The 57,671-nt window shown below is 43.1% G+C and carries 64 protein-coding genes, 1 tRNA gene and 1 other annotated feature (2 of these 66 only partly in view); of the genes, 9 read left to right on the forward strand and 56 right to left on the reverse strand.

The genetic code is table 11. The annotated features are described in order from the left end of the window. Window positions 1-473, reverse strand: partial view of an endolytic transglycosylase MltG gene (mltG, locus tag VMX18_00850; GenBank protein ID HUT21937.1) — the 5' end (the start) only. The gene continues 532 nt to the left of window position 1, outside the view; only the first 473 of its 1,005 coding nucleotides appear in the window; the start codon lies at window positions 471-473; its stop codon lies off the left edge, out of view. Beyond that, complete coding sequence (locus tag VMX18_00855; protein ID HUT21938.1) at window positions 470-1,552, reverse strand: sugar phosphate nucleotidyltransferase; 1,083 nt, start codon at window positions 1,550-1,552, stop codon at window positions 470-472. Before VMX18_00855 ends, mltG begins: the two co-directional genes overlap by 4 nt. 68 nt (window positions 1,553-1,620) lie before the next feature. Here VMX18_00855 and VMX18_00860 point away from each other — a divergent pair, with 68 nt between their 5' ends. Continuing rightward, window positions 1,621-1,992: a hypothetical protein gene (locus VMX18_00860; GenBank protein HUT21939.1), complete on the forward strand. Its 372-nt coding sequence runs from the start codon at window positions 1,621-1,623 to the stop codon at window positions 1,990-1,992. A gap of 28 nt (window positions 1,993-2,020) precedes the next feature. Here VMX18_00860 and uppP read toward each other — a convergent pair whose 3' ends face one another. Next, complete coding sequence (gene uppP / locus VMX18_00865; GenBank protein HUT21940.1) at window positions 2,021-2,830, reverse strand: undecaprenyl-diphosphatase UppP; 810 nt, start codon at window positions 2,828-2,830, stop codon at window positions 2,021-2,023. 9 nt (window positions 2,831-2,839) lie between these two features. Between uppP and VMX18_00870 the strand changes: the two genes are divergently transcribed. Next, the gene (locus tag VMX18_00870; GenBank protein ID HUT21941.1) at window positions 2,840-3,268 is read left to right on the forward strand and encodes a divergent PAP2 family protein; all 429 of its coding nucleotides are present in this window, start codon (window positions 2,840-2,842) and stop codon (window positions 3,266-3,268) included. 1 nt (window position 3,269) lies between these two features. Here VMX18_00870 and mutM read toward each other — a convergent pair whose 3' ends face one another. The 24 genes from mutM to VMX18_00990 all read right to left on the reverse strand — a co-directional run bounded on the left by mutM (window position 3,270) and on the right by VMX18_00990 (window position 28,655). After that, window positions 3,270-4,124, reverse strand: a complete 855-nt coding sequence (gene mutM / locus VMX18_00875; GenBank protein HUT21942.1) for a DNA-formamidopyrimidine glycosylase — start codon at window positions 4,122-4,124, stop codon at window positions 3,270-3,272. Between the two features lie 7 nt (window positions 4,125-4,131). Continuing rightward, entirely contained in the window at window positions 4,132-5,721 is a 1,590-nt protein-coding gene (gene gpmI / locus VMX18_00880; GenBank protein HUT21943.1) for a 2,3-bisphosphoglycerate-independent phosphoglycerate mutase, read from the reverse strand. A 24-nt stretch (window positions 5,722-5,745) separates the two neighbouring features. Further along, complete coding sequence (gpmI, locus tag VMX18_00885) at window positions 5,746-7,290, reverse strand: 2,3-bisphosphoglycerate-independent phosphoglycerate mutase (protein ID HUT21944.1); 1,545 nt, start codon at window positions 7,288-7,290, stop codon at window positions 5,746-5,748. Window positions 7,291-7,301: 11 nt separating this feature from the next. Beyond that, entirely contained in the window at window positions 7,302-8,540 is a 1,239-nt protein-coding gene (gene eno, locus VMX18_00890; protein ID HUT21945.1) for a phosphopyruvate hydratase, read from the reverse strand. Window positions 8,541-8,623: 83 nt separating this feature from the next. Beyond that, window positions 8,624-9,400 carry an SIMPL domain-containing protein gene (locus VMX18_00895; GenBank protein HUT21946.1) on the reverse strand — a complete coding sequence of 259 codons (777 nt, stop codon included), beginning with the start codon at window positions 9,398-9,400 and terminating at the stop codon, window positions 8,624-8,626. Between the two features lie 128 nt (window positions 9,401-9,528). Then, entirely contained in the window at window positions 9,529-10,752 is a 1,224-nt protein-coding gene (locus tag VMX18_00900) for a phosphoglycerate kinase (protein ID HUT21947.1), read from the reverse strand. Between the two features lie 38 nt (window positions 10,753-10,790). Beyond that, a complete protein-coding gene (locus tag VMX18_00905) occupies window positions 10,791-11,051 on the reverse strand; it encodes a hydrogenase/urease maturation nickel metallochaperone HypA (GenBank protein HUT21948.1) in 261 nt (86 codons plus the stop codon). Window position 11,052: 1 nt separating this feature from the next. After that, entirely contained in the window at window positions 11,053-12,315 is a 1,263-nt protein-coding gene (locus tag VMX18_00910) for a Ni/Fe hydrogenase subunit alpha (protein HUT21949.1), read from the reverse strand. 192 nt (window positions 12,316-12,507) lie between these two features. Continuing rightward, the gene (locus VMX18_00915; GenBank protein HUT21950.1) at window positions 12,508-13,254 is read right to left on the reverse strand and encodes a hypothetical protein; all 747 of its coding nucleotides are present in this window, start codon (window positions 13,252-13,254) and stop codon (window positions 12,508-12,510) included. Then, window positions 13,251-13,742 carry a PH domain-containing protein gene (locus VMX18_00920; protein ID HUT21951.1) on the reverse strand — a complete coding sequence of 164 codons (492 nt, stop codon included), beginning with the start codon at window positions 13,740-13,742 and terminating at the stop codon, window positions 13,251-13,253. The genes VMX18_00915 and VMX18_00920 overlap by 4 nt, the downstream gene beginning before the upstream one ends. A 6-nt stretch (window positions 13,743-13,748) precedes the next feature. Beyond that, window positions 13,749-14,564, reverse strand: coding sequence for an FAD/NAD(P)-binding protein (locus VMX18_00925; protein HUT21952.1), 816 nt, complete (start codon window positions 14,562-14,564; stop codon window positions 13,749-13,751). Between the two features lies 1 nt (window position 14,565). Continuing rightward, window positions 14,566-15,540: a 4Fe-4S dicluster domain-containing protein gene (locus VMX18_00930; GenBank protein HUT21953.1), complete on the reverse strand. Its 975-nt coding sequence runs from the start codon at window positions 15,538-15,540 to the stop codon at window positions 14,566-14,568. An 86-nt stretch (window positions 15,541-15,626) separates the two neighbouring features. Next, a complete protein-coding gene (locus tag VMX18_00935) occupies window positions 15,627-16,202 on the reverse strand; it encodes a hypothetical protein (GenBank protein ID HUT21954.1) in 576 nt (191 codons plus the stop codon). Window positions 16,203-16,329: 127 nt separating this feature from the next. After that, window positions 16,330-16,812: a hypothetical protein gene (locus tag VMX18_00940; GenBank protein ID HUT21955.1), complete on the reverse strand. Its 483-nt coding sequence runs from the start codon at window positions 16,810-16,812 to the stop codon at window positions 16,330-16,332. Between the two features lie 72 nt (window positions 16,813-16,884). Next, the gene (locus VMX18_00945; protein ID HUT21956.1) at window positions 16,885-18,096 is read right to left on the reverse strand and encodes a DNA polymerase IV; all 1,212 of its coding nucleotides are present in this window, start codon (window positions 18,094-18,096) and stop codon (window positions 16,885-16,887) included. 101 nt (window positions 18,097-18,197) lie between these two features. After that, entirely contained in the window at window positions 18,198-18,446 is a 249-nt protein-coding gene (locus tag VMX18_00950; protein ID HUT21957.1) for a hypothetical protein, read from the reverse strand. Between the two features lie 190 nt (window positions 18,447-18,636). Next, window positions 18,637-19,242, reverse strand: coding sequence for a transcriptional repressor LexA (gene lexA / locus VMX18_00955; GenBank protein HUT21958.1), 606 nt, complete (start codon window positions 19,240-19,242; stop codon window positions 18,637-18,639). 300 nt (window positions 19,243-19,542) lie between these two features. Further along, on the reverse strand, window positions 19,543-20,400 hold the full coding sequence (locus tag VMX18_00960) for a hypothetical protein (GenBank protein ID HUT21959.1): 858 nt from the start codon (window positions 20,398-20,400) through the stop codon (window positions 19,543-19,545). A gap of 128 nt (window positions 20,401-20,528) precedes the next feature. Next, complete coding sequence (locus VMX18_00965; protein HUT21960.1) at window positions 20,529-21,035, reverse strand: hypothetical protein; 507 nt, start codon at window positions 21,033-21,035, stop codon at window positions 20,529-20,531. Window positions 21,036-21,069: 34 nt separating this feature from the next. Next, the gene (locus tag VMX18_00970; protein HUT21961.1) at window positions 21,070-22,626 is read right to left on the reverse strand and encodes a DUF5684 domain-containing protein; all 1,557 of its coding nucleotides are present in this window, start codon (window positions 22,624-22,626) and stop codon (window positions 21,070-21,072) included. Window positions 22,627-22,725: 99 nt separating this feature from the next. Continuing rightward, window positions 22,726-24,969, reverse strand: a complete 2,244-nt coding sequence (locus tag VMX18_00975) for a hypothetical protein (protein HUT21962.1) — start codon at window positions 24,967-24,969, stop codon at window positions 22,726-22,728. A gap of 208 nt (window positions 24,970-25,177) precedes the next feature. After that, window positions 25,178-25,252 (reverse strand) — tRNA-Glu (locus VMX18_00980). A 219-nt stretch (window positions 25,253-25,471) separates the two neighbouring features. Beyond that, a complete protein-coding gene (locus VMX18_00985; protein ID HUT21963.1) occupies window positions 25,472-26,752 on the reverse strand; it encodes a Mur ligase family protein in 1,281 nt (426 codons plus the stop codon). 130 nt (window positions 26,753-26,882) lie between these two features. Continuing rightward, a complete protein-coding gene (locus tag VMX18_00990; protein ID HUT21964.1) occupies window positions 26,883-28,655 on the reverse strand; it encodes a penicillin-binding protein 2 in 1,773 nt (590 codons plus the stop codon). A gap of 104 nt (window positions 28,656-28,759) precedes the next feature. Between VMX18_00990 and VMX18_00995 the strand changes: the two genes are divergently transcribed. After that, window positions 28,760-28,924 (forward strand): hypothetical protein, encoded by a 165-nt coding sequence (locus tag VMX18_00995; GenBank protein HUT21965.1) that lies wholly within the window; start codon window positions 28,760-28,762, stop codon window positions 28,922-28,924. Between the two features lies 1 nt (window position 28,925). After that, window positions 28,926-30,575, forward strand: a complete 1,650-nt coding sequence (locus VMX18_01000) for a hypothetical protein (protein HUT21966.1) — start codon at window positions 28,926-28,928, stop codon at window positions 30,573-30,575. A 119-nt stretch (window positions 30,576-30,694) separates the two neighbouring features. On the opposite strand, the gene VMX18_01005 is transcribed toward VMX18_01000, so the two are convergent. The 4 genes from VMX18_01005 to tgt form a co-directional block, all read right to left on the reverse strand. Next, window positions 30,695-31,456 (reverse strand): slipin family protein, encoded by a 762-nt coding sequence (locus VMX18_01005; GenBank protein ID HUT21967.1) that lies wholly within the window; start codon window positions 31,454-31,456, stop codon window positions 30,695-30,697. Window positions 31,457-31,471: 15 nt separating this feature from the next. Continuing rightward, complete coding sequence (locus tag VMX18_01010) at window positions 31,472-32,368, reverse strand: hypothetical protein (protein ID HUT21968.1); 897 nt, start codon at window positions 32,366-32,368, stop codon at window positions 31,472-31,474. A 147-nt stretch (window positions 32,369-32,515) separates the two neighbouring features. Beyond that, window positions 32,516-32,836, reverse strand: a complete 321-nt coding sequence (locus VMX18_01015; GenBank protein ID HUT21969.1) for a hypothetical protein — start codon at window positions 32,834-32,836, stop codon at window positions 32,516-32,518. A gap of 250 nt (window positions 32,837-33,086) precedes the next feature. Further along, window positions 33,087-34,214 carry a tRNA guanosine(34) transglycosylase Tgt gene (gene tgt / locus VMX18_01020; protein ID HUT21970.1) on the reverse strand — a complete coding sequence of 376 codons (1,128 nt, stop codon included), beginning with the start codon at window positions 34,212-34,214 and terminating at the stop codon, window positions 33,087-33,089. Between the two features lie 91 nt (window positions 34,215-34,305). Between tgt and VMX18_01025 the strand changes: the two genes are divergently transcribed. The 4 genes from VMX18_01025 (at window position 34,306) to VMX18_01040 (ending at window position 36,566) form a co-directional block, all read left to right on the forward strand. Beyond that, window positions 34,306-34,707 carry a hypothetical protein gene (locus VMX18_01025; protein ID HUT21971.1) on the forward strand — a complete coding sequence of 134 codons (402 nt, stop codon included), beginning with the start codon at window positions 34,306-34,308 and terminating at the stop codon, window positions 34,705-34,707. Further along, window positions 34,704-35,003, forward strand: coding sequence for a hypothetical protein (locus tag VMX18_01030; GenBank protein ID HUT21972.1), 300 nt, complete (start codon window positions 34,704-34,706; stop codon window positions 35,001-35,003). The genes VMX18_01025 and VMX18_01030 overlap by 4 nt, the downstream gene beginning before the upstream one ends. A gap of 28 nt (window positions 35,004-35,031) precedes the next feature. Next, a complete protein-coding gene (locus VMX18_01035) occupies window positions 35,032-35,436 on the forward strand; it encodes a hypothetical protein (GenBank protein ID HUT21973.1) in 405 nt (134 codons plus the stop codon). Window positions 35,437-35,801: 365 nt separating this feature from the next. Then, a complete protein-coding gene (locus tag VMX18_01040) occupies window positions 35,802-36,566 on the forward strand; it encodes a hypothetical protein (GenBank protein HUT21974.1) in 765 nt (254 codons plus the stop codon). A gap of 120 nt (window positions 36,567-36,686) precedes the next feature. Here VMX18_01040 and VMX18_01045 read toward each other — a convergent pair whose 3' ends face one another. The 16 genes from VMX18_01045 to VMX18_01120 all read right to left on the reverse strand — a co-directional run bounded on the left by VMX18_01045 (window position 36,687) and on the right by VMX18_01120 (window position 49,345). Next, window positions 36,687-37,310, reverse strand: a complete 624-nt coding sequence (locus VMX18_01045; GenBank protein ID HUT21975.1) for an N-glycosylase/DNA lyase — start codon at window positions 37,308-37,310, stop codon at window positions 36,687-36,689. After that, window positions 37,307-37,894 (reverse strand): M48 family metallopeptidase, encoded by a 588-nt coding sequence (locus tag VMX18_01050; protein HUT21976.1) that lies wholly within the window; start codon window positions 37,892-37,894, stop codon window positions 37,307-37,309. Before VMX18_01050 ends, VMX18_01045 begins: the two co-directional genes overlap by 4 nt. 81 nt (window positions 37,895-37,975) lie before the next feature. Then, complete coding sequence (locus VMX18_01055; GenBank protein ID HUT21977.1) at window positions 37,976-38,284, reverse strand: hypothetical protein; 309 nt, start codon at window positions 38,282-38,284, stop codon at window positions 37,976-37,978. Between the two features lie 76 nt (window positions 38,285-38,360). Continuing rightward, window positions 38,361-38,813: a hemerythrin domain-containing protein gene (locus tag VMX18_01060; protein HUT21978.1), complete on the reverse strand. Its 453-nt coding sequence runs from the start codon at window positions 38,811-38,813 to the stop codon at window positions 38,361-38,363. Window positions 38,814-38,893: 80 nt separating this feature from the next. Further along, complete coding sequence (locus VMX18_01065) at window positions 38,894-40,366, reverse strand: radical SAM protein (protein HUT21979.1); 1,473 nt, start codon at window positions 40,364-40,366, stop codon at window positions 38,894-38,896. A gap of 121 nt (window positions 40,367-40,487) precedes the next feature. Continuing rightward, complete coding sequence (locus VMX18_01070; GenBank protein HUT21980.1) at window positions 40,488-41,030, reverse strand: DUF333 domain-containing protein; 543 nt, start codon at window positions 41,028-41,030, stop codon at window positions 40,488-40,490. Window position 41,031: 1 nt separating this feature from the next. Continuing rightward, window positions 41,032-41,748, reverse strand: coding sequence for a hypothetical protein (locus VMX18_01075; GenBank protein ID HUT21981.1), 717 nt, complete (start codon window positions 41,746-41,748; stop codon window positions 41,032-41,034). 14 nt (window positions 41,749-41,762) lie between these two features. After that, entirely contained in the window at window positions 41,763-42,452 is a 690-nt protein-coding gene (locus tag VMX18_01080; GenBank protein ID HUT21982.1) for a hypothetical protein, read from the reverse strand. 132 nt (window positions 42,453-42,584) lie between these two features. Beyond that, on the reverse strand, window positions 42,585-43,262 hold the full coding sequence (locus VMX18_01085) for a PsbP-related protein (protein HUT21983.1): 678 nt from the start codon (window positions 43,260-43,262) through the stop codon (window positions 42,585-42,587). Window positions 43,263-43,509: 247 nt separating this feature from the next. Then, window positions 43,510-43,875, reverse strand: coding sequence for a hypothetical protein (locus VMX18_01090; GenBank protein HUT21984.1), 366 nt, complete (start codon window positions 43,873-43,875; stop codon window positions 43,510-43,512). 99 nt (window positions 43,876-43,974) lie between these two features. Next, window positions 43,975-44,901: a 16S rRNA (cytosine(1402)-N(4))-methyltransferase RsmH gene (gene rsmH / locus VMX18_01095; GenBank protein ID HUT21985.1), complete on the reverse strand. Its 927-nt coding sequence runs from the start codon at window positions 44,899-44,901 to the stop codon at window positions 43,975-43,977. 96 nt (window positions 44,902-44,997) lie between these two features. Next, a complete protein-coding gene (mraZ, locus tag VMX18_01100) occupies window positions 44,998-45,429 on the reverse strand; it encodes a division/cell wall cluster transcriptional repressor MraZ (GenBank protein HUT21986.1) in 432 nt (143 codons plus the stop codon). Between the two features lie 407 nt (window positions 45,430-45,836). Further along, complete coding sequence (locus tag VMX18_01105; GenBank protein ID HUT21987.1) at window positions 45,837-46,685, reverse strand: Bro-N domain-containing protein; 849 nt, start codon at window positions 46,683-46,685, stop codon at window positions 45,837-45,839. Between the two features lie 9 nt (window positions 46,686-46,694). Beyond that, on the reverse strand, window positions 46,695-47,108 hold the full coding sequence (locus VMX18_01110; protein HUT21988.1) for a hypothetical protein: 414 nt from the start codon (window positions 47,106-47,108) through the stop codon (window positions 46,695-46,697). A 180-nt stretch (window positions 47,109-47,288) separates the two neighbouring features. Further along, a complete protein-coding gene (locus VMX18_01115) occupies window positions 47,289-48,719 on the reverse strand; it encodes a L,D-transpeptidase (GenBank protein HUT21989.1) in 1,431 nt (476 codons plus the stop codon). A gap of 11 nt (window positions 48,720-48,730) precedes the next feature. Then, on the reverse strand, window positions 48,731-49,345 hold the full coding sequence (locus tag VMX18_01120) for a hypothetical protein (protein ID HUT21990.1): 615 nt from the start codon (window positions 49,343-49,345) through the stop codon (window positions 48,731-48,733). A gap of 80 nt (window positions 49,346-49,425) precedes the next feature. Here VMX18_01120 and VMX18_01125 point away from each other — a divergent pair, with 80 nt between their 5' ends. Next, a complete protein-coding gene (locus VMX18_01125) occupies window positions 49,426-51,570 on the forward strand; it encodes a hypothetical protein (protein ID HUT21991.1) in 2,145 nt (714 codons plus the stop codon). Between the two features lie 137 nt (window positions 51,571-51,707). On the opposite strand, the gene rplL is transcribed toward VMX18_01125, so the two are convergent. The 9 genes from rplL to rpoA all read right to left on the reverse strand — a co-directional run. After that, window positions 51,708-52,109 carry a 50S ribosomal protein L7/L12 gene (gene rplL, locus VMX18_01130; protein ID HUT21992.1) on the reverse strand — a complete coding sequence of 134 codons (402 nt, stop codon included), beginning with the start codon at window positions 52,107-52,109 and terminating at the stop codon, window positions 51,708-51,710. A 22-nt stretch (window positions 52,110-52,131) separates the two neighbouring features. Further along, window positions 52,132-52,653 carry a 50S ribosomal protein L10 gene (gene rplJ, locus VMX18_01135; protein HUT21993.1) on the reverse strand — a complete coding sequence of 174 codons (522 nt, stop codon included), beginning with the start codon at window positions 52,651-52,653 and terminating at the stop codon, window positions 52,132-52,134. A 20-nt stretch (window positions 52,654-52,673) separates the two neighbouring features. Continuing rightward, window positions 52,674-52,802, reverse strand: a sequence feature (ribosomal protein L10 leader region). A 29-nt stretch (window positions 52,803-52,831) separates the two neighbouring features. Beyond that, on the reverse strand, window positions 52,832-53,968 hold the full coding sequence (locus VMX18_01140; GenBank protein ID HUT21994.1) for a glycosyltransferase family 4 protein: 1,137 nt from the start codon (window positions 53,966-53,968) through the stop codon (window positions 52,832-52,834). 2 nt (window positions 53,969-53,970) lie between these two features. After that, complete coding sequence (gene pgeF, locus VMX18_01145; GenBank protein ID HUT21995.1) at window positions 53,971-54,666, reverse strand: peptidoglycan editing factor PgeF; 696 nt, start codon at window positions 54,664-54,666, stop codon at window positions 53,971-53,973. A gap of 2 nt (window positions 54,667-54,668) precedes the next feature. Further along, window positions 54,669-56,129, reverse strand: coding sequence for a flippase (locus VMX18_01150; GenBank protein ID HUT21996.1), 1,461 nt, complete (start codon window positions 56,127-56,129; stop codon window positions 54,669-54,671). Window positions 56,130-56,229: 100 nt separating this feature from the next. Then, window positions 56,230-56,733 (reverse strand): 30S ribosomal protein S9, encoded by a 504-nt coding sequence (rpsI, locus tag VMX18_01155; protein ID HUT21997.1) that lies wholly within the window; start codon window positions 56,731-56,733, stop codon window positions 56,230-56,232. A gap of 16 nt (window positions 56,734-56,749) precedes the next feature. Beyond that, window positions 56,750-57,112 (reverse strand): 50S ribosomal protein L13, encoded by a 363-nt coding sequence (gene rplM / locus VMX18_01160; protein HUT21998.1) that lies wholly within the window; start codon window positions 57,110-57,112, stop codon window positions 56,750-56,752. A gap of 3 nt (window positions 57,113-57,115) precedes the next feature. Beyond that, window positions 57,116-57,541, reverse strand: coding sequence for a 50S ribosomal protein L17 (gene rplQ / locus VMX18_01165; protein HUT21999.1), 426 nt, complete (start codon window positions 57,539-57,541; stop codon window positions 57,116-57,118). A gap of 2 nt (window positions 57,542-57,543) precedes the next feature. Beyond that, window positions 57,544-57,671, reverse strand: the end of a protein-coding gene (rpoA, locus tag VMX18_01170; protein ID HUT22000.1) for a DNA-directed RNA polymerase subunit alpha. The gene runs 673 nt beyond the window's last position; 128 of the gene's 801 nt are visible here — the last part of the coding sequence; the start codon falls outside the window, past its right edge; its stop codon occupies window positions 57,544-57,546.

Raw genomic sequence — 57,671 nt, forward strand, 5'->3', positions numbered from 1 at the left:
TCCATCGGCTTACCATCCCAAAAAGTCCATCTGCTTTCCGCTCTCCAAAAACCGTTTTGAACTTCATCCAGAAATTCCAACCCCGAAACAATATCTTGCTCGGTTAATTCAGCGGCGATTTGCATTTGATCCCAACCTTCGATTATGGTCACGCGACCGAACTTGTCTCCTTGACCGCTTAAAGCGTCAATCAAATCAAATGAATTATATTCCGGTTTCAACCAATAGGTGCCGGCCACAAAGTTACTTGAAAGCCCCTTGAATTTTATGTACCACAGCAAGGCCGATTCATCTTTAACAATGTCATTGACCCGCAATTTTTCAACAATGTCTTTAGCGCTCATGCCGCTTTCGACTTTGAACGGAATATTTTCGGAAATATTCAAATTTTCTTTCAAGTTTTCAAATTTCAAAAAACCGAACGCGGCCAATCCCAACAAAAGAATCAAAATAAGAAAAAAAAGTTTTTTCATAAGACTTTTTTATAATCATCATTATTTTTTAGCTTTTCAATAATGTCTTTCAACCCTTGCGCATAACCTTTTTTGCACACCAGCAGAGCGTCCTTGGTGTCCACGATTACCAAATCATCAAGGCCGATGGTGGCGATAACTTTGCCTTTTTCGCCCGCGATCAGACAGCCGGAAGTGTCATCGCCCACCCAGTCCGCTTTGACCAAATTGCCGTTTTCATCGACTTGACTTTTTTGAGCGTCGTACAAAACGTCAAACGCGCCAATATCGGACCAAGGAAAATTCGCCTTAACTATCAAAACGTCAGCCGTCTCTATTTTTTCCGTAATGGCGTAATCGATGGACACGCTCTTCATCAATGAACAAACTTCTTCAATTTTATTTTCATCGCTTGCTTTCACCGCTCGATGAATTTCTTCAACGTTTTTCAAAATATCCGGCGCGTATTTTTTGAAAGCCTCGATGAATTTTCTCGGCGTCCACATGTAATAGCTGGCGTGCCACAAATAACTCCCTTCAGCCAAATACTTTTTGGCCGTGTCAAAATCAGGTTTTTCCGTGTGGTCCGCAAATTCAAAAATTTCGACATTGTCTTTTTCTTGATAAAGACGTCCGATCTTCGTGTATCCCAAAACAGTACTGGGAAAATTAGGACTGACCGCAATGTCCAGCAGTTTGCCGGTTGATTGAACCAAGTCATCCGATATTTTCAAAATTTTTAAAAATTTTTCAGTGTCGCCGATAAAATGATCCGAGGGAATGAACGCCACCGTTTCATCCGGATATTTTTCCATCAAATTCAAGCATACATAAGCCATGGCCGGAGCCGTGTCTTTTTTGCAAGGCTCAACCAAAAAATTCTCATCTGCGATTTGTCCGGCCAATGACTTGGCCGAAACCAAATGCTGTTTGCCCAGCGCAACATAAATATTCTTTTTATCAAAATCAGCGAAGCGATCCAACGTTTGCTCCAGCAATGTTTTGTCGCCGATTATTTTGCAAAATTGTTTAGGTTTTTCCCGCCGACTCAGCGGCCAAAGCCGCGTCCCTCCCCCGCCGGCCATGATGACTATTTTCATATATTTGACAATTGACCTTTTTTGAATTAATCTGTTATATTCTTCTACAAGGGAACAGGAGGATTGTCATGACAACACAAACCATGGGCATTCTTTGGGCAATGGCGATCATCAGCTACCTTGCCACGGGCCTGGTTATCGCAATGATTTCCTTCAACCTGTGGAATTATGCTATGTTCAAACAAGACGTTCTGCACGTCAAGCCCTGGCATTACATTTTTTTTCCTGGCATGCTGATCAAAAAAAGAATAATCAGCATCAGCAGATACATCCCGGACCCACGCCCGGCCAATAATATGGGGATCGCGCCGTACATCATAGCGACTACGCCGTTTTGGCCGCTACGGGTGATCTGGCTATTCATCTGCCTGATCATCTGGCCGCTGGCGCGAATCTTCCGGAAACCTCGGCCTAGAGTATCCACCTCCTACGCTCCCTGACAAACCTGGCCGCACGCGTCGGGTTTTTTCAATTGAGCAATAAATACACGATCAATGCCGCGGCCAATAAAAACCGGTAATACGCGAACGGCCTCATGCCGCGCTTATTCAGTATAGCCAATAAAAATTTAATTGCAACAAACCCTATTACCGCCGAAGAAATTATGCCGATGATAAATAAAGGAGCTTCGGACGTTAACGTTTCAAAATTCAATTTCAGCGCGCCCAAAACGGCAGCTCCGAGCATCACCGGAATTCCCAAAACAAAACTGAACCGAGCGGCCTCGCCTCTCTGTAATTTAAAACCCATTCCTGTTATAATGGTAATGCCTGAGCGCGAAACTCCCGGAATCAAGGCAATCGCTTGAGCAAAACCGATGGCCAACGCGCTCTTCCAATTCAAACTGATGATTTGTTTATTTCCTTTATAAAATTTTTCAACCAGCAAAAACAAAACTCCTCCCAAAATCAACGCGACGATGACCACAACGGAATTTCTGACAACCTTTTCGAAAAAGTCTCCGAAAGCGGCGCCCAAGAGCGCGGCGGGGATCGAGCCTAGAACAAGCAACCAAGCCAATCTCTGATCATCATTTAAATGATTTAATTTCTTAAAACTTGAAAACCACGCAACGCATAAAACTCCAATGGGTTTGGCAAAGTAAACGATTATGGCCAGCAAAGTACCCAAATGAAGAGCGACATCAAAGCTCAAGCTGTCATTGATTTGAAAATTTAAAATATCCCTAAAAATAATCAAGTGCCCCGAACTGGAAACGGGCAAAAACTCGGTAATGCCTTGAACGATTCCCAAAAAAAGAGAAGATAAATAAATCATATTAAATTTATGCTGCAAATAGTATTATTGCCGATCGTCTGCGGTCTTATCTGCCAGCTGTTAAAACTCATCTTCAGCGCGTTCACCGGAAAATTTTCATGGGGAGAATTGAACAGCTACGGCGGCATGCCGTCATCCCATTCGGCTTTCGTCTCATCGCTGGCCGTGGTGGCCGGCTATTATGAAGGCTGGACATCGGTCGCCTTTTCCATCGCCCTGGTTTTTGCCATTTTGACGATCAGAGACGCCATCGGATTTCGAAGAATTTTGGGCAAGCACGCGCAAATCATCAATCAGATGGTGCATCAAATGCCGGATTCGAACAAGTCAGACTATCAACAATTATCAACAAGACTCGGACACAAGCCCGGCGAGGCTCTGGCCGGCGCTTTGATCGGTGTAGCTGTTACTTTAATTTATGTTTTATTGACGCGATAAGTCATTTTTGACAAACCGGACAAAAAACGGAAGTTCTGCCGGCAATTTTCATTTTTATCAAAACAGCGCCTTCGCGCCGGCACTTTTGCCCGACTCGACCGTAAACCTTCAATTTTTTTTCATACTCCCCGGTTTTGTTTGATCTGGAATAATTATTCTGAGACGTGCCTTTATCTTCGATGGCTTCGCTCAGAATTTTTTTTATATTTTCGAATAGTTTCTTGGCTTCTTTGGACGTTAATTTTCCTACCGCTCTATCCGGTCTGACTTTGGCCGCGAAACAAATCTCGTCGGAATATATGTTGCCGATGCCAGCCACTGCATTTTGATCCAGCAACAACGCTTTGATTTTTTTTCGCGGAAATTCTTTTAACACCTTCGAAAAATATTCAAAGGTAAATTCTTTGGACAACGGCTCCGCGCCGACTTCATTTAAAATATTTTTTAACGCTTTTTCATCCACCAAATTCAACCAGCCGAATTTTCGCACGTCATTGTAAAAAAGTTCTTCGCCGTTTCCAAAATTAAAAATCACTCTGGTGAATTTATTGGGAACTTTTTCAACACCAGGAATGCCGTGTCCGCCGAAAATCAATTTGCCGTTTTTCGAGACAAAAACATACTGGCCGGTCATTTTCAAATGGCTGATCAAAGAAAGTCCTCCGGCCAAATCGAATATCAATTTTTTTTGACGGCGCCAAACCTTGGAAATTTTTTTATTTTTCAGTTTGGCCGCCAGATCCTTGGGAGATATTTTTTTCTTAAAATCCAAAACCTCCACCCGTCGGATTATTTTTCCGAGTAAAACCTTCGACAGCTCCGATTTTAAAACTTCAACTTCAGGCAATTCGGGCATATTGGCATCAAATTAAAGACTTGCCTTCCATGTCTTCGGTCGCTGACAAATCCAACAGCTTTAAAATCGTCGGCGCCACGTCGGCCAAGATACCGGCCGGCTTAATCAGACTCAAATCATTGCCGAGGCTTTCCGCGCCGGATAAATTTTTGCCTTCCCATTCTTTGCCGACAATGATGAAAGGCACCGGATTTCGAGTATGTTCTTTCGTGACCTCACCGGTATTAACGTCTTTCATTTGCTCGGCGTTCCCATGATCCGCGGTGATGATCACCACGCCGCCTTTCGATAAAACCAAATCGACTATCGTGCCCAAATGCTTATCCACTATTTCCGCGGCTCGTTTGGCCGCCTCGATATCTCCTGTATGCCCGAGCATATCCATATTTGAAAAATTGCACACGATAAAATCATAAACCTCTCTTAATATTTCCTTTTCAAGGCGTTTTGATATTTCCGGCGTCGCCATTTGAGGCGTCCGAGCGTAGGAATCCGCCATGGGCGAAGGCATCACCACTCTATCTTCATTAATGAAAGGCTCCTCCGCTCCCCCGTCGAAAAAGAACGTGACATGCGCGAATTTTTCCGTTTCCGCCACATGCAGTTGCTTGAAACCGTTTTCGGAAATGATTTTCGCCAAGGAATTTTTTATCACCTGCTTCGGATAAGCCACTCCGATCGTTGCCAAATCTTCCGAATATCTGACCAATGAAATAACGGCAATATTGTCCATTTTAGGTCCACGCTCGAATTTATCGAAATTATCCGAAACAAAAGCTCCTGCCAATTGCCCTGCGCGATCGCCTTTCAAATTGAAAAAAATGACAGCGTCATTTTGTTGTATCGTTGTTTTTGGCCGACCACCGCTGGTCAAAACCACCGGCACAAAGCCATCATCGAATATTCCTCTATTATAAGACGCCGCGATGGCTTCCGCCGCGTTATCGTAAAATTCATCGGCTTGTCCGTTGGCCATGGCCACGAAAGCTCTTTGAGTGCGCTCCCAATGTCCGTCCCGATCCATGGCGAAAAATCTGCCAGAGATCGAAGCGATTTCCCCCACACCAAGTTCCGCGCATTTTTTTTCAACTTCGGCGATCAAACCGGCGCCGCTGTCTTTAATGGAATCAACTCCGTCGAGAATGGCATGAATAAAAACTCGATTGACTTTTTGCCGACGAGCCAATTCAAGCAAAGCGAACAGATGCCTCAATGAACCGTGAACATCGCCATCGCTGACAATGCCGATCAAGTGCAACCCGGATTTATTGGCCTTGACATGGTTAATCGCTTTAAGCAATTCCTGATTATTGAAAAAATCGCCGTTCTTGATGGATCTGTCTATTCTGGGCAAATTTTGATAAAACACTTTGCCGATGCCCATGGTCATGTGTCCGACTTCAGAATTGCCGGGTTCATTTTCCGCCAACCCAACCGCTTCTCCCGAAGCGAGCAACGTTAATGAAGGATAATTGGACACCAAACGATTAAAATTCGGCGTTTTAGCCAAAGTAATCGCGTTGACGTCCGAAGGCTGCGCAACTCCCCAGCCGTCAAGAATCATCAACAATACGGGTTTGGGAATATTTTTATACATAATTTATAATTATTTTTAATAATTTCAAGTCAATGATTTGGTTCTGATTTTATGATCGCCTTGATCCAAAAGTCGCAAAATCGTGGGTAATACGTTAGCCAAGCGGCCTCCGGATTTGAGTTTAAACTGTTTTCCGGAAGAGACGACGATAAAAGGGACTTTGTTGGTGGTGTGTTCGGTGTATTTTTCTCCGGTTTTCAAATCAATCATTTTCTCGGCATTGCCATGATCGGCGCTGATAACGCAACTGCCGCCCATGGCTTTTATTCTTTTATAAATCGCGCCCACGCATTTGTCCACTGCACAAATGGCTTTTACCGCGGCGTCGAGATTGCCCGTGTGACCGACCATATCCGGATTGGCGAAATTCACCGCAAAATAATCGTATTGCCTTTTGGACAATAAATCAAGAATCTTGTCCGTGATTTTATAAGCGCTCATTTCCGGTTTCAAATCATAACTCCTGACATTGGGCGACGGAATTTTGATTCTGTCTTCGCCGTTGACGGGCACGTCCGAACCGCCGTTCAAAAAGTAAGTGATGTGAGCGTATTTTTCCGTTTCCGCGACATAGACCTGTCTTAAATTTTCCAATACTTTCGGCATGGTATTTTTTAAAGTAATACTGGGGAAGGCGGTCAAAATATGATCCAGATCAGGACCGAAATCGGTCAGCGCCACAAATGACAAATTCTTCAACGCTTTTTTTCTGCGAAAAGACTTAGGGTTGCGTTGATTAAAATCTTTTTGCACAAAAGCTTTAGCCAATTGCCGCGCGCGGTCAGATCGCAAATTGAAAAATATCACGCCGTCATTGTCTTTTATCAAAACGGTCTTTTTTCGTCCGTTCAATATCAAAGACGGTTCCAAAAATTCATCGGTCAAGCCTCTGTTATAAGAATGCAAAATGGCTTTGTCAAAATTGCCAAAATATTCTCCTTGACCCGAAGTCAGCATCTCATACGCCTTTTGAGTGCGCTCCCATTTTTTATTTCTGTCCATGGCAAAATATCTGCCGATAAGCGAAGCGATAAAAGCATTTTCAGGCAACTTTTTTTGCACTTGGCGCAAAATATCGGCCGCGGCGAATTGCGGCGAATCGCGGCCGTCCGTAAATAAATGCAAATATATTCTTTTGCATTGTTTGCAAACCAATTTGGTCAGAGCCAAAAGATGCTCCAAACTCATGTGCGGACTGCTATGCAAAGAAATCAAACCCATCAAATGCAGATCGGATTCATTGGAATTTACGTGCTTTATTAATTGAATAAAAGCCGGATTTTTATAAAACGTGCCGTTCTTTATGGCTTTGGAAATAATCACTGAGTCTTGCACGACAACTTTGCCCGCGCCGATATTCATGTGACCTGACTCGGAATTACCCACTTGCAAATCCGGCAAGCCGACATGATGGCCGTGAGCGAACAAAGACGTGCTCGGATATTTCTTGATTAAAAAATCGTAATTCGGTTTTTTCGCCAATTCAATCGCATTGCCTCTGTTTTTCTGAGCCAATCCCCAACCGTCCAAAATCATGAAAATGAGCGGCAAATTTGATTTTGAAGACATAATGATTTTTTTTAGAATTTCAATTCGGTTTCTATTTCCATCAATCTATTGTATTTACACACTCTCTCGCCGCGGGACAACGATCCGGTTTTAATGTAATCGGAACCCACGGCCACGGACAAGTCAGCGATAAAATCATCCGTAGTTTCGCCCGAGCGATGAGAAACGATAACTTTATAATCGCTTTTTTGAGCCAACTTAATTGTTTCCATTGTTTCACTCAAACTGCCGATTTGATTCAACTTAATCAAAATCGCGTTGGCCGCCGAATTCTCCATTCCCTTTTTCAATCTTTTAATATTCGTAACGAAAAAATCATCTCCGACCAGACTTGCTTTTTTACCGAGCCTGCGGGTAATTTCAGTCCAGTTTTCCCAATCGTCTTCGGCCAGCGGATCTTCGATCAATTCGAACGGATATTTTGCGAGCCATCTTTCCAAAACATTCATCATCGCCTCGGCCGAGATAGGCTTGCCTTCGAGCAGGTATTTTTTGTTGGCGTAAAATTCGGAAGCGGCCAAGTCCATGCCCAATTTCACGTTGCCGCCGAGTTTGTAGCCGGCTTTTTTCACGGCCGCCACGATCAATTTAATCGCCTCTTCATTATTTTTCACTCTCGGAGCGAAACCGCCCTCATCACCGACAAGAGAAATCAGATCGCGATCTTTCAAAATCGATTTTAAAGCGTGAAATATTTCAACGCCGCAACGCACCCGCTCCGAAAACTTTTTCATCTTGGGAATAATCATGAATTCCTGAATGGCTAAACCATTATCCGCATGCTTGCCTCCGTTCAAAATATTCATGGTCGGATAAGGCATCTTCGTTATCTTGCCGAATTTGAACGTTTGATTCAAGTATTTATAGAGCGGTTTTTTCTGAGCTTTGGCCGCCGCTCTGGCGCAGGCCAATGACACTCCCAAAATAGCGTTGGCGCCCAATCTTTTTTTGTTCTGCGTTCCGTCCAGCTGGATCATCAAACGATCGATTTTCTTTTGATCGACCACGTTTATATTTCTCAATTTGGGGGCGATGACTTTTTCGATATTTCCAACCGCGCGCAAAACTCCTCGGCCGCCGTAACGCTTGCCCCCGTCACGAAGCTCTAGCGCCTCGTGAACGCCCGTTGACGCGCCCGAGGGCACGGACGCCGTGGCGCTGACATTATTGGCTAAAGTAACTGTCGCCTCGACGGTCGGATTGCCTCGAGAATCCAAAATTTCCCTGGCTTTAATTTGTTTTATTTTCATAAATTTTGCAAAAATTAACGAATCAATATTCAAATAAGAGAGGCAAAAAAATCTTCGCTCCCTTTTATTGTTTTAATAATTCATTATAAAATTTCGTACTCGACGTTGGCGTCAATGATCACTTCTTGGGAACCGACTTCAACCGTCGGAGCGGCCGCTCCCCCGATGCCGGCATCTTCAGCATAGGTCTTCATGTAATAATCCGGCGTGTAACCTTCATTTTCCGAAAAAGAAACCACCTTGCCCAATTTCACGCCGGCAATATCAGCCAAGGCCTCCGCTTTTTGTTTGGCTTGCTCGAGCGCCTTTTCTCTGGCTTCTTGCTTGTATATTTCAGGGTCATCAATGGTGAATTGCAAACCGCCAACGCTAGTTAATCCCAAATCCCCGGCCAGGCCGATGACGTCTCCCGCTTTTTCGGTATCTCTGATAGTCACTTCGACATTCTGCGAGACTTTGTATCCCTTAAAAACCTGAGAGCCGCTTCTCCAGTCGTATTCCGGATAAATGGAATAATTCACGGTCTTGATGTCTTTTTTATCGACATTATATTTTGATTTCAGCTCGGAAATTAAAGAATTGATGTCTTTCGTCACCTTAGTCTGAGCCGCGGCCACCGTTTTTTCCAAGGCCTCTGTGCCCAAGGTTACTTTAGCCACATCGGGAATGGCGATTACTTTGCCCTCGCCGGACACGGTGATGGTATTTTTCATTTCCGGAGAAATGCCGATGTAGTCATACGCCTTGATCTTTGACCTAACGCCAAAACCGACAAAAACGATTAGAACGATTAACAAACAGGCTAAAAGAATCGTAAAGATTTTGTTTTCGGACCATGATGGCCAAAATGTGTTTTTCATAATTTTTAATTACGAGATTTACAAGATTTTAATACCGGATAGTACAAGATATTATTTCCAATTCTCGTAATATCTTGCCTGCCCCGAGCAGAGTCGAGGGGCACATAAATCTTGTACAGCTCGTAACACTAATTTTTATTTTTTCTTAAAACAGCCGCCAGCCCCGGAAATTTTTTATAATCGGTCAGAAAATCAAGCATGGCTCCGCCGCCAGTGGACACAAAATCCATGTCTTTCAACATTTTTATACGATTGAGCGCTTCAATGGTTTCTCCTCCGCCCACCGCGCCAAATGGAGCTCCCTTGGATCTTTTGGCGATTGCTTCCGCCAACAAAGCCGTGCCTTTTCTAAATCGCGGATCTTCCGTCTGCCCCATCGGTCCGTTCCAAATTATGGTTTTCGCAGACCTGATATATTTCGAAAAATCCTTAACCGTATTTCGTCCTACATCCAAAATCATTTGATTTTTTTTATAGACGATGTCTTTGTCATTGGTCACTTGGCGACTGATAACGATATTTTCTTTTTCCTCCCATATTAAAACATCCTTGGGTAAAATAATTTTATCGCCGAATTTTTTTAAAATTTCTTCGGCTTGTTTTAAATTCCCGTGATTGACGAGAGAACCGCCTATTTCATAACCGAGCGCTTTGAAAAAAACATTCGCGGCCACGCCGCCAATCAGAAAAAAATCATATGACGGCAGCAATCTCTCCATCAACGGCAGTTTGGTCTCAACCTTTATGCCTCCGATAATGCCGATGGCCGGTCGCCGCGGCTTGATCAACTTGCCCAAATTGCTCACTTCTTCGAAAAACTTCAAACCGACGCAGGCCGACAACAAATTGGTTATGGCATCAATAGACGCGGCTTTTCGATGAGAAAATGAAAAAGCTTCATTGACATAGATGTCCGCCAGCGCGGCCAATTTACGAGCGAAAGAAACGGAATTTTTGTCCTCGCCCGAATTAAACCGCAGGTTTTCCAACAAAACCACGTCGCCCGCTTCCAACGCCGCCAAATCCTTTTTGGATATTTGAGAAATGTCTTTGTCCCAAAATAAAACGTTTTGCCGAGGCATCAATTTCCTGAGTTCAAGATAAACGGGATTAAGACTTAATTTTTTATTGTATTTGCCTTCGGGCCTTCCGAGATGCGAAGCCAAAATAACGCGGCCGTCACGCTTGATAATGTGTTCGATCGAAGACAATGCGGATTTAATACGAAAATTTTCCACCACCCGACCGTTTTTTACGGGCACATTGAAATCAACCCGCATAAAAACGATTTTCCCTTGCAAATCATTGACTTGGTCGAGCCGAGGAACTTTTTTTATCTCAGTTATCGTCATATGCTTAATTATATCAAATTTATTTCATTCGGACACGCTCACTCGCCTTTTATTTCAAGCAAGCTCCAATAATTTTCTTTACCCGTCGCTTTTTCTATTTTAATTTCAGCGCCATCGGCCAACGTGCCTTCGTTTAACATCGTTAAGTTAAACCTAAGATTCTCAGGGGAAATATCTTGTCCATGCTCTCGAATAAACCCCAATTCAACGGAGATTTCACTCACCTTTCGGCAATTGTTTTCAGCGGCTTTCTCTAAAACCAATTTATGAATTTTATCGGCCAGATGAAGATCGTGCATATTAATGAGTCGCGCAAGAGATGCATGGATCATAAGCCCGAATCAAGGACTTGATCAAACTCTCTCTTTTTTTATCCGAAAAATTTTGTAAAGTCGGCAAAAATACTTTCAAATCTTTTTCCAAATTGGCGATAAACAAAGCGGTCGGCGTGACGATGTCGCATTTTCTCACCGCGCCGTAATCGTCAAAATCGAAATTGTAATACAATAAACCTCGCGGCGCTTCAATCACGGACAGACCGCGGCCGGCAGCGGGTTTGACGGAGACCTTCAATTTTTTATTTCTTATTTTCAAATATTTTTCAATCAATTTGCCGCATTCTTCCAAACAATGAATAATCTCGATCGACTGCGCCAAGACATTATGAAACGGATTATAATCGGGCGTTTCAATGCCGAGCTCATCCCAATTTTTTTTCGCGATGCCGTTTAATTTGTCATAATTGCAATTTATTCTAGCCAAAGATCCGCACATGACCGCTCGCCCGAGATGATGAGATCTTTTGACCGCCTCCCCGGACGAATTGGTTTCCGAAACCTCGGCATAAAATTGATCCGCGCTTACTTTTCTTTTGTTATCAAGAAAAAAGACTTCTCCATCATAAATCGCGTATTCTTTCCCTGATTTCAAGGCGACGTAATTGGAAGGATTTTTAAAATTGGTAATCTTTTGTTTTTTCAAAAAATCAAACAGTTTCACGGCCTGTTTCGTTTTGACGGGGATTATCTCCGCCAATTCCTTAAGCGAATTCTCGTCCGGCGCGACGTTAAATCCTCCGACCACGCTGTTTATCGGATGGATCGTCCGACCGCCGATTATTTTCGCGGCCAAAACCCCAAAATCTCTGACTTCGAGCGCGTATTTCGACTGTTCGGGATATTTCTTCACCAAATCCGTGTTATTGGAAACGCCGACAAAATCGGGGAACGATAAAAAAAACATGTGCAAAGCGTGGCTGTGAATTATCTGAGCCAATTCCAGGATTTTTCGGAGCAAAATTATTTCCGGAGTAATTTCGGTAAAAAAAGCGTTTTCAATCGCCTTGATCGCGCCAAGATTGTGAACGATCGGGCAAACGCCGCAAATTCTCGAAACGATAACCGGCAATTGCTGATAAGGCCGGCCAATGACCATGCCTTCAAAAAGACGGGCGCCTTCTTCCGTGATCAGCCTGGCCTCGGCCGCTTCTCCGCCGAGCAGGCTGCCGACAAAACTCGAGTGCCCTTCGGTCTTGGCGATGTGGTTTATTTTAATGGTTTTCATATTTAGTTTGACAAATTCAGATTTAACTGATAATATCAAAGCACGCTTCGAGAAAATGACAAGTCCTGATCCGTGCATACATGTCGCTACCCTCCCGTTGTGTCGACAACTCTTTCCGTCTTTTCTCGAAGCGTCCTTGACCTCTCTGAGACCGACTTTGCATGCACCGTCGGTCTCTTTTTTTTTTAAATTTTACAAATAATCTTTCATGCCAAATACTTCCAGCGCTTGCTCTATTTCTTTAATTGAATGATTCTTTTTTAAAAATTTCATTAAATTTTCAACTTCCGCGTCTTTTATCAAACCGCGACACCCCCAGCAACCTTGCTTGCTTTTCAGACAAACGGCGTTGCAACCGGTCTGCGTTATGGGTCCCAAACAAATTTCGCCCTTCTGCAAAACGCATTCATAACCCAGGCGCTGGCAATCGTAACAAATCGTTTTCTGCGCTATTTTCGGTAATCTACCCGCTTCAATGTCATAAAGCATGGAAAAAAACTCATCAACGTCTATCGGACAAGTCGGCACGTCAAAATCAACGCGAACATAATCTCTGACCGGCAAAACATCCGGATTTTCTATTCCTTCGGGCTTATCGTAAATTTTTTTGATCAATTTGAGCTTATCGCCGTAATTTTTCAAATGATAAATGCCTCCAAAATGCGCGCAAGTCCCGAGCGTCGCCAGATAGCGGCTATTTTTCCTGACAATTTTCAATTGCTCGATATTTGCATTGGTGATCGGACTGCCTTCGACAAAAACAATATCGAATTTTTTCTCGGACAAATCTTCTTCTTCCCTCCATAAACGAAAAAACTCCCAATCAAAATGATTCAACGACTTCAAATATTTTTCCTTGGAATCCAAAATGGCAAAACAGCAGCCTTCGCAGGATGTCAAAGACAAAATGCCTATTTTAAATTTGGAATTTTTTTTCATATTTTCAGATTCGAGGAGGCTATCGCGTTTTTAACTGCTGCGGCCAATTGATCCGCATTGTCCGAAGTGATGAAATAATCAGGTTGATTTTCAATTTTCAATCTGACGCCATTGCCGGATCTAGCCACATACCCTCGGGATCGGTCTCGGCCGATTCTGATGCCGTAGCCCAAATATGTCTGCCATTTATATTCATCGACTTTAACATCCTCGATTTCTTCGAGTTTTATTTTTCTTTTTAACAATCCATAGCCGACAATCATATTTTCATCGGTTACCGTGACGCTCAAACGTCTAAAATTGACGAACACGAAACCATCCAGCAAAAAAACGAACACCATAACCAAATTGGCAAAATCGGGCGCTTCGCTCACCGAATCAGCTCGATAAGATGAAACAAAGCAATAGCCGATGACAATCAAAACCGCAAACACCAAAAGCGTTCCAATCGGCGAAAAGCTTTGCTTTTCTTCATGTAAAATATTCATAATTTTCTAAAACGGTTTATATATCGAAGTCACTCCGTCCAATTCCGCCAAACTGAATACCGGCCCGTCTTGGCAGATATATTTCGAACCGATGGCGCAATGCTGGCACACGCCTTGGCCGCAGTACATTCGTTTTTCCAGGCTGAGATAAATACTTTCGGGAGATATTTTTTTTGCCAGCAATTTTTTAACCACCGCCTTGTACATAACCGGCGGACCGACAACGAAAAACAAGGCATCATCAACCAAATCTTTATTTAAAAGATCACTGACAAAACCGCTTTTGGGAGAATACTTCGGCAGTCTTCCCTTTTCCAAAATCAAATTCAAATCGTAATTTTTTTGCCACTCGGCAAAACTATTTTTAAAATACAGAGTATCTTTGCTCGAGCAACCGATAAAAATTTGTTTTTCCATTTCTTGGCGATCCGAGTAATATTCTATTATCGAACGCAAAGGCGCGAAGCCGCAACCGCCTCCTATCAGAATCAAATTTTTATCAATCGCCTCGGGGAAACCGTTGCCGAAAGGCCCCCTCACCAGCATAAAATCGTTTATCTTGAGCGAAATCAATTTTTTGGTAATTCTGCCAATGCCGCGGATCGTTAACTCAAAATAATCCCCGGCTTCTTTGGGATTGGAACACAAACTTATCGGCGCTTCGCGCCAACCCATCAGGCCGACTTGCATGAATTGCCCGGGCAAAAATTCGAAAGCTTTCTGGCCGTCCGCCGGCAATTTCAAACGAAACAAAACAGTGTCCGCGTTCTGCTCTTCCCGACCGATGATTTTGGCTTTTTCCGGTTTATACGCGTTTCTCATTTTATTTTCTTAGGTTTTTAAAATTTTCCGCTATGCTGATGCCCACCGGACAAGCCTGAAAACATCTCATGCAACCGACGCAACCGGGAAATTTGTATTCGTCCGTCATTCTGACGAATTTATGATAATACCAATAATATAATTTTTCCGCGGCGTGTCTCATGTCGTTTTCGCCATTGGTTATTTTCGTGAATTCCGGATAAAAGCAAGACGACCATTTTCTTTTTCTGGAAATAACATCTCCGTCCGCGACATCTTCATGCTCGAAACAAAAACAAAGCGGGCAGACGAGAGAACATTTGCCGCAAGCCAGACAAATTTTGCCCAGCTCTTGCCAGAGCTTATCCTCGGGCTTGGACTTGAAAATCAATTCCCTGTTTTTTAAAACAAATTCCTTATTCGGCCCTTCTTCGGGGATCGGCCCGGCGTATTCGATATTCATATAATCACTGATACCGTTTTCCTCCAGTATTTGCTGGCCTTTTTCCGAGCCGCTGAAAATTTTCAAATTTTTGTTTTTTTGCTCTTCAATGAAAATATCGAAATTCAAATGTTCAAGCTTATCCTCCCTGAATTTTTCATGAAAAATTTTATATTTCCGATAATCCTGCGGCAGACCGGCGCTGTAGCCGATAAGTAAAGTCTTGGCTCGTCGCTTTTGATAATAAACGTCTTCGGAAAAAATCGCTTCCAGATAAGTCAGGGCCTGCAAATCCAAAATATTTATTCCAAAAATCACTCTGGATTTTTTTTCAAATATCTCGCAAAGCCCTTTTTCATCTTGTTTTAATATTTCTTCCGTTGAGGGCAACAGCAAATGCTTGAAGCTTTGCTTGGGCAATTTCCATGACCAATCCATTTCCTTGATGTCCGAGATCTCAACCACCGCGATATCATCATCGATTTTTCGGGGCGCGAAAAAAACATTTTTTTTCAGCAAACAAAGCAATAATTGATTGAGAGCGCTTTTTGTCATATTAAAATCATTATAACACAAAAACCGGCGGATAAAAAACAAAAAATCCCCAAGGAATCGGGGATTTTTATAATTCTTGTTTATGTTTATTTGGCGTCAATCACGAAGGTGGCGATAATACCCGGGACTTCATCCATTCTCTTTTCCATTTCAGCGTTGGCCGTGGATTGCGCGCGATCCCAAGTGAATATATGTTGCGAATTTTCAGTGATATAAACCGGTTTCGGCCCTTCGGCGTCTTTTTGGATATCCCACTGATCATGAGTAAAAATCGTTATGGCGAACAATCCGTCTTTTTGCGCGGGCAAACCGAAATAAAAAGATGGCGCTGAGCCGACCTGCCAGGAGGTGTTCTTTTCCACGAGATTATACTCTTTCCACTCCGCGGGCAAAGTCAAACCGAAACCGTATTCAGAATTATAATAATCTATTTCCTCCTCGATCATCGCCTCCGCTGTCGCTTCCTCCGCAACCGGTTCATTAATGACCTCCGCCTCGATTTCATTGGCTATCTCATTCTCATTTTCCAACCAATCCTCCAAGGAACGAGCGTCATTTTGCGATTTTAAGTAATAAAACAGCAGCCCCAGTCCGGAGAGCAGGACAATTAATAAAACTATCAAAAGAATCAAAAGCCCATTGGTTACTTTCGGACTTGGCATATTTGGCGATGTTATCGGATCTTCCGGCATAATTTATAATTTAATAATAAATCGCTTATTTAATGTAATACGCAAGAAATAATCAATTATTACTCATTGACAAACGACAAATCTGTTTTGAAATAATTTATTTAATTTCCAATTCAGTCTTTTCCACAATGCGCAATTCATATCGAGGCGCCACCAAAAGTCCGATAAACAAACCTGAAATCAAGAAAATCAACAAACTGGCCAATGTCCACCACATTATCAAGCCAAAAGGAATATTAAGCAATAAAACAAAGGTCAACATGCTGGATATGCCCGCGACAAGGAACATCAACAGCCCGAAAAGAAGTCCCCTTTTCGCGCCGCTGCCGGGCACGGCGCTGCCCAGCAAATAAAACACGAAGACCGCGATAATCGCGCTCGCCAATTGGGATAAGACGGAATAAACCATAAAACTGGCCGGCGGCGGTCCGGCCTCGGGCATCATTAATTTGGACCATAGACCAAAGTAAGCTTCGTCCATGTAATAACTCATAGAAAATTGAGCGATTACCGTCTGAATCAGCTCGGCCACGATCACCATGATAATGACCGCCAATAAAGCCTTCCAAAAATTTTTCATAATTTGAATTTAATTATAATCATTTTCATTATAGCAAATATTAATTTTTGCCAAAACCCTTTTTACAATCGATCAAATTTCATATTTGAATCCGCCGGCGCGTTTTTTCAGTCTCGGCGAGCCGAGCATTGAGCCCAAATGAATGGAATGCTCTCCGAAATCATCATTTATTTTATCGAGCGATTCGGCCAATAAGAATCTTTTTCTTTCCTTGGGAAAAAGCGGCGGCTGACCGCGGCCTTCAATCAAATTGGAAACGCGAAAACCCACCAATCTGACGGCACGATCCAAATTCAAATCAAAAATTTTTCCGCGCGACCATTCAAAAAAAGATAAGTCGTCCGCCAAATACCCGGGCCACGTTTGACTCTCACCCCAATGAGTGAAATTATCGAATCTAAAAAAAAACATCGACGTTTTGCCTACTAAATTATTCTTTCTCAACCGACGGCAAACTTTTTCGATGAGCTGAGCCAAAATTTTCAAAATGTAATCTTTGTCAAAAGTATTTTGCGGCAAAGTATAAGAAGCGCTGGCCGATTTCACGCTCTCTTCGCGATAATATGAAATCACCGGCTCATCCAATTCGCCGGAGGCCAAAAGTTTCAAGCGCGGCCCCCAATGCGGGCCGAATTCAAAACGCATTATTTTTTCATCGGCTTCTTCTATTTTTTTCAAAGTGTCCAAACCCAAATTCTCCAGCCGAGCCGCCAGGCGCGGCCCTATACCGCAAATATCTTCGGGCTTGGCTTGATTTAAAACTTGCCGCTTGTTTTCGCGTTCGATAATGAACAAGCCGTCCGGCTTTTTTAAATCCGAAGCCAGCTTGGCCAAAAGCTTGTTGTATGAAATTCCTATGGAACATTTGATCCACTCACCAACTTCATTTTTTAATTCGGTTTTTATTTTTTTAGCGATTTCCACGGCTTGAACAAAATCGACGGCCAAACCTGTCAAATCGAGAAAAGCCTCGTCAATGCTGAACAGCTCGACTTCGCCCGCGTATTTTTTAAAAATTTCAAAAAAACGCTCGGTAATCTGAGCGTATTTTACGGGATCCGGCTGGACAAAAATCAGGCGCGAGCACAGCTTTCTGGCTTCAAAGACGCTCATTGCCGTTTTTATCCCCATTTTTTTCGCTTCCGCGGACGCGGCCACGATCACGGTTCTCGAATCTTCCTTGCCGGAAACGACCATGGCCTTGCCTCTCAAAAAAGGATTGGCTTGCTGTTCCACGGACGCGAAATACGAATTCATGTCTATATGAAGCAATATTCTATCCATAAACTCACGCGGGAATATAAGTTTTAGTCTCCGCGTCAAAAGCGTAATTTTTGCGTGGTCGAATAGACAGCCCGGAAAAAATTTTTAAGATTTTAGTTAATTTATCCTTCATAATAAAGTTCCAATAATTGCCACGCGCCCTTGCCCGTGTCAAAACAAAGTTTAAAATAATTAGCCGCGTCGTTGACGGAAAAAAAATATAATTTGTTCTTGCCGCGCGAGGCCGAGTGCACCAAATTTATTTTTCTGATTTTATACCGCTTATCGCGCCATTTGAAAAAAAGCGGAATGATTTTATTTTTGGTGAACGCGGCAATGACCTCTATGGGTTGATTTATGGTTTCATGCATAAAAATTAAACATTAATGGTCAAATCGCGCCAAAATTCAGTAACCTTGCGATACATTGATTTTATTTTTCTTTTTGACATAAAATTTTAATCCTCTCGACAAAAGAGCCGAGGGAAAGGATTGATCGCGACGCAATTAATCCTTCCCGCTCTTTTGCCCATGCTTATTTAATAATTATTTTTATTTTTGATTAAGCGTATTTTCTGATGATCGCCCTGACCACGCCGCGAATGGCCACGTCTTTGCAGAAAATGGGCTTCATTGAGCTATTGGCCGGCTGAAGCCTGATTCTCTGCGCTTCGCGATAAAACTTTTTCAAAGTCACATAGGCATTGTTGAGCAAAGCGACAACCACGTCGCCGTTTCTGGGATAATTATTTCTTTCGACAATGACATAATCTCCGTTAAAAATGCCTTCTTCAATCATCGACTCCCCTTTAACTTTCAAAATGTAGGAATTTTCATCCCTGACCAAGTCCGCGGGCACGGCCATGGTCTCATTTTCTTCAATAGCTTCAATTGGCTGGCCGGCCGCGATCATGCCGACAAGCGGCAATTCAATGCTTCTGCCCATCCTGATTACCTTACTGGTCAATTCGATGGATCTGGCCTTCTGCGCGTCCACGTCCAAATAACCTTTGGTTTTCAGCGTCTGAATATGTTGGTGGATGGTGGCCGGCGAAGAAATCTTGAAATGTTCGCCGATTTCTCGATAACTCGGCGCGAAATCGTATTCTTTAACATAGTCAATGACAAAGCGCAAAATCTCCGTTTGTTTTTTGGTTAGTTCGCCCATATCTTTAAATTTATGAATGGTTACAAATATCTAAAAAATTATAAATACTTTTGGACATCGTTACTAATGGTTACGAATCTACCCATATGCCAAACAAGATCCAATAATTTCATAAGAGCTTCGTTCGTAAATTCGTAACCATTGGTAGCCCTTTCTATAAAATATTCGTAACACGAACAGAAACCGAACACTCTTATTTACAATATACCGAACAAAAAGCGAACGGTCAATTCCCTCCTGTGGATAACTCCAATAAAACAAAAAAAGTCCCGTTTTTCGGGACTCATCGCCGCGATCATTTTATAAAGATTTTATCGAAAAGTTATTCCACAAATCCTTATTTGAAATTTCCTCGCCTTGAGGGCTTTTCGAACCCGCTTTTACATTCACTTTTTTTACCGCGTCAAACACATACCAATCGTATCGATCACCGTCTTCGAGCGGCGTGTCGCAAACATAATAAATTTTATCGCCTTCATATTTATCAAAGACGCAAACCGTTTTATGATCCTTCGCCAAATCATAACCATCTATTTTTACGGGAAAATAATCAATTTTGAAAAATATTTTATCGGAAATACCGATAATCGCTTTCGTTGAAACCGCTGTCAAATCCGCCGTCGCGGCATTTTTGGCGGACAGCTTATCATAGGAGGACGTTGAATCCAACAGCATCAAAAATTTTTCATTGGCCCGGCAAGCTTGCTTCAATTCATATCCTTGTTGCTGATAATAAGCGAACGCTCGATTATTGTATTTCAAATAAAAAGGTATTTTGTCGCTGAAAGAAGGATATCCATCATTAAACTCGATAGAGCAGTCTTCAACCACTTTGGCGGCTTCAGGCAAATCTCTCTCAATGAGTTCCTGATTGATCCTGTCCTTTTCTTCCAAATCCGCCACGTGTTTGTTCAGTTCGTCTATCTTCGCTTGCAATTCATTTTGAGTCGCGGCTCCGACAGTCTCTTTCGCCCGTTGGACGGTTTGCGATTGGGAAAAATAAAAAATTACCGCGGTTGTAATTAAAATTAAGACAACGCCGACGATAATCGAAGCGGCCTTGGTCGGCTTCAAAGTCTCCGGCAATTTTCGAGAAGTCTTTTCCTTATTACCGAATTCTTTCATTTCTTGATTGTGTTTTCCCATTTCATCGCTCATATTCATTTAAGCTGATTTGTTATCTCATTTTAAATAATTTTAAGCGTTTTGGCAAGATCTCCGGTTTACGGAAATAAAAAAAAACGGGGGCTTGCCGCCCCCGTTCGCCATCTGATTCCAATAACATTTTAATAATAATTGATTCCGCTGAATAATTTATCAACAATTATTCTCAAAACGCTTTGAAAAAAATCGGGATTAAGAATGTAAACGGCGGTCAGCGAGCCGACGCAAATGATAACCGACAGCCATTTGGTGTAAACTCCCGCTGTGCGGAAAAAAAGTACCAAAGAAAGAATGGCTGTGAGTAGCGGACCGACGATTTTAATGTCTCCCAAAGGCAATTGATAGCCGGCGACATACTGACTTTCAGTTCCCAAAAAGGCGGCCAGATCGAAAGTGACTTTGAATATCACCAAAATGGCTTCCAGGATCAATATGATCAGCAAGGCAATGGAAGCGTACTTGGTGCTCGCGCCCGGTTCGGTGCGATAAACCTCGTAAATCACTGCAGGCAACAGACCGATGACAATCCATAACGCGTTATGAGTGTAAAACGAGACCACCGCCATCATGACCGTAATAATGCTCAAAATCACGCAATAAAGAACCGCGTAGCGTGTTGGTTTGGCCATATTTTATATTATGAATGAATTTCGAAGAAACAATTTATTCTTTCTTCGTCGGCGCGGCCACGACCGTTTGATCCGACGAAAAAGCCAAATAGCCCGGAATGACGATGCCGACGATCGGCACGATGATCAAAATACCCACCCAGTTCGGTTTGCCTCTTCTTTCGGCGATGGCCATAAAAACAACCACGGCTATCACGATATTAACGATCGGAATCAAGAAGAAAATGAACCACCATAAAGGTTTCTGCGCCACCTGAATCATCAAGACAATATTGGCAATGGGAATCCAGGCCATCCAGCCGTTGGGCGTGTTGGTTTTCTTAGCTATCACTTGCAGACAAACGGCCATGTAAATGTAACCGACCAGCCCGAACAACAAATACATCAGGATCATCCAACCCCAGACAAAAGAGCCGGCAAAAAACATCGGCGGAAAGCCGGTTAATCCCGCCAATTCGTCTTCATCATTTTCACCCCCGCAGGAACTCTTGCTGACGCATCTGATTTGATCGTCGCAATCTTCCGACGAACAATTTCTGACTTGATACATTTCGTCTTTGTCACAGTCTTTTTTCCCGCAACCCGAATCTTCCCAAGTCGAACATTCGCAAACTTCCTCTTCTTGTTCACCGCTCTCGCATTTTCCATCGCAAGTGGCGGACGAGTAGCACGTTTTGGCGCTCGCTTTTTGGCAAGCCGCCAATGAAACATAAGCTCCGACAGCTTCGCAGGAGTATTCAGCGCAAGAATAAAATTCAGTGACGGCCTCCGAAGATTTGATTTCCAGTTGATAATTCACTATTTCATCCTGATAAGTGTAAAAATTATTAAAAACCGAAACAAACACATCCGTGTCGTCCGATGGCGTCAGATACAAAGAAACGACAGCTCCTTTATTAACGGAGCTGTCCTCTTCAATCAATTGCCTGCCGGAATTATACAGCCCTAAAGTCAATTCCGTTTCATTGGAAGGAACCAAATTAAAATTGTAAGTCACGCCTTTGGACAGACTTACCTTGTAATAGTCTTGAACGTCGTCTCCGAATTCGTCGGCAATGCCCGCGTTACCGGCCAAAAAACCATCATAGCTTCCAATGGCGACATCCATTGCGTCGCCGAAAGAATCGCCGGCATCAGTTTGACTATCGACGTCGTAGTAATTCATTAAGGAAAATTTGAATGTGAAAGATTCTACCTCCGCGTAGTCATTTTCCAGTTTGATGTAAAACTTGGAGGATTTATCGGAACCGACCAGCCAGTTGATTTCCGGCTTTTCGTCATAGACAGACTTCAATTCTTCCTCATCTTCATCATAAAGATACAATGTGCTCCCGCCTTCTTCAAAAGTTCCGGCGGAAACGCTAAGCATTTGACCTGGCTTTACCTGGACGTAATAATAAAGACTCTCGCCGTCCGCTAAAAACCCGCCCTGATAGGTCCCGGGACGGAGGGCTGCCGCGGAATCAAAATCGTCGCCTCCCGCCGGCAAAGAAATTTGAGCGGCCACCGGACTTAAGCCTATAAACGCGGCGGCGCAAAAGATAACAAAGCCGACGCTCATTGTTTGGAAAAATGAAAATTTTTTCAACACATTTTTGTTGAACTTTTTAGTAAATCCCGTTTGATTTTTGAAGGGGACAAACTAATATAGTTCTTTAAATTAATTATTTTTTATTTTAAACTCGTTTGATTAAAAGAACACCTCCACTTTTCCAACCATATAATTTATGATGGAAAAAGTCATATGCAAAGTCAGTCCCACTCTGGTCAGCCATAAACTGCCACCTTCAGATTCTTCAACTTTGTAACCCAACGCTTGATATTTTTCCTGCACCATTATCACATCGGCGCGCGTCACCAGGCGAGAAAAAACATATGTCAGCCACATGCTTTTCATATTGTCTTTCAATTTTACCTGATCATCAAACACCTCATTAAGTATCGGTAACAATTCATCATGAACCGTTTGATTTTTATCTCCTTCCACCGCGACCTCTTTGGTATTATCATAGTTGATCAGCGCCCAGGTTTTGGCGACGGGAGTTGTTCCAGGATCTTTCGACGTCGTATCCGTCAAGAAATCACAAGTCGGTTCCACCTTATTTAATTGATATTTACAAATCTCGCGCGACGCGTTGCTTATCGAGGGCACGTTTTCTTTTACTTTCGTATTGACGTTCAACGTCATATCCGACACCATGCCCACTTCCATGTCTTGCATAACCAAGTATTCGCTCTGATCTTCAAGCGTCGCCTCGCGATAATCGGTTACATCGGCATATCCGCTCGCTCCGCCGTTAACGTCCACTTTTATCAAAGCCGCTTCTTTATAAGGTTCCTGGCTAAGCATCACCAAATGCGTTTTATCCGTTAACATGCTTGCCGATACAACCACGCCCTTATCAGTGGTCGACGCGATATCGTATCCCGATAAATTTCTTTCCGCGTCAAACCGTTTAATCCAGATAGGATTGGCATTGCCGTCAATTTTAATCAATTCGATATTCGACGCCAATGCGTCCGCGAAGGCCTGGGAGGCGGCTTTTGACGCGTCCCAAAGCTCTTTGAGCTCCGGAACGCTGTCCGGATCAAGGCAATCGGAATTCAATTCCTCACATTTATCCCACAGCACTTTTTGCTTTTTACCGGCGTCGCTATATTTCGCTTCCACGCCCTCGCTGTCTCGAATCACGTCTTGCATAATGACAAAATATCCATCAACCGTTTTAGCCATTTGAAAATCAATAGCGGTGGCTCCGGAGACCAAACCGACCGTTAAATTTTTTGCCCATTTGTAATTACCCGACGCGTCAACCTTGGCCACTATGAATGAACGAGGAGTAAAACTGGTAATGGAATCAATCCCGTTGCTCAACCCTTGAGTCGATAGTAAATTTTCAAAACCGACCGCCAAAAATCCGCCGTCCGAAGTCGGCTGAACCGCCTTAAAATCTCCGCCCATCATGCGGATGGAGGTTTTCCCAAGAGTAATGTCGGCGCTGGAATAACTGATCGGCGCGACTATTTCCGAGGGAATCATTTCTAAACTTTTGGCCCACTCAATATCCAGATTATCATTTAATTTAACAATGGTCGGCAAATCTCCCAGCACCACCTCCGGTCCCAAAATATTATCGGGCTGTTCATTGGTTGGCACGGAAATATTGGCCAGAGCGACGAATCCGCCGTCAGTCAGACGCTCCATGTCTACAGCTTCCCAATCCATTTTTTTGGCATACAACGCTTTCCCGTCTTTATCGATTTTAATCAAAACGCTGTATTTTGGCACGGCCGATATGTCGGCCACGTCATTGCCATAACCGGTTTGCGCGAATCTCGCCAAAAGCATCACGCCGCCGTCCGGCAACGCCCATATTTTCTGCGGACGATCCACGCTGTAATCGCCAAGCATCGTTGACCACGATTGAACGCCTTTGGAATTAACTTTGGTAACCAAAATATCCCCATAAACTTCCAAAACCTTTTCGTATTTGGCGTCGACAAAATCCAAAATGTCGCTGGCGTAAACAATGCCTCCGTCAGACGTCTCCGCGGACACGTGCGGCTCATGCCTGGTGGATGAATCCCGAGGAGGCAAACTTTGACTACTGAATTGTTTGCTCCATGAAGGATTGCCCTTTGCGTCGACTTTAACCAAAAAAGGATTTCCCACAGACATGCCCGAGCTCCACATCGTGTCTCCGGAAATCAAATACCCGCCGTCTTTAACTTGTAAAACATTATAACCGTCGGTGAGATCGCGCAAATGATAAGTTTTAATGAAGGTGGAGGAACTCACCGGCTCGACAGAACAAGAACCGGCAATTTGCGCCCGATGTTTTGGCGTCGCCGCCACAATAAGGGCAATTCCTAAAATGGCCAACGCTGATATAAGAATGGGTTTATACAAAAAAGCTTTTTTATTTTTTTTCATATAAATTTATTATACCACAAAAAAAATATTGGGTAAATCAAAAAAAGTCCCAATTGGGACTCCATATTTTTTGTTTTTTGTTTTTTATATTTTATATTTTATTTTTGAATGGCTGTGCCATCCGTAGCGCATGCATTGAAACCTAAAGCGTCAATACTGGTCGTTCTTCGTTGAAACTTCGAACGACATCCTTCGCTATCGCGAAGGATGGTACCGCCACGGGGAATCGAACCCCGGTTCCCAGCGTGAGAAGCTGATGTCCTAACCACTAGACGATGGCGGCGCGTTTTCAAGGTATTTTAACAGAAAACCGGATATAGTCAACAGTGCGGTAAATAGTAATGGGTAATCGGAAACTGGGAATTAGAAATTAGGGTTGGAGAAGAAAATTGCTTCATTGCTTCATTGTTTCATTGTTACATTGTTATGTGATATGTGTTCCATGATTCATGCTCCCCGCCTTCGCCCTATCGGGGCTTCGGCGGGCGTGTTACATGACACATCAAGACACAAGCCACTCTTTATTTTGCCTGATAAGAAGCTGTGGCGCTCTTTCCGGATGCGCCATAATCGCTTTAACGACTTTTTCCATGCGCGTCGCTTGCGAACCTTTGATTAAAATAACGTCGTCGCTTTCAATCTCATTCGCGATATATTTCGCCGCGTCGGCGGAATTGCCGAACAATTTGATATTTTCCAAACTCACGCCTCCGCGCATGGCTCCTTTCAAAATTTGTTTGTTGTGTTTACCCACCGCGTATATTTTTTTATAACCCAATTTCGCTGCTTTAATTCCCAAATTTTGATGAGCTTCATCGGCCAATTCGCCGAGCTCGAGCATATCGCCCAAGGCGGCCAAGAGCCTGCCCTCTCGCGGCACTTTGCCCACAGCTTCCAACGCGGCCATGGCCGCGTCCGGAGAAGAATTGTAACTGTCATCGATAATGGTGCTGGCGTTAATTCCTTCAATGATATTCATCCGGCCTCTGGGCGATGAAAACTTCTTCAAGGCTTGGCCGATATCAACCATATTCATGCCCATAACCGCGCCAGCGGCCGCCCCGGCCAAAGCCGCGTACAACTGATGTTTGCCGATCACTCCTGGCAAAAACATGGGAATGGCCGAACCTTGATAAGATAATTTGAAGCTGAGCCCTCTGGCTTTATTGTTTTCCGAAGAAACGGCCGCGCCGATTACGGACATATCGCAATCCTCCGAATATCCGTAACTTAATATTTTGGCTTTGGTGATTTTGCTCATTTCCCTCACCTTGTCATCATCAAAATTCAAAATGGCCGCGCTGGTCGGCGGCAAATACCTGACCAAATCTCCTTTTTCCTTGGTAATTTTATCAATCGTCCCGAAAGACTCAATATGCACAGGACTGACTTTCGTCACCACCGCGATATCCGGTGGCGCGATATTGATCAAATATTTTATATCCCCCGGTTTATCCGCTCCCATTTCCAAAATCAAAACATCCGGATATTTCTTATCCTTTGAACCGAGCCACAGCTTCCCGGCTTTGGCAAAGACATTGAACCAACCCCAGATCGATTTGCCGCCGCTCTCAGCGCCGATAATCGTCAGCGGCACGCCGAATTCATTATTATAATTTTTGATATTTCTTCTGACTCTGAATTTTTTCTTTAAAACGATAAAAGCCGCTTCCTTGCTGGAAGTTTTGCCGATACTGCCGGTGATACCCACGACTTTGGGCTTATAACGCTTTAATATCCTTTTCGCAAAAAAGGCCAATAATTTTCTTAAAATATTCATCATAATTTTTATAAAATCCTAAATTCTAATACCTAAATCCTAAACAATATTCAATGTCCCAAATTCCAATGTTTGAAAATTGGAACATTGTAATTTCGAATTTATTTGTTATTTGGTATTTATTTTTTGGAATTTATTCCGTAGGCGGCACACCGTAATATTCTAGTATAAACTTGGATATTTTGCCAAATGTCGGCGCGGCCGTGGAAACGGCATAGGCGCGCTGGGGTCGATCTATTTTCACGATCATCACGAACCTGGGATTTTCCAGCGGCGCGAATCCCGCGAAAGAATGGATAGTCTCCTCGCCATATCCTCCGCTGACTTTGTCCGCCACCTGCGCGGTGCCGGTTTTTCCTCCGACAATATAACCGGGCACACCGGCGACCTCAGCGTGTCCGTTTTTAACGACGGAAACAAGCATGCCTTTAAGCAAAGCGGAAGTGCGATCGGAAATCACTTTGCGCACCACCTTCGGCTCGGTCACTTTATTCGAGCCATCGCTGTATTTTATTTCATCGATAATATAAGGTTTGACCAATGAACCGCCATTGACCAAAGCCGCGTAAGCGGCGATCAGCTGAATCGGAGTGGTCATGATGCCCTGACCGAAGGAAGCGGTCGCCATATATATTTCTCCGGACTTTTTCAAAGAGCTGATGTCACCCGAAGATTCCGGTCCCAATTCCATACCCGTCGGACTGCCGAAACCGAAATTCTCCATGTAATTCCTGAATACTCCGAGGCCGATTTGGCGAGCCGCGAAAATGGCGCCCGTATTCAAAGACTCTTCCAGCACATTGGTCATGTTTTTTATGCCATGCGCCAAACCGTCCGAATTCTTAATGGTAAAATCATCTATTCTTTCTTCACCGGGGTCATCGTAGGTCGTGTACGGATCAATTCGTCCCGCATCAATGGCCGCGGCCATGGTGATTGGTTTGAAAATGGAACCGGGTTCGTAACCTATCGAAACCGCCCCATTATTAAAGATGTCAATATCCTCGACTTTATTGTAGTTATTAGGATCGAAATCCGGAGCCCCGCACATGGCGATGATTCTGCCGGTATATGGATCCATAACGATAAGACTACCGCTTTTGGCCGAATATTCCTCAACCGCCCTGTCCAAAACATCGCACGCGAAAAATTCTATTGATTTATCAATGGTCAAAACAATATCGGCGCCATCCTCGGCTTGCTCGAATTTTTTTCCGGCCACTGAAATCCATCGCCCCAAACTGTCCAATTCCGATTGCAAAAAACCCGATTTGCCCGCCAATACATCATTGTACCCGCCTTCCAAACCGTAATTTCCGGTCATGTCCGAGTGGCTGACAAAACCCAAAACATGACTGCCGATATTTTTTTCCGGATAATATCTGGTTTTTTCCGCGGCAAAATAAATACCCGGCAAATTCATTTCCTTCAGTTTGGCGACGGTCTCATCTTCCGCGCGATGCCAAACCGGCTCGTAAGGATCATTGTCTTTTCCCAATTTGCTCAACAAATCCGCTTCCAGCGCTTCATCATCAATGTGAAAAACTTCCTTTAACCCGCCCAAGACGGCCTGGGGATCTTCGATCTCATAAGGTTTGGCGAAAACCAAGGTCAAATCCTTGTTGGTGGCCAAAGGATAATATTCCATTTTGTCAAAAACTCCTGTCGTGTCTTCCCTGATCAAAATATCTCCACGCGTCGGATACAATTGTTTGAATATTTCATGCTGATCCGAAGCCAAAGCGTAATAATATTGATGATCCAGCACCTGGATTTTAAATAAACGAATGGAAATAAGCAACGCGAAAACAATAAAAAAATATTTTAAAATTAAAATTCGGCGGTCGTTTTTCTGACCGTCATTTCTGTTTTTTTTATTGTTGCCCGCATTAAAAATTTTTCTCACAAACTAAAAACTTATAGATATAAAATACCACAAATTTTGCATTTTTCAAAGTTGCGGACATTATGGCATTTTGATATAATAAAACCATTGAATAAATACTACATATGGCTAAAAATAAAACAAACAAAGCATGGCAAGAATTTCAGAAGAGAATAAGTGAGCTTAGGAAAAAGCAGCTGGAAACGTTAAATAAATTCAGCCAGCGATTAGCTGATCGACAAATTAGAAAGATTCAACAGGAAATTAAAAGAGAAATTAAACTTAAATAATATGACACTGAAAGAACATCCAAGCGAAACAACGGAAAAAGAGAGTTTGGCGACTCCGGAAGCGGTCGAAAAAAATCCTGAGGGACTTATGGAAAGAGCGGGAACGGCGGTTGAAGAGTTCCAATCTGGCGGCTTGCCTTTGGCTGAAAAAATGGCTGAGGGCGAGGCGGTGGATGAGGATATTAAGGATGAACTGGACGGATGGGTTAAGGAGGCGGAAGGAGCAAAAGACAGCTTAGGCGTGGAAATATTGCCAGAGGGAGAGAAGGAAAATAATCTTGTTGATGACCTAATCAAGCAAAATCCCACGGAGATTGTCAATAATTTAGAAAAACACACTCTTTCCGAAGAGCAGAAAAAAAGCCTCGTTGATAGTCTAATAGAACATGATCCCAGCGAGCTTTTGTTAAAATATAATCCCATGTCGAACCTTTATGATTTTTTTGAAAGCGTCACTCTTTCCCCAGAACAGCAAAATAATCTTGTTGACAAGCTAACCAAACAAAGTCCCAGGGCACTTTTGTTCTCTTTGGGAAATTTCACCCTTTCCGAGGAACAGAAAAACAACCTTGTTGATAGCTTAATCGAAGCTAATCCCACGGAGCTTCTCTCCAATTTAAACAAACTCACCCTTTCCGATGAACAGAAAAACAACCTCGCTGAAAAACTAACAGAAGAAAATCCCGGCATACTTTTGAGCTATTTAGAAAACTTCACTCTTTCCGAGGAGCAAAAGAACAACCTTATTGATAGATTAATCGTAGATAGGCCCACGGAGCTTCTCTCTGATTTAGACAAACTCACCCTTTCCGAAGAACAGAAAAACAACCTTGTCGAAAAACTAATCATAAAAAATCCCGGCAGTCTTGCCGAAAAAATAGGAAACTTCACCCTTTCCGAAGAACAGAGAAACAACCTTGTTGACAACTTAATAAAACATGATCCCGGCGGGATTAGGTCCTATTTATTAAAATCAAACCCTACACAGGAGGAGCGAAATGATATTGCTAATAAACTACTCGAACATGCTCCTGGGGCGCTAACCCATAACTTAAGACAATTTACCCTTTCCGAGGAACAAAAAAACAAACTTGCTGATAAACTAATAGAACATAATCCCAAGGAGCTTCTCATCAGCTTGGGAACATCCGGTCTTTCAGGGGAGCAAACAAACAACCTCGTTAATAGCTTAATCAAACTTGCTCCCGAGGAACTTGTCGGCCGCTTAGGAACATTCACTCTTTCCGAGGAGCAAAAGAAAAACCTTGTTGATAGTTTAATTAAACATAACCCCACGACGCTTGTCTCCAATTTAGATAAACTCACCCTTTCCGAGGAGCAAAAAAACGAATTTCTGAATAGCCTAGTCAAGCGCGATCCTACCACGGCCGTCAAGCATTTAGAAGAATTATCTTTCTCCGATGAGCAGAAAAATAACCTTGTTGACAGCTTAATCAAACATGCTCCCGCGGAGCTTGTCTTCAATTTAGAAAAATTCACCCTTTCCGAGGAACAAAAACTAATACTTGGTGATAATCTGCTCGAAAAAAATCCCCAAGTGATCCTTGCTTATCCGGAGAAGATCACTCTTACTCCTGAACAGCAAAAAAGACTGGATAATAAGATAAGATTAGGAATGGTCCGGCGGTAATAAAAAAATTCGCTCAAGAAATTATTAAAACAGGAAAAAAGTTAAAATATTTCCCATAGGAGACCAACCTTGATGAAACACAAAAGAGAAGCGCCTCGCTTCCCTTTTTGTATCTGATTTTACTGTTGCTGATGATCGCTTTTCTTCGCAAACCCTTCAAGCGCGTGCAAAACCTCGACAGGAGTGACGAAAATTATGGTGTTGGATTGATCCGAAGACACATCGTTTATCGTCTGCAAAGTTCTAAGATGCAGGGCTCCCGGAACGGCGCTCAGAACTGCCGCGGCTTTGGAAATATTTTCCGCGGCCATCCTCTCGCCTTCGGCCGTGATAATTACCGCGCGCCTTTCTCTCTCGGCTTCGGCTTGCTTGGCTATCGTCCTTTCCATATTCTCCGGCAAAACAATGTCTTTTAACTCAACATTATCAACTTTTACGCCCCAAGCGTCCGTGGCCTTGTCAACGATATCCTTAATTCTTTGAGAAATCATCTCGCGAGAGCTGAGCAATTCGTCCAAAGTCACTTCGCCGACCACGTTTCTCATAGTGGTCTGCGCCAATTGCGACACTGCCCAAAAAAAGTTCTCAACTTCCAATATCGCTTTTTCAGAAGAAGACACTTTCCAATAAATAACCGCATTCACGCCCACTGACACATTGTCTTTGGTAATGGCCTTTTGTTCCGGCACGTCAACCGCCTTGATGCGCATATCGACTTTTCGCATTGATTGAAAAATCGGCCAAATGATTCTCCAACCGGGATTAATGATGCCTGTGTATCTGCCCATGGTGAATTTCACGCCTCTCTCGTATTGATTGATCTGGCGCAAGCTGGTCAAAATGATAAAGACAACAAAGATTAAAAGATAAACTAAATACATAAATTTTTACGGTTATTATTTAAAATCGTTGAATATTCCAAGACCTTCGGAAACGTACTCGAGAGCTCCTTCCGGCGCGGTGATTTGAACGTTCGAATTATAATCCTTCATGGTCATTTCAACGCTGAGATCCACGACTTCCGTGTCGGACTTGAAGGGCACGCTCATTGTCAATTTATAGAGAAAGAAATCTTTTTGGCCGATCCACATTTCCATATTCATATTGTCCAGATTATCGGCGACCTGATCCAAATCATCTCTGTCTTTATCCGTAAATTCTTGCCCCTGCTGTTTGGCCAGAGCTTCCATAAAGGCTTTGAATTCGTCTCTGTCCATTTTCGTCTTATAATGATAGGTTTTCACTCCGTTCACCTCCGCCGAGCCCAAATCTTCGGTAATCCTGAATATCCGATACTCTTGCATGAGTTTTTGAATGGTGGCCATATGATCCAGACTCAAAGAGCTGACACCGGCTTCTGTCGAAGTCTTGTCTATATTCGTGTAAAACCATTGGTTTGTCTCTATGCCCAAAGGAATCAGCGCGGGCAATTCGCGCAATCGAAAATAAGTTTTGTCATCAAGCAAACGAGCGTCCCCGGCCACATTCATGCTCAAACCCTGCACCTCGATATTTCCGGTCAAGGCCGCGTCAATTTTGGGGGCCTGCTTGTCCGTGCCGTCATAAGCTCCGGTCATGTCTATTTTAAAAGTGGTTTCCACTCCCGCTCCGCTCGGATCAGGCGTGGTTGTTTTCGCCGTTAAAACGCCGTCGAACCGATAAGTTTTGACGTCTTCGATCGAAGATTTGATCATGTTGTCCAACACGTCGTCGGGAGCCAATTTTTTTCCACAACCAGCGGACATGGTCAACACCATTATCGCGATGGCGAAAAGAATCGATAGTTTTTTCATACTTTTTTGCGTATTTATATTAGTAAAATTGTTACGAATTACAAGAATCTATTTAGCTTCTAGGTTATTTGTTACAAATTACATTCACTTATAGCTTTATGCTTAAGAAAATTGTAATTCGTAACACTTCCCCTCTCAAATCTTCATTTACATATCAAACGTGGTTTCAACCCATTCGTCTTTTTCATCATCATAACGATAAACGATGAACTCATTCACCTTTTCATCCGGAGAATATTCATAATCCACCTTGACTTCCCCGCCGATCCTGTTCGAATAATGAGTTTTTTTGCCGATTACCTTTGGTTTGGTGATAAATTCAAACCTCATCTTGCCCATGGGGCCGTTAAATTCCACGAATTCGAACTTGCCGCCGGGAGTGTCTTCCAATTCCTCATTGCCCGAAGCCAAAACCTCGAAATTCTTGCTTATTTGGAATTTAATGTCTTCCCATCTGTCAGGTATCATATGTTTATTACATTTTAGCAAAAAACGAAAAAAATTCAATATGTCCGCCCTTACGACTCATATTCGATTTTTGCCGATTTTCTTTAATTTTGATATAATTCAATCAATAAATAATCTTTATATGTTCAAAAAAATAATAGCGTTTTTTCAAAGATTGAAAAGTATGATGAAAAAATCCAATAAAACAACCTCCGCTGATCAAACCGCGTGAGATAATAAAAAACGACGCCTTCGGGCGCCGTTTTTTATTTTAAATAATTGATTCTCTTATTTTCTTCATCAATCCCAAATAAAATTCCAAATTGTTCAACGTGGCCAATCGCGAAGCCATGGGTTCTTCGACGTCGAACAAATGCCGCAAGTACGCTTTCGAATAATTTCTCAAAACTTCAAACTTGCTGTCCGGATTGATCGGAGAAAAGTCTTCTTTGAACGGCTCGCTTTTTATATTCAAAGCGTAGTAAAAATTATTATCCGCGGTTTTTGAAGAATTCAACAATTCCGCGAAATCAATATTCTCTTTGAATAAATACAATCGTCCATGCCGCGCTTCGCGAGTCGGGATCACGCAATCGAACATGTCAATTCCGCGCTTGACCGCTTCAACGATATTTTCCGGCTTGCCCACGCCCATCAAATATCTGGGCTTGTCTTCGGGCAATTTCGGACAAACGAAATCCAGCGTTTCATACATTTCCTTGGCGCTTTCGCCCACGGCCAAGCCGCCGATGGCATAACCGTCGAAATCAAGAGAAGTTATTTGCTCGATGCTTTTTAAACGAAATTCTTTATCCGTGCCTCCTTGGATAATACCAAAAAGCGAAGATTTCTGCACGGCTTTAGCCGGCTGAGCTTTTTGGTAAAAAACTTTACATCTTTTCGCCCATTCATAAGTCAATTCCAACGCTTCTTCAAGTTTCTTTTTCGTGGCCGGCAATTCGGTGCAAACGTCCAGAACCATCATAATATCCGAGCCGAGCGTCATTTGCATTTCAATGGATTTTTCAGGAGTCATCATTATTTTCGAACCGTCGATATGAGAAGAAAATTCCACTCCTTTTTCGGACAACTTTCTTATTTTCGCCAATGAAAAAACTTGAAAGCCGCCGCTGTCCGTTAAAATAGGTTTGTCCCATTTCATCATTTTATGCAATCCGCCGAAATTTTGCATTATTTCTTGGCCGGGCTTCAGCAATAAATGATAAGTGTTCGACAAAATAATTTGGGCCTGCAATTCGGTCAAATCCTCATATGTCAGATGCTTGAGAGCTCCTTTGGTGGCGATGGGCATAAAAAAAGGACCGGAAATTTTGCCATGTTCGGTTTCCAGCTCAGTCAGCCTGATTTTGCCTTTTTGATTAATCTTTTTAAAAATCATAGTTAGATTATTATAACACACTTTAAGAGCATTGACAAACCCTGAAATTTAGGATAAATTATATGGCCAACCTTGGAAAGGAGGCTGTACAATGAAAAGAGCAGTCGTCATTTGCGGCCTCACCTGGAAGGCCGGGAAACTGATTCAAATCCTCGCGGCATACGCCAAACTAAACGTGGCCGCGCCGGACACTCTGCGTATCAGGGAGGAAAGCGGATTTGTCGGCAAGCTGGAATGCAACCTTCATCAAGCGAATGCCAATCCGCTTTACAGCTTTGTGCTCGAGGATTTCTTTATGCCGCTAAGCTACTATCCCTTCGCGGACGGCACGTATCTGGAGGAAGACGTGCAGGCGGTCAGGCATGAGCGCAATTTGACTTTTGTCTTTCTCTGCCTGAAAACGCCACAAGGAACGACTCTTCGGGACTCGCTTTGGGACAGACAATCAATGGACAAAGCGATAAACGATCAAAAACAAGGAGGAACTCCATGAGCCTGATTCTGCATCCGCTGGCGGAAACTCTCATCAAGGACGGAAAAAGAGAGTTGAGCGGAGAGTACATCGACGTCAAGCTTGGCGGTGAAAAAGGCCGGCGACCCATGCCTCTCCAGAAATACACATTGCCTGATGGCCGGATTCTGGTCGAGAAGATGCAGGGTCAAGACAAAGACGGCCGCGTCTTCCTGACGCTCGAGGAGAACGGCGCGCCAGTGCTGGGACTGTCATGGACAGCTCAGGCGATGAAAGATGAGGCTACGGTTGACAATTGGGACGGCAGGAGCTGGTAGCTCCGGTTCCACTCCAAGGAGGAAAGCAATGAAACAGCTCATCGTTCTGATGCTCGCGTGCGCCCTGGTGTCCGGCTGTTCGGCTCACCAAAATGGTGTAACCGTTCAGTACACTCCTTCCGAGAAAGAAATCTCAGGAGGAGTCCAGAGGCTGTTGTCCGAAGCGAAATTCGAGGACGGCAGCTACCTTTTGACCAACGACTATGAGCTGCCCGGAAGCAGACTCTGGACGTTGCAGCGGGTCAGATTCGCCTCGAGCGTCTTCTCCCGCTATCGCGCTTATCAAGGCCTCAAAGTGCCTTGGCGCGCATTTCTCGTCAACGTGAACAACGGCCAACTGGCTGATCTGATCGCCTTGGAGGAGATCGATATCAAGGACGCAAAGCCGCCTCCGAGGACGGAGTTCGACCCAAATTCCATCTTCGACATGTAAGCCTGGTTCATTAGCCGGGCTTTTAAAATACGTTACGAATTACATTCCTCTATTAAACTTTTAGGTTATCTGTTACGTATTACAATATTCTCAAGATTAAAGCTATAAGTAAATATAATTTGCAACAACAGATTGGAAGCCAAATGGAATCTTGTAATTCGTAACAACCGCTTGAAAGCTATCCAGCAGATTGTAATTCGTAACAATATTATTTCAAAACCGTCCCCGTCTCCATATACAGGTGGAAAAATTCAACTAAATTTAGCTAAAAAATAAAGCAATCCTTGACTTTTTATTGATTTTGTGATATAATGTTATTAGTTTTCTAAACAACGACAGGCCTGAATGGCCTAAGGAGGCACGAGATGAAGCAGTGGATGTGCGCCATGTTGGCGCTGGTTCTGGTCGGCTGTTGGCAGGCGCCGCAGCCGGAAAAAACGATGTACAACCCAAACCCCATGAGCCGGCTCGAAGCGGAATGCCCGCAAGGCACGTTCCTACTGGAGCTGAATTCCAGCACGTTCATGGCTCAATTCTGCTCGGACAGTTACTTTGTCCAGCAGGGTCCCTTCAAGGAGTGGGAGCATGGACGACTCTCACGAGAAGGGCAGGCGCTCGACGACAAAGCTGTCGGACAGCACACCTTCATGAACTACGACCGTGATGGCAACGTCGCCGAGATCCGCAAGAGCGACTACAACTCCAAGGGAGAGCAGGACGGCTTCGAGACCCGCTACTACGCGGACGGCCAGGTGGAGGTCATTTGGCCGTTCACCCGAGGGATGGAAAACGGCATCACGGAGTGGTATTACCCCAGTGGAAGTTTGGGCGGATACTGCAACTACCTCGTCGGGCTCCAAGATGGCGAGTGTGCCAGCTTTTTCCCCGACGGTCGTCTCTGGGAAGCTCTGGAGTACGACCACGGCAGATTGGTAGGAGCGTACCTGCCCGACTCGCCAGCCACGTTCGTAGATGCTGGCGGGAATGGGTACGTCGAGTACCTCAACAATGAGGGGCTCGTGACCACCAGCGGCCGGTACGAAAACGGCCGTAAGGAGGGCTGCTGGCAGAACAGGCACAGGGAATCCGTCCTCTATATGGACGGGAAAATCCTCGGCTTTAACTGCTAGTTTGTTTCTCCTTTTCAACCAGACCGCCAAGGGCACCTCCTTTGGCGGTCGATTTTTTTTAAATTTTGCAAAATGATTGACGCGCTAAAACAATGGAGCAATGAGACAATGGAACAATCGTCACTTCAGCACCGTCCCCGTCTCCAAATACCATAAATACAAATCCAGCTCTGCCAGATTCAAGCCGGCTCGCTCCCCCACTTTTCTCAAAACCTTTTCCATTTGAAGATAATTTTTTTCGTTTAATGTTTTCGGCCGCTTGATCAACTTTTCTTTTTCCAAAATATCAATGATGTGAAAATCGATAATGGCTGAATCTTTATAGCCGATATTTCGCAAAAAATGACTGGCCTCTTTCCAGCCTAAGCCTTTGATGTTTTCCACCAGCCAATCCCGCAATTCCGATTCACTTAATTTTTTCATCAACTTTTCCAATTCATTTTTGCGCTTTTGCGCCAAAGCAATGTAATTCGCCCGTTTGGTATGAAATCTAGCGCCGCATCGTTGTAAAACTTTTTGCAATTTGTTCTCGGACAAATTCAAAAATCCGTCGCCTACTTTGGCCTGAACTTCAAGGCATCTTTGCGCGGTGGAATTGGCGGTCAGCAGGCAAAAGCACAGCTCTTTGAAAATTTCATCGCTTGATCCTTTGCCCGCTTTTTTAAATTCCAAAATCCTTCGGTCAATCACTTTTTTAACCGGGGATTTTTTTAATTCGGCTATTTGTTTCAATGTTTTTATCACATTGTCCGTTCACTGTTTAATCGCTTAAAAGTTATTCTTTTCAATGTCTCTCTGCATTTTTTGTAATCCGGCGAAGCCACGGCCACCAAATTCCAAAAATTTCGCGAATGATTCATTTCTTTCAAATGACACAACTCATGCGCGACAATGTATTCGGCCAATTCGTCCGGCAGAAATAAAATTCGGTAATTAAAACACAAATTGCCGTCGGACGAACAGCTCCCCCACCTTGACTTCGCGTTTTTAACGCTGACTTGTTTGTATTTGAAATTGTAAACGTCATTGACCGCCAAAAGTTTTTTATCAATTATTTTCTTCGCTCTGAATTTGCAGGCGTCAAAATTTGTCTGGCCGAATTCGCTCATTTCCGCTGGGATCGCGTTTCTTTCAATCAAACTGATTTTTTCCGCCACAAAAGACGAATTTTTTTCTACGAAATCAAAAATGGCTTTTTCGCTCAAACGAGTCGGAGCCACCACCGTAACCTCGGCCTCTTGCGATATTATAATTTTCAACCGTCTGGACAAACGGTTTCGTTTCAATTTGAAAAATATTTTTCGGTCGGCGATATTTAAATAAGGCATAATCAATCATATTTTAACATCCTGACGCGTCCGCATCAAATTTAAAAGCCGCCAGAAGTGATCCGCGGCTCGAAAAATGGGTTACAAACAGGACAAACAGTCCTCCCCGAAAAACACGCAGTCCTCAACGCAACGTCTCAAGTCAACCAAATCTTCTTGGGACTGGAGACGAAGTTCCCTTTCGTCGGCCAAGCGTACTTCCAGATCTTCGATGTCCCGAAGAAGCAATTGAGGGGAATCGCGCCTTGACGGCAAATGATCAGCCGCCTTCATCTGGTTCTCGCAGTGGCGGCACAGAATCCACCCGGACAAAATCACGACCGCCAACAGCGCTTTATCGGACCGCCACCATGGTTTTCCCTTGACCACGATCTGACGATTTTGCGTCATCTGCATTCCTCCAGAGGCATAATTGCCGACAATTGTATATATTACCAGATTTATTTTCTTTGTCAATACGAAAATTTTATTCTCGCGGCGTTTCCTTCCCGTAGAATTTCATCAGCGCTTCGCGCCATTCTTTCGAAGAAATAAAATCATCCAACAATTTATATTGAATTTCCAGTTCCCTTCGGCGATGCTTTTCCAGCGCTTCATGCAGATGGCGGCCGTTGACTTTGCTATTTTCAACATCATCATTTAAAAAATTCTCTTTTATCATGTCCATCAATTTTATTATATTCCCGTGATCTCGATGAGCCACGGTTGTCGGGCCCGTTTCATTTTCGAAACCGAAATGCTCGTCAAAGCGTGGAAATAAAAAGTTATCTTCAAGCGAAATATGCATTGAGATGTATTTTTGAAATCGCTTAAATAAAACGGACGCATTGTCATTCTCAACATCTTCTTTCAAAAATTCCAACCACAATTTATCGAGAAATTCATGATCAGCGTCCATGAAATCGCCGATTAGTCCCATACATTTCTTTTTTTATAACTTTATTCAACCATATCATTTTCAGGCGACAAAATCAATTTAAAAAGCCAAGCATTTGATGCTCAGCTCGCGGATGTTTCCTCGTCCTTTTTTCTTTTCAACCTGGCCGGAAGTTCTTTCAACCATCTGAAGAATTTGCGTTCCTCTTTCTGTCTGCGGAATTTGCGCAGACTCAGATGTCCGTAAATGGTGAGAAAGAAATTGCGCAAGCGCTGACTTTTCCTGCCGTATGGCGGCAAGAGGCTCAACAGCGCCCGCTTGATCACCCTGCCCCATGAATAGAACCGAGGCATGGCTTGGAGCATAACCGCTTTTTGCAGCTGCCAGGCGGGGATCTTAGCCGGTTCGAACACGACGTGATGAGAATCGTAGTAACGCCACGATCTGGAGAGCAGTCTGCCTGCCTCTTCGAGCTTTTGGTACGTTTCAGCGCCGGGCAATGGCGTCAAGATCGAAAACATCACAGTGTCGATCCTCATGTTAATGGCGAATCTGACCGTGTCCTTGATCGTCTTCAGGTCGTCATGATCTCCGCCGAGAATAAACATGCCGTGCACGGCAATGCCATGCTTGTGGAACACTTTGATCGAATTTCTGATTTCCTCGACGGTTTGGTCTTTTTTCCACTCTTTCAGAGTTTCCGGATTGACGGATTCAATGCCGACATAGACCTGATTGCAGCCCGCGTCGCGCATCAAAGCCATCAGCTCAATATCCTTGGCGGAATTTACGGTCACCTGAGCGAACCAGTTGAAGCCGGCGCCCGTTCGTTTTCTCATCTCGATCAGCGACCGAAGCAGTTCCTTGGTGCGCTTCGGTTTGCCGACAAAATTGTCATCATAGAAAAATATCGAACGTCCGGGCAGCAGAGTGATAAGTCTTTCCACTTCGGCCACCACCGACTCGACGCTCGCGCAACGCAGCTTGCGGCCGAACATGGGAGTGACTGAGCAAAACTCGCACCGTTTGTGACAGCCGCGAGATGTCTGAATGGGAATGAAGCGCAGGCGATCCAAACCTTCGATGAGATCAAGCGCCGGGAAAGGGATGTGGTCGAATATATCTTGGTCTCGCTCGCGATTCGGATTATCGATGCGCTTGCCCGCGACTTTGTATGAAATACCGCTGATCTCGTCCAAGGCGCGCCGATTTTCCAGCCATTCGATGATCTCGACGATGACAATTTCGCCTTCGCCGCGAACCACGATATCCACCCCGTTCTCCAACGCCTCGTGCGGCAGGAACGTCACATGCGGTCCACCCATGATCACGGGTTTGTTAGGATTTTCGTCCTTGATTTTCCGAGCGATTTCGTACGCCCGCTCGGCCGTGCAAGTAATGGTGGAGATCCCCACCAAATCGCAAGCGTCCACGTACGACCAGTTGATCCTAGCCAGATCTTCACAGAAGACTTTGACCGTGTGTCCCATGTCTCGCAAAATGGCCGCCAAGATCGGCAGGCCGAGTCTCGGCAAAACGAACTTCTTGAACACGTTAAGTCCGGGCGAACGAGGCTCGATCAGCGCTATTTGCATGATATCTTTCCCTTCCTTTGTTTTTTTTGAAAGAACCGTATAAATTTTAGCATATTTAAAACATCAGGGGAACAAAAAACCGCCCAGGTGGTCGGTAATCATATGTAAATGTAATTCGTAACTATTTGCAGTCTATGGAACAACTCTTTGACGTTTCCGCGCAAGCGCAATCCAAACTCTCGCAAACGACTTCCTGGCACTCCCCGTCGCCGCAGGTATCTTTGCAAAAATTATCTCCGGGCGCGCATTCGCCCCTGAAATATTCCCATTCCGAGCACTCTGAATTGTCATCAAACAAACAAAAACCGGCCTGACCGTTGGCCAAAGTTCTGATTTCCAATTTGCCGCCATTGTCTTCGCAATAAACCGACGCCGGATTGGCCAGCCCCGCGTTGTTCCCCACTGCGTTCAAATTATTGTCATCTTCATTTATTTCTTCGACAAAAAGTCTGCCGTCTTCCGTTCTACATTGACGAGGATAGCTTTCCATAATCGCGTAGCCCGCGTCAGCGCATTCGTCAAAATCGGATATTTTGCCCTCGATTTTCATTTTTTCGAATAAATCAAGGTCGTTATCGGCGATGTAGGACCACAAGTAATAAACCAGAAATCCTCCGCCCGCGACAATGACGACGCTGGCGATGATCAGAATTATTTTTTTCATATCAGCTTATTTTAAATGTCGCCAAAATTTCTTTCAATGTTTCAGGTTTATCCGTTTCGTTTTCATAAACGCACGCGTCGTAATCTTTATCGCCCTCGGTTCCATAAACGCCGCAATTTGGGTATTTGACACTAAAATTCGCGATCAAAAATTGTCCGACATTTTCCGTCGCGTAATAATAATCGACATAAGTCGAGCCGGCCGCGCCTTCAATGTGCCGATAAACGCAGAAAGGCTTTTTGGCAATGGTGATTTTCTCGCCGAGCGCGTTATCCCAATAATAAGAGGTGGGAACTCCCGGAGCCATCGATTTTTCAATGGCATAGCCCGTGGCCTTTTCAACGGCTTGATCGATGTTCGGGCATTTATTGGGAAAATCCTGATCTTTGGCCGCAATACTGACGACTTTGGGATCTTGATAAAAAAACTCGTCCGGATATTTGAATTCCACTCCATTATCATCGAAAGCCGTCCAATCCGCGGTAAGGTCAACCGCCTCGGGCGCTTTTTCAACCGTCGCCGGAGCTTCTTTGTCGCCCGCGTTGATATTGGCCAATTTATCCTCGATTTGTTTTTGAGACGCGGTCACTTCGTTTTTCAATTCGGCCAGCTTGTTGTTTTGCCAATACAAAAAGAGGCAGACCAAAAAAATGGTACTGATCAGCGCGGCCGCGACCGCAAAGCCGCCGAATGAGGGTTTGGGTGTTTGTTTTTCCATATAATTACAAATATTTATTTTATTTCGATCACTTTAACTAACTCAGCTGTATTGTATACCTCTGTTTGTCGCAAATTTATCATGTAATTATCAATCTCGATAGTCGCCTCGCCTCTGCTGCCCGCTGGTCCGAAAAGCTTTTTGGCCAGCTCTTGATTTGTAAAACAAAACCAAATATTTCTATCGTCATTCGCGAATTTTGGAAATTTACCAATATCTGTTTGTTTAATATTATCAAAGCAAACATTTCCATCACGTCCGCCTAACATATCCTCTCCCGGCTTATAATATGTATAGTTGCCAGTCACGGTGATTTTACCTCTGAAAAAAAATTCGCTTTTATCCAAATCAGCCGTATAAAAAGTCATATCGCCCTTGTTGCTTAAATTCAATCCGTCAGCCCTTCCTGTTTCGATTTTCGACGCGTCTTTTATCTCATTCTCTTCTTCCTCGGCAAATTCTTCTTCTTTAATTACTTCTCCGATTACTGCCTCCTCCGTCGCCAGCGGCGTCATCTTCTCAATTTTTTCGCTTAATGTAATTTGATTCTCCGCCAGTTTCTGAATCGGATTAACCACTGCGGTGTAATACCACAAATACGCTCCGCCCACGCACAAAATCGCGGCCACGATGATCGCCGTGATTATCATGATGTAGCACGGCAGCATGGATTTTTTTGTTTGTTTTTTTGTTTTTCTCGGCATAACTGTTTAATTTTTATTGTTTATGAATAAATTATAACATAAACCCTCATATTTGTAATAAATTTATGTGCATAAAAATCATTTAAAATTAAAAACCGGCAACAAATAATTCGCGCCGGTTTCAAGCTCTTATTAGTCAATGAATTTAATGGTTTCAACCATCTGATTAAACAAATTCTTATATGAATCCCATTTGCTCGCATCCACCTGGTATAAAAACATATAGACGTGACCGTCTTTCGTAAACTTTAAACTATATGCCTCAAGTTTATTTCCGTCATAAGTGCCGCTGAATAAATTCCTCTTGGCGCTTACGCCGTCAACTGTGATATCCGCCTCGCTCTGTATTTCCGATAAATACTCAAATCCAATTCCCGGGTTATCGACTAAAACAATGAGAGAAAGATTTTTTGAAAAAGGATTTACCGCCGGCACTGAGCTATCTTCCAGCTGAAGCCATAAACCGCCTTCCGTGGAATAAGAATTCTTGGTCATTTTCCAATTTTTCGGATATTGAAATGAGAACCCCAAATTAGCGTCAATATAGGCATTATTTTTTATTTCCGGCACGACCTCCGCTTGTTCCTCGGCGACGACCGCTTGAGAGGCTTCATAAGTCAATTTGTCGAGCTTATCGCTCAAGATTTTTTGATTTTCCGCTAATTGCTGAATCGGGGCTTGCAGAGAATACCACATGTAGATTCCTCCGGCGATTAAAAGGACTACCACTAAAACTCCCACCACAAGCATCGAGTATGAAATCTTTGATGGCGTTGCGGGAGGTGTTTCAATAGAATTTTGATTTAACATAAATTACTAATGTTACGGCTATTAAGCTAGCCTTTGTTTTTATTTAAAAATTACGAATGGTTACGAATTACAATCATCCCGTTGGCTTTTAGGTTATTTGTTACTAATTACAATCTTCTTAGGCATAAAGCTATAAGTTAATGTACTTCATAACAATGCTTCATGCTCCATGATACATGATACGTGACACATGAATTATACCACAAAACATAAAAGGCCGGGAAATTCCGGCCCAATGAAATTTGATTTAGCGTTTGGCCACGCCCGTGCCCGTATCCACGATATAAGCGAAATCGGTAATCGGCACCATGTCCAGATTTTGGACTTTCTCGCTCAATTCCGCCATTGATCTCAATCTGACCGCGTCCAGACTCAATTTTTTGTTTTCTTCATCGTACTTGGCGACTTTGCTTTCAAGCTCTTGAATTTGGAATCCTTTGGTCGCCAGACTGTTTATTTGCAGCAGGTACAAAAAGACCGAGCCGGCTAATATTATTATAACCAAAACCTTGACCAACAATGATGATTTATTGTTAAAATTAAAACGCGTTTTTTTGATTTCCGGACGTTTTGACGCAGTCGCGGATTTTCGAAATTTATAAAATGGGGACATAAGTTTTGCATGCTTGCCCTCCGTAGCCCTGCCTACCGGCAGGTTTAGCGAAGGAGGGAATCATGGATCAATTTTATTTTTTATTTTTGTTTTTGAACTTTATTTTATCTCTACCGCTCTTAACTTGGCCGATCTGGAGCGAGGATTTTCCAAGATCTCTTCTCCTGAAGCGACAATCGGCTTTTTCGTCAAAATTTTCAAGGTGGCTTTATGCTCGCACTGGCAAATAGGAATTTGCGGCGGGCAAACGCAGTCTTTGCTTTCTTTTTGAAAAAAATGTTTAACGATCCGGTCTTCGAGAGAATGAAAACTGATTACGACTATTTTCGATCCGGGCTTCATGAGCGAAATCACCAGCTCCAGAGTTTTTTCAATGTTTTCCAGCTCATGATTGACCGCGATGCGCAAGGCCTGAAAAACTTTGGTGGCCGGATGGATTCTGCTTTGACCGCGACCCTTGGCCTTCTTGATTATTTCGACCAGTTGTCCGGTTGTTTTTATTTCCTTGTCTTTTCTGTATTTGAGTATTTCGGCGACTATTCTCGGAGCCTTGGATTCTTCGCCGAATTGCCAAAATATTTTTTTCAATTCCTCCGCGTCCCAGCCGTTCACTATCTTTTCCGCGGTCACCCGATTCTCCGCGTTAAATCGCATGTCCAGAGGCTCGTCTTTTTGAAAAGCGAATCCCCTGCCCGAGCTCGCCAATTGATCGGAAGACAATCCCAGGTCAAGCAAGATGCCGTCAATATCGTGAAAATCGTTTTCTTCTATTATATTTTCCAAATTCGCGTAATTGTCATTTACCGGAATCAATCTCGACGAGTATTTCTTCAAATTGATCTTGGCGGCCTCAATGGCTTTTTCATCCCAGTCAATCGCCAAAACTTTTCCTTTCGGTTTTGTTTTTTCCAAAATAGCCGCGGCATGTCCGCCGGCGCCCAAAGTGCAATCGACAAAATTCTGATTTTTCCGAGGATCAAGCAGTTCAATAACCTCCTTTAGCAATACCGGTTTGTGAATAGCCATAAGCGATGCGAATGACGCGAATCTCACACGAATTATACGAACATTAGCTTCCTTCATTCGCGGCATTCGCATTTAATTCGCATAATTCGTGTCGGATTATACATCAAGATTCTCCAACTCCTCGGCGATATTAACGCTGGCTTTTTCCGTGGTTAATTTATATTTATTCCAAACTTCTTTGTCCCAAAGTTCCAATCTGTTCAAAAGTCCGGCCACCACCACGTTCTTTTTCAAGCCGGCGAATTTTTTCAAATAATCCGGAATTTTTATTCTGCCCTGTTTATCAACGTCAGCGTCCATGGCTCCTGAAAGCATGAAGCGGCTGAACGCTCTGGTGTTTGATTTGCTGATCGGCAATGTGGCTAATTTGTCAGCCAACTTTTTCCATTCCGATTTCGGGTACAGAAACAAACAATTGTCCAAACCTCGAGTCACCACGGCTCCTTCTTTTAATTTCGCCCTAAACTTAACCGGCACTGCCAGCCTGTCTTTTTGATCCAAACTGTGTTGATATTCGCCTATGAACATATATCATGAATCATCGTTACGAATTACATTAACTAAATAGCTCCTCATTGATATTGTTACGAAGTACATTCACTTATAGCTTTATGCCTAAGAAGATTGTAATTAGTAACAAATAACCTGAAAGCCAACGGGATGATTGTAATTCGTAACATTTCTCGTACATCTCGTAACTGAATTTAAGTGAACCCGGCGGAAAGCCGATATTTTACCATCAACTCCCCGCCGGATTTTCCCCACTTTTCCCCACTAATATTTCCACTACAACCATTATAGCCCACATTCACCATCGTATCAACCACTATCCCACACCTGTGAATAAACAAAAAAATGCTTTATTATTAAGCATTTTTCAAGATCCTCGCCAACTGTGGATAAAAACAAATTTCAACTTTTTTATTTTTTATCTTTTATTTCTCATTTTTCAGGACACTTATCCCCTTTTTTGTGGATAAATGATTCTTTGGCGAAACAATCGCTTTGCCCAAGCGCTTTTCCAGCTTCTTTCTGGCCCCGCCGGCGATGTCTCCCCCTGATTTGGCGTCTGATTTTAATTTTTTCAGACCTTTTGAATTTTCCGTCCGGTGTATTTCAGTTGTCGCTCTTTCGCCCAGCATGGTAAAAATCAGTTCAAAATCGTCCATGTGGTCGCGCAAATTTTCCCGTTGCAATCCTTTGAGTTCTTTATATTCGTTTGGCGTAATGCCAAAAGTGGCTTTGGATATTTCAGCGGTCAAAATTTCATAATCTTTTTGCTCGCGCGCGCCTCTATTTTGCCATTCGTCAGTCAATTCCTCTCGAATAGCAATGCCGCGCATCCGCTTTTCAATCCAATCATCAGGATAGCCTTTAAGCTTATACAATAATCTAGTGCGCTTGGTCGCCAATTCCGGATTTTCAATCTCTTGCACTCGCTCATAGCCAACTTTTGCTAGCCATCTTTTGAAGGGTTCCGCTTTTGAGGATGGAATTGATTGAATTAATCTAAATATCCCTTCCGTATTCCAGCAATACATTTTTTGCTTACCGCCAGCAGTTTCTACTTCCAGCATAAGGGGTGGTACAAATTGTACCCCTCCCTGATCGGTCAATTTTGCCAATTCTTCATCGCGCTGTTTCATTCTTTTAAAATACTGAGGAGGGTCATTTGAATCGGTCAATGCTTGAATTACATCATTGATCACAAACCACCATTCATTATTATGGATGGTTTTTCTAATCTTTTTGCCTTTAAACAATGCGATTTTTGTGGTTTCCATATTTATTCCCTATTTCTTGGCCGCAGTAATATTCGGCTCAGCGTTATAAACCGGCTTGGCCATTTTCCCGGCTTTGACCTTTTCGCTCAATTTCAAAACATCAGCCAATTTGCTTTTTTCGGTTTTGTATTTTTTTTCAAGCTCAATTCCTTTCACCGGCAAATTCCACGCGTAGCCCAAAGCATTGGCAATGGAAATTCCGATTCGAACCGCAGAAAAGTCTCCCGGGCCTGACACAACGATCATTTCTTTTAAATTTCTTTTTCCGGCTTTATGCTTTTTCAAAAGCTTATCAATCGTTTTCAAAACCAGCTCCGACTGCCTGAACGGCTTTTCAACCAATACAAAATCAATTAGCCGATTGGAGTCGGCTAAGGCAATGGAGAATTTTTGATTAGATTCGGTGCTGATTATTATTTTCATAAATACTAATCGGAACGATAATTTGTTACTAAATTACAAAACTCCATTTGGCTTTTAGGTTATTTGTTACAAATTACATTCATCTATAGCTATATGCTTTAGACTATTGTAATTCGTAACATCCGCTTGGAAGCTAAGTGGAATATTGTAATTCGTAACTGCTTGGTAGTTTTGTAGCCATTATTTCAAAACCGCATCTCTATTGCCATTATAAACGATAACCGGCGTGCCCATCGGCGCCCAATTGTAAACCCAATTGGCTTCAGGCGTATACATATTCACGCAACCATGACTCATGCGATGGCCGAAATTATGATGCCAATAAGTGCCATGAATGGTATAAGGACCGTTGAAAGAAAGCACATAAGGCACTCCGGGCAAATCATAATTGTCAGGACTGCCCGGGCCGTAAAACCATTGCATATGCACGCTCTCTCGTTTTTTAAAAACGCTGAACACGCCGAGCGGGGTCGGGTGCTGCCAAGTGCCGGTGGAAACCCAGAATTCTTTTACCAATCTGTTGTATTCATAAATGTACATTTTTTGCTTGGAAACATCCACTTCAATACGCTTCGGCAAAACATTCGAACTCTCATCCCAAATCAATTTCGGAGCGAACACGTAATTAATATCCTTCGATTCTTGATCCACTGCCACATTGACTCCACCCTTATAATCATCCGGATAGACGAAAAATCTCAAATCCTTGACAGGATTGCCGAAATTATCCAAAAACCTGACGTGCGGCCCTCCGCTTAAACCCGCAGCCGTGACAAAGGTCGTGCGCTCGCCATCTTTTATTGAAACCATTTCCACTCCGCCGCCAAAGCCCGGATCATAAGCCATGAATGAATTGATCTTGGAACCGTCGTTTCTTAAAACATTCAATTCCGGAGCAAACCCGTAGCCGTAATTGGTCACCAATTCATTGACGCCGTCATTGCCCAAATCAGTGGACACCGCAACAGGCGGCTCATACAAATTATCAATGTCTTGTTCGATATCCTCCTGCACTTTTTGGCCATAGCGATTGAAAAATTGAAATCTCGCTTTATCGGTGAAAGTGGAAGTAATAATTTCGATCAACCCGTCTTGATTGATGTCTCCGGCGCCGACCCTTACTCCGTTTCTGTAATTGTCCTTGTCTTCCGCCCAGAAGTCATTGATGAATTTCGGATGGCCTTCCTGGTCCAAAATTCTGATTTGCGGACCGCCGCCGCTGCCCGCGCCGACTATTATTTCATCCAATTTATTATTGTCCAAATCCGCGGCCGCCAAATAAATCGGGCCATTATAGCCTTCGACAAACGGCCGAAATTCCCGAACCAATTGTCCGTTCTTTTCGTAAATGAGTATTTTCGAATCATTTTCCCGATCGCTCAAAGAGACAATGACTTCTCCTTCGCTGTCGCCGTCCACATCACCAATGGCCAAATCGGTTTCCCCGTTGAATGTCTCGGGCAAAAAGCCGAATTCGGACACCAATTTTAAATTCCGATCATAAATCTTTATGGTCAAATCTTTTTTTTCAAACGCGGCGACAGAGCCGGCGCAGAAGAAAAAACCAGCCACAGCGAGCAATGCTATGGCAAAAAAGCCCTTTATTTTCATAACTTTGATTTTTATTTTATTTGGTCGGTTTTATCTATGAGAACGATTTTCTTGACGTTATTTAATATGGCATAAAGGAATCTATCATTGATATCTCGCCGCAAAGCGTATTCATCAGGCGTGAATATAGTGTAATTCATCTCCTCGGCCAATTGGTCTTGCAGTATTTCAATGACCGGCTCTATTTTTTCACGGCCGGTTGAAGCAACGATCAGCGCGTCGGTCGGAGACGGATCATCTTTAATGAATTTCCCAACCAAGACCGCGAGATAAATGCTGTCAATGTCCTTAACTTCATCGACCAAATTTTTTTCCGCCACCATGTCATTTTTCTCAAAAATCATTTTCAGTTCTTCGTGAAAAACATTGTCAGTATTCAACTTGTAAAATTTCTTGGTATTCAAACCCTCCGGCAAATTCATATCCTTGATATTTTTGTCGATCAAGGCGCGGTCCACGAAAACAATGTTCATGTCTTCTAAAATTTTAAGTTCGCGCCGGATGGAATTGATCATGGAATCGGTCAGACGAGTCAATTCACGAACATAAAAAGCCTTGTCCGGATTCTCAATAAAAAGCTTAATTAACTTCGCTCTGGTTTTTGAACCAAAAAGTTGCTCAAACATATTCATTCCTTTCTTCCCTTCTTCCATTATTTCTCTGCTTATAGTATAATACATGTACGTTTTAGACGTCAATTTTCCCTATGGACAAACAAAAAGCCCTCCGCATAGAAGAAATATTTATTTCATCTTCGCAAAGCCGAGAGGATTATTATTGCGAGAATTTCGTTGTTTTTCCCGACGGCAAAGAAAATTACGGAGGCCATATTTTGGGTATAATTGAAATTTTCGCCACCCCGGCGGAACAGGCTCAAAAAGTCTCCAAAACCATAATAAACACGCTTAAAGACCATTATTATAGACAAGTGGTCACTTCTCCCGAACCCCAAAAATTGAATTTGGAGACCATTTTCGAGCACGCCTTGCAAAAAACCAACGAACAGGTTGTCCAATTGATCCAAAACGGACAAATTCAATTGATATTTGAAAATATCAATTTTTTGGTGGCCGTGATCAAACCCGGACAAATCGATTCTGATATTTTATTCAGCCATCGAGGCAATATCCAGAGTTTCCTTATCCACAAGACCAAAAAGTCCAATTATAAAATAATTGACATTGTTTCCAATACCGCGACAACCAAAGACAATAAAGTGAAAATTTTCTCCAGCATTATTTCGGGAAAAATCTTTTTGCCGGATACGATGATTTTGGCCAATGAGAGCTTCGCCCGATACTTTTCAGCTGATAAAATCAGCCAGATGACCGCCAAAAGGCCGTTAAAAGAAGTGATTGAAGATTTTAGAGTACTTTTGCATCGCAAACCTCAAAGCCACACACAGACTTATTCCGCCATTTTTTTAAGGCAAGAAGAATTGCAAATGATGGAACAGCAACACGCTTCACAAAAATCAATCAGCAATCTGGTTACCACTCAGCAAAATACTGAAAAATTCCTCACTCCGGTCATCGGTATAAACATCAAAAGCCATTTGAAGTCGTTATGGCAAAGAATAAAAAGCCTGTTCTTGCCGGGAAACAAACGAAAAGGCATGGTTATTGAAGAAATCAGAGCGTCCAATAAGCTCTGGCGCAAACTGCTCAACAAATTAAAATCACTGTCAAAATTGCTGTTCAAAAACAGAGATAAGTCAACGGAACAAAAAGACTCAATCGACAACCTGGGGCCAAAATCAAAAAAATTGGTGGTCATTCCCATAATCGTCTTGATCGTGATTTTTTCAACCAGTATAATTTTCATTTATCATCGCCGGCAAACCGGCCAAAATGACGCCGCCTACAGCCAACAAGTCAAGGCCGTTGAAGACAAACTCAACCAAGCCGAAGCCAGCTTTTTATTCCGAGACAATGAGAAAAGCCTGAACGCCTTGATAAAAGCCAAGGAGTTGCTGGCCGCCTTGCCCAAAGAAAAGCCCGAGCAAAACGATACTTTCAATAAATTGCAAAACCAATACTCCGCGCTCTCCGACAAATTGATAAAACTGGAAACGATTTCCTCCAATCAGCTCGGCGAAGCCAATCGTTTCAACTTCCAGAATCCGAATATTTCCTTGCTTGAAAACAATCAAATAATAGCGTTCGGAGAAAACAAATTCAATCTCATCAGCGCGGACAGCGGCCAAATCATCACCGAAAAAGACACGGAAATTCAAGGCAACATTTTGATGGTCCGTCAATTTGACGCGGATACCCTATTTATTTTATTCGACAACCAATCACTTTATCAATATAAAATCAGCGACGGAGGACTGGCGAAGACGGGCATTCCCGTGGATACGGCTTGGCGCAATTTTCAAATTTACAACCGGCATCTTTATTTCGCCGCGCCGGCGAAAAATCAAATTTACAAAGTCCGAAATATCGTCGGCACCTCGTTCGGCGAAGCTACCGCTTGGATAAACGACGCGGCGGATATTTCCGGCGCCGTATCCATGGCTATTGACGGCAACATCTACCTTTTGGACGCCTCGGGAAAAATCAATAAATTTTTAAGCGGAGATTTGCAGGCTTTCCCATCTTCAGTGATTGAACCCGCCATAGAAAATGCCGTCGATATTTTCACGGACGCCGACTCCGGCTTCATTTATTTCTTGGACAAAGCCACGGACAGAATCGTTGTTTTAAATAAACAGGGCGCGCTAATGGTTCAATATAAAGTTGAAAACGCCGGCGAAGCGACCGGTTTGGCCATTGATGAAAAGAACAAAAAAGCGTACCTGATCTCAAATGACAAAATATCTTTCATTACCCTGAATAACCTTCAATAACGCGGCCACGGGCGTTCGCCCGCCCTGTAGAGACTCGCCATGGCGCGTCTCTACAGGCAGCGGCGAAATCGCCACCGTCCGCCGCGTCCCCAATAAAAAAAATTCCCGTTATGGGAATTTTTTTTACAACGTTGGAATTATTTCAAATTCACCGTAGCTCCCGCATCTTCCATTTTCTTCTTCATGACTTCAGCGTCTTCCTTTTTCACAGCTTCCTTAATCACCTTGGGAGCTCCATCCACCAAATCTTTGGCGTCTTTTAATCCCAAACCGGTAATTTCTTTAACAACCTTGATTACGCCGATCTTATTGTCTCCAAAGGAGGTTAACTCGACATTGAATTCAGTCTTTTCTTCGACCTCTGGCGCGGCGGCTCCCGGCGCCATGGCCATGGCCATCGGCGCGGCCGCGGAAACGCCGAATTTGTCTTCCAGGATTTTTACCAATTCGGATAAATCCAAGACCGACATTTTTTCGATTTCTTCAACCAATTTTTTAAATTTCTCAGGAACTTCAACGTCTTTTTTTTCTTCTGACATATTTTTTATGATTAATTAATTATTATTTAACGTCTTTTAGCGCGTTCAAAACATTGACAAAGCCTCTCAAATTCCCGGCCAAAACATTGACGAAGCCGGAAATCGGAGCATTGATGCCACCCACGAGTTTGGCGAGTAATTCTTCTTTGGAAGGAATCTTGGACAAGGCCACCACTTCTTCTTGACTTAAAATCTTATCTTCCAAGGCTCCGGCCAAAATTTTCACCTGTTCATGGGTCTTGGCGAATTCCGCGATGACTTTCGCCGGCGCCACTTCGTCTTGCATGCCCAGCGATATGGCCAAACTGCCTTCAAGCGACAGAGGATCCAAACCTTCCTTTTTCACTTGCTCAAGCGCTTTCTTCAATAAAGTTTTTTTAATCGATTGCAACTTAATGTTATTTTCTCTGGACTTTTGCCTCAATTGAGAAGTGTCGTTAACGGTCAAACCGTTCAAATCCGAAATGACAAAGGATTTGGCGATCTTTAAATTTTCTACGAGTTCGCTGACTATTTTCTCTTTTTGCTCTTTTGAAAGCGGCATATTATTTTCAAACAATGATTAATATTAACAAAAAATCCGCGTCAAATACCGCGAATTTAATCTAAAATTAGATAAATCTTCACCTCGGCAAGGTTTTGGTTTAAGCCGTTTTCGGCCCTTGCTTTCTGCGGTATTATTAACTCCTAAAATTTTAGCAAATGTTTATTGTCCTGTCAAATCATTTCAACAAATCGCATAATTTCTCGGCTTGAGCGCTCCAGGAAAAAAATTCTCTATTTCTGCGATAACCGTTTTCCCCCAACCGTTCGGCCAAATCTTTTTCTTTTAATAATTTCACAATGACCCGGCTAAGATCATGAAAATTATTGGGATCTACCAAAAGTCCGTTAACCCCGTCAATGACCGATTCTACCGCTCCCCCGCTTTTTCCGGCAATAACCGGTTTTTTGAAATTATTGGCTTCAAGGTAAACAATACCAAAACCCTCAACATCGCCGCTAGACAGCTCTCGAGAAGCCATGATAAAAATATCGGCCAGATCGTACAAAACCTTCAATTCATCATTATCAACCCGATCCAGAAACAAAACGTACTTTTTCAAATTAAACCGATTCACCAAGGCTTTCAAATTACCCAAATTATTCCCCTTGCCCACGATCAAATAAACCAAATCAGGGAATCGCTGCGTTAAACCCGCCAGCGCTTGAATAACCTTATCATGCCCCTTTCGTTCCACCAGTCTGGCCACGGTCAATAAAATTTTTTTATTTTTCAAATTATATCGCTCGCTGATATCGTTTTTCAAAGCTTGATCCACATTAACGCATTCAACATTCGGGCAAGGATAAATGATATTGATTTTTTCTTCTCTCACTCCAATTTCGATCAAGGCTTTTTTGGTATATTCGCTATTGGCGATAACACAATCAGCGGCTCTTAAAACACAACGCATCAGCTTGTATTTTCTGGACTTTTTTTTCGGGGTTTTGACATCCGTGCCGTGGCAGGAAACTATATATTTGAAATTGAAAAATTTTCTGAGCAAATACGCGGCCGATCCGACCGGCAATACCTGTCCGACAATAATCCTCTTGATCTTTTCCTTTCTAATCAATTTTTGCATCGCGAAAACCATGGGCAGCCATTTTGGCCACAGCCATTTTTGGCGCGAAATCAAAACTCTGCGGTAAATCAAATAATTTTGATAACAGTCAAAATCATGAGAACCCTCATATTCGGGCGCCAAAACCGACACCGAATCCGCGGGCAAACAGCCGCAAAGATTGGCCCAATAATTGGCCACGCCGCCAAGACGTGGCGGAAAATCAAGCGTCACCAATAATGTTTTTTCCATATTTATATCAAACCGATTATACCCATCATTTCTCCGGCGAGTTCATTTTTTTCCCTCCGATATGAAAAATACTTGTCAGACCGGCACTTGGTGCATTCACCCGCCAGCATTATATTGTTATCATTGACGCCCGCCCTTGTCAAACAATCAACGGCTATTTTAGGCAAATCAATGAAATAAGAACCTTTAAGACCATGTTTAATGTGATTGGGCCAAGGCGAAAAATTGTGGATAACATCGTCTTTCACCTCGAAACAGCATTGTCCGATCCCCGGTCCAATGGCGACCGAAACATTGGCAAAATCAAAGGTTCCCAATTTCGCTTGAGCTTTATTGAAAAATTCCTCGATAATGCCGGCCGTCAAAGGCTTCCAACCGGCATGGATGATCCCGACAAATTCCGGCGCTCGCCCGAAAACGAATATAGGCAGACAATCCGCCGTGTTCACCGATAAAAAAACGCCTTTTTGATCGGTAAACAAACCGTCCGTTTTTTCAAAAAAGGAAATTTGACCGTCAGCGAAACCTACATTTCTCCCGTGAACCTGATTCATTCTGACCAATTTCTCGGGCGAGATATTTAAAAGCCTTAAAAAACGCTCAATATTATGAGCATCTTTTCTCAAATCACCGGCCTCTTTATTGGAAAAAACCGCTGACACTTTTTCTTGTTCGGGGAAAATTTTATCAAAACACATAACTACCTCAAAAATATTTTTTTAAATTCATTGTAATCTTTTTTATCAATGCCTTTAACCGCCAACATGACGGCCAAATAAACAATCGCGCCAACGGCGATGGATAAAAGAATATTCACGCTGTCTTTTATGGACATGACAACCAGCGACATGATTCCGCCGGCCAAAACCGTTTTGGCGAAAGAAATCAGTAATAACCTCTTGGAATACGCGATCACTTTTCTGGCGCAATAAAGTCCGGCGAAGAAAAGAAAACCATGACTGCACAAAAAAGCGATGGCCGCGCCGTTGTATTTTAATATCGGAATCAAGATGATGTTTAAGGTCAAATTTATAATCATGGTCAAGCCGACCAATTTCGTGTTTTGCACCTGTCGATCCGTGGCGTTTAGCAGCGATCCCAGAGGGAAATTCAAAAAGACAAAAACCACGCCGATTGACAATAATTGCAAGGTAATAACGGCGGGCAAATAATCATCGGTATAGGCCGCGCCTATTATTTTATCGGCCAAGCTGGCGATGCCAAACATGATCGGCACGGCCAACATGGTCAAATAAGCCATTGATTTGTCAAAAATATCTTTCAGTTTGTCCTTGGCTTCAACGAAATAAGAGCTCATGGCTGGAAAAATGGCGGCCGCGAACGCCGAAGGAATAAATTGCAAGGCGAAAATCATCTTATAAGCCGAAGAATACAAAGCGATTTCTTTGGCGCCCGCCAAAAAATAAAGCAATATTTGATCGATATAACCGTAAATTCTGCCGAATATGGCCAGCAGGGCGAAAGGAAAAGATAATTTCAGCAGCGAGAAAATAAGTTTTTTATCCCAATTAAATGACAATTTGATCTTTAACTTCCTCCTGACCAAAATCGCTGAAAAAATAAGATTGAATAGCGAACCTCCGATAAAAGCGATCACCAAAAAATGAAGCGGGAGTTTGAAAAATAAAGAAGCTCCGCCGATGGCCACCACAATCAATTGATTTAAAACTACTCCGATAGCTTCGTATTTCAAATTTTGAAAGCCGCGAAACAGACCCCAAAAACCCAAGGTAAAAGAATCCATAATCATGACCAAGCCCGACAAGTACACCAATTGTTTGGTCAGCAAATCATTGGCCACGCTGTCATTGCCGAGCGGATGCTTCAAAAACAAGCCGATGCCCAAAAAAACAAGCAAATATACAACCAAGGAAGCAATGAACCTGAAAGACAAAGTGGCTGATAAATATTCTTTCGCTTTGTCTTTATATTTGGCGCTTTCGCGAATCAGTATTTGGCTCAAACCCATATCGATAAAAACCGCGGCCAAAGTGGTGAAACTCATGGCGAAAGTGTATGTGCCCACGTTTTCAACCGATATCGATCTGGCGATCAAAATAAAATAAAAAAACGATATTACTTTTTGCAATATGTAAGAAGCGGTCAAATAAGTTGTGTTTTGAGCTACGGAACGAGACATACAATGAGATTATTATATCAATAATTATAACGACTGACAATTTATCAAAATCGGTAAAACAAAAAACCCCTTTGTTTCAAGGGATTTTTTTATATCAAATTTATCGTTTACTCCATTGCGGCGCTCGTCTGGCGCCCCTTAAACCGGGCTTCTTTCTTTCTTTCTTTCTCGCGTCTCTGGTCAGATAACCGGCTTTTTTCAAAGGTTTTCTGAAATTGGGATTCAATTGAATCAGGGCCTTCGAAATTCCGTGCCTGGTCGCTTCAGACTGGCTTTTTGAGCCCCCGCCGATTACTTTAACGGAAACATCAAGCTTATCTTGCTGACCGATCAATTTCAATGGCTTAATGACGATTTCCCGCAAAGTGTCCGTAGGGAAATAAACGTTCATTTCCTTGCCGTTAACCTTAACCGCGCCCTTGCCCTTTTTATACACGCGGACTTGAGCGATTGAAGTTTTTCTTTTGCCCACCGCGTATAAATAATCTCTCTTTTTTTCAACTTCTTCTTTCTCTTCTTTTTCAACCGTTTTCTTGACCGTTTTCACCGGTTTCTTCACAGCCTTCTTGGTATCTTTTTTAATTGTGGCTTTCTTTATTGGCATAATTTCTTGCGCGATCTTATTTAACAAATCTTAATCTTTTGATCATGTTCGATCTCAATCTATTTTTCGGCAACATTCCCAAAACCGTATTTTTTAAAACTTTTTCCGGATTTTTTTTCATCAAATCGTCCAAACCATATTCTTTAAGTCCGCCCGGATAACCAGAATGATGATAATATTTTTTTTGCTCAATCTTTTTGCCCGTAAATTTCATTTTGCTAACATTGCTGATTTCGACAATATCTCCGCGGTCTTCATGAAATTGAAAATCCGTTTTATTTTTTCCTCTCAATAAAATAGCTATTTGCGACGCCAATCTGCCTAAAGCTATATCTTCGGCGTCTAATGTGTGAATTTTTCTAACCAATTCTTTTGCCATATTTTATGCTTGCTTTACGATTTTTTTCTTAACTTCTTTCTTGGGTTCCGCAACCTTACCGGCTGCCTTTTTATTATAACCGACCAATTCGATCATGGCCATGGGGGCCGCGTCTCCTTGCCTCGGCTTCAATTTCAAAATTCTGGTGTAACCGCCGGGTCTTTTCGCGTTTAACGGACCGACATCTTCCAATAATATTTTTACCGCTTTTTCGTCGTAATAATACGCCAACAGCAATCTTCGAATCGCGAGTGTGTTGACTTTCGCTTTGGTGATATGCTTTTCGACAATCGGCCTCAGCGATTTGGCTTTGGCCTCGGTCGTCTTTATTTTGCCGTTTAAAATCAAATTGGTGGCCAAGCCGCGCATCAGCGCTTTTCTCGGACCGCATTTTCTGCCCAATTTTCTACCGGTTTTTCTATGTCGCATATTTATTTATCCTTCTTAGATTTTTTCTTTGGTTTCTTTTCTTCAACTTCTTCCATTTCTTCAACCTCGGCCGGGACCTCCTCAACCGAAGCTTCGGCCATAACCGGTTCAACCGTTTTCTCTCCCACCA

The organism is Candidatus Bipolaricaulota bacterium, assembly GCA_035528115.1.
Lineage (GTDB): Bacteria > Patescibacteriota > Patescibacteriia > UBA11705 > DATKZF01 > DATKZF01.

Coding starts and splice junctions, on each gene's coding strand:
- VMX18_00985 (HUT21963.1), bottom strand. CDS start 26,752: ATGATGAATATTTTAAGAAAATTATTGGCCTTTTTTGCGAAAAGGATA.
- VMX18_01070 (HUT21980.1), bottom strand. CDS start 41,030: ATGAAAAAAATAATTCTGATCATCGCCAGCGTCGTCATTGTCGCGGGC.
- rsmH (HUT21985.1), bottom strand. CDS start 44,901: ATGGCTATTCACAAACCGGTATTGCTAAAGGAGGTTATTGAACTGCTT.
- eno (HUT21945.1), bottom strand. CDS start 8,540: ATGAAAATAAAACAAATTAAAGCCAGGGAAATTTTGGATTCTCGAGGC.
- VMX18_01140 (HUT21994.1), bottom strand. CDS start 53,968: ATGGAAAAAACATTATTGGTGACGCTTGATTTTCCGCCACGTCTTGGC.
- VMX18_01065 (HUT21979.1), bottom strand. CDS start 40,366: ATGCAAATAGCGCTGATCGAGCCTCGTTCGCCCGGACTTAACGTGTTC.
- VMX18_01000 (HUT21966.1), top strand. CDS start 28,926: ATGACACTGAAAGAACATCCAAGCGAAACAACGGAAAAAGAGAGTTTG.
- VMX18_01105 (HUT21987.1), bottom strand. CDS start 46,685: ATGGAAACCACAAAAATCGCATTGTTTAAAGGCAAAAAGATTAGAAAA.
- gpmI (HUT21943.1), bottom strand. CDS start 5,721: ATGTATAAAAATATTCCCAAACCCGTATTGTTGATGATTCTTGACGGC.
- VMX18_00995 (HUT21965.1), top strand. CDS start 28,760: ATGGCTAAAAATAAAACAAACAAAGCATGGCAAGAATTTCAGAAGAGA.
- VMX18_00975 (HUT21962.1), bottom strand. CDS start 24,969: ATGAAAAAAAATAAAAAAGCTTTTTTGTATAAACCCATTCTTATATCA.
- VMX18_01035 (HUT21973.1), top strand. CDS start 35,032: ATGAAACAGCTCATCGTTCTGATGCTCGCGTGCGCCCTGGTGTCCGGC.
- VMX18_00950 (HUT21957.1), bottom strand. CDS start 18,446: ATGCATGAAACCATAAATCAACCCATAGAGGTCATTGCCGCGTTCACC.
- rplM (HUT21998.1), bottom strand. CDS start 57,112: ATGGCAAAAGAATTGGTTAGAAAAATTCACACATTAGACGCCGAAGAT.
- VMX18_00935 (HUT21954.1), bottom strand. CDS start 16,202: ATGCCAAGTCCGAAAGTAACCAATGGGCTTTTGATTCTTTTGATAGTT.
- VMX18_00925 (HUT21952.1), bottom strand. CDS start 14,564: ATGAGAAACGCGTATAAACCGGAAAAAGCCAAAATCATCGGTCGGGAA.
- VMX18_00915 (HUT21950.1), bottom strand. CDS start 13,254: ATGAAAAAAAATTCCAAATTTAAAATAGGCATTTTGTCTTTGACATCC.
- VMX18_01080 (HUT21982.1), bottom strand. CDS start 42,452: ATGCCGAGAAAAACAAAAAAACAAACAAAAAAATCCATGCTGCCGTGC.
- VMX18_00930 (HUT21953.1), bottom strand. CDS start 15,540: ATGACAAAAAGCGCTCTCAATCAATTATTGCTTTGTTTGCTGAAAAAA.
- VMX18_01040 (HUT21974.1), top strand. CDS start 35,802: ATGAAGCAGTGGATGTGCGCCATGTTGGCGCTGGTTCTGGTCGGCTGT.
- rplQ (HUT21999.1), bottom strand. CDS start 57,541: ATGCGACATAGAAAAACCGGTAGAAAATTGGGCAGAAAATGCGGTCCG.
- VMX18_01120 (HUT21990.1), bottom strand. CDS start 49,345: ATGTTTGAGCAACTTTTTGGTTCAAAAACCAGAGCGAAGTTAATTAAG.
- VMX18_01115 (HUT21989.1), bottom strand. CDS start 48,719: ATGAAAATAAAGGGCTTTTTTGCCATAGCATTGCTCGCTGTGGCTGGT.
- VMX18_01010 (HUT21968.1), bottom strand. CDS start 32,368: ATGAAAAAACTATCGATTCTTTTCGCCATCGCGATAATGGTGTTGACC.
- VMX18_01050 (HUT21976.1), bottom strand. CDS start 37,894: ATGCCTTATTTAAATATCGCCGACCGAAAAATATTTTTCAAATTGAAA.
- VMX18_01150 (HUT21996.1), bottom strand. CDS start 56,129: ATGTCTCGTTCCGTAGCTCAAAACACAACTTATTTGACCGCTTCTTAC.
- VMX18_01015 (HUT21969.1), bottom strand. CDS start 32,836: ATGATACCTGACAGATGGGAAGACATTAAATTCCAAATAAGCAAGAAT.
- VMX18_00860 (HUT21939.1), top strand. CDS start 1,621: ATGACAACACAAACCATGGGCATTCTTTGGGCAATGGCGATCATCAGC.
- VMX18_00910 (HUT21949.1), bottom strand. CDS start 12,315: ATGAAAACCATTAAAATAAACCACATCGCCAAGACCGAAGGGCACTCG.
- VMX18_01005 (HUT21967.1), bottom strand. CDS start 31,456: ATGTATTTAGTTTATCTTTTAATCTTTGTTGTCTTTATCATTTTGACC.
- tgt (HUT21970.1), bottom strand. CDS start 34,214: ATGATTTTTAAAAAGATTAATCAAAAAGGCAAAATCAGGCTGACTGAG.
- VMX18_01060 (HUT21978.1), bottom strand. CDS start 38,813: ATGGGACTAATCGGCGATTTCATGGACGCTGATCATGAATTTCTCGAT.
- rpsI (HUT21997.1), bottom strand. CDS start 56,733: ATGCCAATAAAGAAAGCCACAATTAAAAAAGATACCAAGAAGGCTGTG.
- pgeF (HUT21995.1), bottom strand. CDS start 54,666: ATGTGTTTTGATAAAATTTTCCCCGAACAAGAAAAAGTGTCAGCGGTT.
- rplL (HUT21992.1), bottom strand. CDS start 52,109: ATGTCAGAAGAAAAAAAAGACGTTGAAGTTCCTGAGAAATTTAAAAAA.
- VMX18_01090 (HUT21984.1), bottom strand. CDS start 43,875: ATGTCCCCATTTTATAAATTTCGAAAATCCGCGACTGCGTCAAAACGT.
- VMX18_00895 (HUT21946.1), bottom strand. CDS start 9,400: ATGAAAAACACATTTTGGCCATCATGGTCCGAAAACAAAATCTTTACG.
- VMX18_00940 (HUT21955.1), bottom strand. CDS start 16,812: ATGAAAAATTTTTGGAAGGCTTTATTGGCGGTCATTATCATGGTGATC.
- VMX18_00870 (HUT21941.1), top strand. CDS start 2,840: ATGCTGCAAATAGTATTATTGCCGATCGTCTGCGGTCTTATCTGCCAG.
- VMX18_01110 (HUT21988.1), bottom strand. CDS start 47,108: ATGAAAATAATAATCAGCACCGAATCTAATCAAAAATTCTCCATTGCC.
- VMX18_00900 (HUT21947.1), bottom strand. CDS start 10,752: ATGACGATAACTGAGATAAAAAAAGTTCCTCGGCTCGACCAAGTCAAT.
- VMX18_00905 (HUT21948.1), bottom strand. CDS start 11,051: ATGCACGATCTTCATCTGGCCGATAAAATTCATAAATTGGTTTTAGAG.
- uppP (HUT21940.1), bottom strand. CDS start 2,830: ATGATTTATTTATCTTCTCTTTTTTTGGGAATCGTTCAAGGCATTACC.
- mutM (HUT21942.1), bottom strand. CDS start 4,124: ATGCCCGAATTGCCTGAAGTTGAAGTTTTAAAATCGGAGCTGTCGAAG.
- mraZ (HUT21986.1), bottom strand. CDS start 45,429: ATGTTCATAGGCGAATATCAACACAGTTTGGATCAAAAAGACAGGCTG.
- VMX18_00945 (HUT21956.1), bottom strand. CDS start 18,096: ATGGATAGAATATTGCTTCATATAGACATGAATTCGTATTTCGCGTCC.
- VMX18_00965 (HUT21960.1), bottom strand. CDS start 21,035: ATGGCCAAACCAACACGCTACGCGGTTCTTTATTGCGTGATTTTGAGC.
- VMX18_00855 (HUT21938.1), bottom strand. CDS start 1,552: ATGAAAATAGTCATCATGGCCGGCGGGGGAGGGACGCGGCTTTGGCCG.
- lexA (HUT21958.1), bottom strand. CDS start 19,242: ATGGGCGAACTAACCAAAAAACAAACGGAGATTTTGCGCTTTGTCATT.
- VMX18_01030 (HUT21972.1), top strand. CDS start 34,704: ATGAGCCTGATTCTGCATCCGCTGGCGGAAACTCTCATCAAGGACGGA.
- VMX18_00920 (HUT21951.1), bottom strand. CDS start 13,742: ATGAATATTTTACATGAAGAAAAGCAAAGCTTTTCGCCGATTGGAACG.
- VMX18_00960 (HUT21959.1), bottom strand. CDS start 20,400: ATGAGCGATGAAATGGGAAAACACAATCAAGAAATGAAAGAATTCGGT.
- VMX18_01055 (HUT21977.1), bottom strand. CDS start 38,284: ATGACGCAAAATCGTCAGATCGTGGTCAAGGGAAAACCATGGTGGCGG.
- VMX18_01075 (HUT21981.1), bottom strand. CDS start 41,748: ATGGAAAAACAAACACCCAAACCCTCATTCGGCGGCTTTGCGGTCGCG.
- gpmI (HUT21944.1), bottom strand. CDS start 7,290: ATGTCTTCAAAATCAAATTTGCCGCTCATTTTCATGATTTTGGACGGT.
- VMX18_01025 (HUT21971.1), top strand. CDS start 34,306: ATGAAAAGAGCAGTCGTCATTTGCGGCCTCACCTGGAAGGCCGGGAAA.
- VMX18_01085 (HUT21983.1), bottom strand. CDS start 43,262: ATGTTAAATCAAAATTCTATTGAAACACCTCCCGCAACGCCATCAAAG.
- VMX18_01125 (HUT21991.1), top strand. CDS start 49,426: ATGGACAAACAAAAAGCCCTCCGCATAGAAGAAATATTTATTTCATCT.
- rplJ (HUT21993.1), bottom strand. CDS start 52,653: ATGCCGCTTTCAAAAGAGCAAAAAGAGAAAATAGTCAGCGAACTCGTA.